At 70.9% G+C, this 56,219-nt stretch carries 51 protein-coding genes, 3 tRNA genes and 1 riboswitch (1 of these 55 running past the window's edge); of the genes, 37 read left to right on the top strand and 17 right to left on the bottom strand.

All coding sequences use genetic code 11. The annotated features are described in order from the left end of the window. The 10 genes from J2S22_RS04760 to J2S22_RS04715 all read left to right on the top strand — a co-directional run. Window positions 1-20: the 3' end of an outer membrane protein gene (locus J2S22_RS04760; RefSeq protein ID WP_272780722.1), read on the top strand. The gene continues 826 nt to the left of window position 1, outside the view; only the last 20 of its 846 coding nucleotides appear in the window; the start codon falls outside the window, past its left edge; it ends in the stop codon at window positions 18-20. A 196-nt stretch (window positions 21-216) separates the two neighbouring features. Continuing rightward, window positions 217-1,386, top strand: a complete 1,170-nt coding sequence (locus tag J2S22_RS04755) for a phosphoserine transaminase (RefSeq protein WP_272780723.1) — start codon at window positions 217-219, stop codon at window positions 1,384-1,386. 198 nt (window positions 1,387-1,584) lie between these two features. Next, window positions 1,585-3,171, top strand: coding sequence for a phosphoglycerate dehydrogenase (gene serA, locus J2S22_RS04750; protein WP_272780724.1), 1,587 nt, complete (start codon window positions 1,585-1,587; stop codon window positions 3,169-3,171). Between the two features lie 511 nt (window positions 3,172-3,682). After that, on the top strand, window positions 3,683-4,090 hold the full coding sequence (locus tag J2S22_RS04745; RefSeq protein ID WP_272840520.1) for a DUF485 domain-containing protein: 408 nt from the start codon (window positions 3,683-3,685) through the stop codon (window positions 4,088-4,090). Beyond that, complete coding sequence (locus J2S22_RS04740; RefSeq protein WP_272780726.1) at window positions 4,087-5,772, top strand: cation acetate symporter; 1,686 nt, start codon at window positions 4,087-4,089, stop codon at window positions 5,770-5,772. The genes J2S22_RS04745 and J2S22_RS04740 overlap by 4 nt, the downstream gene beginning before the upstream one ends. Before the next feature lie 272 nt (window positions 5,773-6,044). Further along, window positions 6,045-6,380 carry a hypothetical protein gene (locus J2S22_RS04735; protein ID WP_272780727.1) on the top strand — a complete coding sequence of 112 codons (336 nt, stop codon included), beginning with the start codon at window positions 6,045-6,047 and terminating at the stop codon, window positions 6,378-6,380. 40 nt (window positions 6,381-6,420) lie between these two features. Continuing rightward, window positions 6,421-7,632, top strand: coding sequence for a sodium ion-translocating decarboxylase subunit beta (locus J2S22_RS04730; RefSeq protein WP_272780728.1), 1,212 nt, complete (start codon window positions 6,421-6,423; stop codon window positions 7,630-7,632). A 123-nt stretch (window positions 7,633-7,755) separates the two neighbouring features. Continuing rightward, window positions 7,756-8,181, top strand: coding sequence for a secondary thiamine-phosphate synthase enzyme YjbQ (locus tag J2S22_RS04725; RefSeq protein ID WP_272780729.1), 426 nt, complete (start codon window positions 7,756-7,758; stop codon window positions 8,179-8,181). Then, a complete protein-coding gene (locus tag J2S22_RS04720) occupies window positions 8,182-9,480 on the top strand; it encodes a RuBisCO large subunit C-terminal-like domain-containing protein (RefSeq protein ID WP_272780730.1) in 1,299 nt (432 codons plus the stop codon). 294 nt (window positions 9,481-9,774) lie between these two features. Then, window positions 9,775-9,969: a hypothetical protein gene (locus J2S22_RS04715; RefSeq protein ID WP_272780731.1), complete on the top strand. Its 195-nt coding sequence runs from the start codon at window positions 9,775-9,777 to the stop codon at window positions 9,967-9,969. Window positions 9,970-10,675: 706 nt separating this feature from the next. Here the strand turns inward: J2S22_RS04715 and J2S22_RS04710 are convergent. Continuing rightward, a complete protein-coding gene (locus J2S22_RS04710) occupies window positions 10,676-11,599 on the bottom strand; it encodes a LysR family transcriptional regulator (RefSeq protein WP_272780441.1) in 924 nt (307 codons plus the stop codon). A 102-nt stretch (window positions 11,600-11,701) separates the two neighbouring features. Between J2S22_RS04710 and J2S22_RS04705 the strand changes: the two genes are divergently transcribed. From J2S22_RS04705 to J2S22_RS04695, 3 genes are all read left to right on the top strand, one after another. After that, window positions 11,702-12,703, top strand: a complete 1,002-nt coding sequence (locus J2S22_RS04705; protein WP_272780440.1) for an MBL fold metallo-hydrolase — start codon at window positions 11,702-11,704, stop codon at window positions 12,701-12,703. Between the two features lie 121 nt (window positions 12,704-12,824). Then, window positions 12,825-13,346 (top strand): hypothetical protein, encoded by a 522-nt coding sequence (locus tag J2S22_RS04700; RefSeq protein ID WP_272780439.1) that lies wholly within the window; start codon window positions 12,825-12,827, stop codon window positions 13,344-13,346. Next, window positions 13,343-13,582 carry a hypothetical protein gene (locus J2S22_RS04695; protein ID WP_272780438.1) on the top strand — a complete coding sequence of 80 codons (240 nt, stop codon included), beginning with the start codon at window positions 13,343-13,345 and terminating at the stop codon, window positions 13,580-13,582. The genes J2S22_RS04700 and J2S22_RS04695 overlap by 4 nt, the downstream gene beginning before the upstream one ends. Before the next feature lie 650 nt (window positions 13,583-14,232). On the opposite strand, the gene J2S22_RS04690 is transcribed toward J2S22_RS04695, so the two are convergent. Next, a complete protein-coding gene (locus J2S22_RS04690; RefSeq protein ID WP_272780437.1) occupies window positions 14,233-14,514 on the bottom strand; it encodes a helix-turn-helix domain-containing protein in 282 nt (93 codons plus the stop codon). A gap of 386 nt (window positions 14,515-14,900) precedes the next feature. On the opposite strand from J2S22_RS04690, the gene J2S22_RS04685 reads away from it, so the two are divergent. Further along, the gene (locus J2S22_RS04685; protein WP_272840519.1) at window positions 14,901-15,200 is read left to right on the top strand and encodes a hypothetical protein; all 300 of its coding nucleotides are present in this window, start codon (window positions 14,901-14,903) and stop codon (window positions 15,198-15,200) included. Between the two features lie 2 nt (window positions 15,201-15,202). Beyond that, entirely contained in the window at window positions 15,203-15,943 is a 741-nt protein-coding gene (locus J2S22_RS04680) for a hypothetical protein (RefSeq protein WP_272780435.1), read from the top strand. Between the two features lie 209 nt (window positions 15,944-16,152). On the opposite strand, the gene J2S22_RS04675 is transcribed toward J2S22_RS04680, so the two are convergent. Beyond that, window positions 16,153-17,913: an ATP-dependent nuclease gene (locus tag J2S22_RS04675; RefSeq protein WP_272780434.1), complete on the bottom strand. Its 1,761-nt coding sequence runs from the start codon at window positions 17,911-17,913 to the stop codon at window positions 16,153-16,155. Between the two features lie 355 nt (window positions 17,914-18,268). Here J2S22_RS04675 and J2S22_RS04670 point away from each other — a divergent pair, with 355 nt between their 5' ends. Both J2S22_RS04670 and J2S22_RS04665 read left to right on the top strand, forming a co-directional pair. Continuing rightward, entirely contained in the window at window positions 18,269-19,561 is a 1,293-nt protein-coding gene (locus J2S22_RS04670) for an adenylosuccinate synthase (RefSeq protein ID WP_272780433.1), read from the top strand. A gap of 84 nt (window positions 19,562-19,645) precedes the next feature. Then, window positions 19,646-21,742, top strand: coding sequence for a hypothetical protein (locus J2S22_RS04665; protein WP_272780432.1), 2,097 nt, complete (start codon window positions 19,646-19,648; stop codon window positions 21,740-21,742). 107 nt (window positions 21,743-21,849) lie between these two features. On the opposite strand, the gene rpoH is transcribed toward J2S22_RS04665, so the two are convergent. Together rpoH and J2S22_RS04655 are read right to left on the bottom strand one after the other, a co-directional pair. Beyond that, entirely contained in the window at window positions 21,850-22,767 is a 918-nt protein-coding gene (rpoH, locus tag J2S22_RS04660) for an RNA polymerase sigma factor RpoH (protein ID WP_272780431.1), read from the bottom strand. Window positions 22,768-23,158: 391 nt separating this feature from the next. After that, window positions 23,159-24,181 (bottom strand): RluA family pseudouridine synthase, encoded by a 1,023-nt coding sequence (locus tag J2S22_RS04655; protein ID WP_272780430.1) that lies wholly within the window; start codon window positions 24,179-24,181, stop codon window positions 23,159-23,161. Between J2S22_RS04655 and J2S22_RS04650 the strand changes: the two genes are divergently transcribed. The 8 genes from J2S22_RS04650 (at window position 24,180) to J2S22_RS04615 (ending at window position 31,267) form a co-directional block, all read left to right on the top strand. Beyond that, window positions 24,180-24,551 carry a hypothetical protein gene (locus J2S22_RS04650; protein ID WP_272780429.1) on the top strand — a complete coding sequence of 124 codons (372 nt, stop codon included), beginning with the start codon at window positions 24,180-24,182 and terminating at the stop codon, window positions 24,549-24,551. The genes J2S22_RS04655 and J2S22_RS04650 overlap by 2 nt on opposite strands. Window positions 24,552-24,668: 117 nt before the next feature. Beyond that, window positions 24,669-24,965 (top strand): hypothetical protein, encoded by a 297-nt coding sequence (locus tag J2S22_RS04645; protein WP_272780428.1) that lies wholly within the window; start codon window positions 24,669-24,671, stop codon window positions 24,963-24,965. A gap of 109 nt (window positions 24,966-25,074) precedes the next feature. After that, window positions 25,075-25,150, top strand: a tRNA-Glu gene (locus J2S22_RS04640). A 934-nt stretch (window positions 25,151-26,084) separates the two neighbouring features. After that, window positions 26,085-26,825 (top strand): outer membrane protein, encoded by a 741-nt coding sequence (locus J2S22_RS04635; RefSeq protein WP_272780427.1) that lies wholly within the window; start codon window positions 26,085-26,087, stop codon window positions 26,823-26,825. Window positions 26,826-27,008: 183 nt separating this feature from the next. Next, window positions 27,009-28,379, top strand: a complete 1,371-nt coding sequence (locus J2S22_RS04630; RefSeq protein WP_272780426.1) for a phenylacetate--CoA ligase family protein — start codon at window positions 27,009-27,011, stop codon at window positions 28,377-28,379. A 206-nt stretch (window positions 28,380-28,585) separates the two neighbouring features. Next, window positions 28,586-29,002 (top strand): GlcG/HbpS family heme-binding protein, encoded by a 417-nt coding sequence (locus tag J2S22_RS04625; RefSeq protein WP_272780425.1) that lies wholly within the window; start codon window positions 28,586-28,588, stop codon window positions 29,000-29,002. Window positions 29,003-29,064: 62 nt separating this feature from the next. After that, complete coding sequence (locus tag J2S22_RS04620) at window positions 29,065-30,045, top strand: 2-hydroxyacid dehydrogenase (protein WP_272780424.1); 981 nt, start codon at window positions 29,065-29,067, stop codon at window positions 30,043-30,045. 202 nt (window positions 30,046-30,247) lie between these two features. Further along, complete coding sequence (locus J2S22_RS04615; RefSeq protein ID WP_272780423.1) at window positions 30,248-31,267, top strand: NAD-dependent epimerase; 1,020 nt, start codon at window positions 30,248-30,250, stop codon at window positions 31,265-31,267. A gap of 77 nt (window positions 31,268-31,344) precedes the next feature. Here J2S22_RS04615 and J2S22_RS04610 read toward each other — a convergent pair whose 3' ends face one another. Continuing rightward, entirely contained in the window at window positions 31,345-31,812 is a 468-nt protein-coding gene (locus J2S22_RS04610; RefSeq protein ID WP_272780422.1) for a hypothetical protein, read from the bottom strand. A 94-nt stretch (window positions 31,813-31,906) separates the two neighbouring features. Further along, window positions 31,907-32,836: a histone deacetylase family protein gene (locus J2S22_RS04605; RefSeq protein ID WP_272780421.1), complete on the bottom strand. Its 930-nt coding sequence runs from the start codon at window positions 32,834-32,836 to the stop codon at window positions 31,907-31,909. Window positions 32,837-33,077: 241 nt separating this feature from the next. Here J2S22_RS04605 and J2S22_RS04600 point away from each other — a divergent pair. Together J2S22_RS04600 and J2S22_RS04595 are read left to right on the top strand one after the other, a co-directional pair. Then, window positions 33,078-33,152, top strand: a tRNA-Gln gene (locus J2S22_RS04600). Between the two features lie 261 nt (window positions 33,153-33,413). Further along, the gene (locus tag J2S22_RS04595; RefSeq protein WP_272780347.1) at window positions 33,414-34,076 is read left to right on the top strand and encodes a DUF2478 domain-containing protein; all 663 of its coding nucleotides are present in this window, start codon (window positions 33,414-33,416) and stop codon (window positions 34,074-34,076) included. Window positions 34,077-34,149: 73 nt separating this feature from the next. Here J2S22_RS04595 and J2S22_RS04590 read toward each other — a convergent pair whose 3' ends face one another. Next, a complete protein-coding gene (locus tag J2S22_RS04590) occupies window positions 34,150-35,016 on the bottom strand; it encodes a cupin domain-containing protein (protein ID WP_272780348.1) in 867 nt (288 codons plus the stop codon). 29 nt (window positions 35,017-35,045) lie between these two features. Next, on the bottom strand, window positions 35,046-35,852 hold the full coding sequence (locus tag J2S22_RS04585) for an HpcH/HpaI aldolase family protein (protein WP_272780349.1): 807 nt from the start codon (window positions 35,850-35,852) through the stop codon (window positions 35,046-35,048). A 291-nt stretch (window positions 35,853-36,143) separates the two neighbouring features. Between J2S22_RS04585 and J2S22_RS04580 the strand changes: the two genes are divergently transcribed. The 3 genes from J2S22_RS04580 to J2S22_RS04570 all read left to right on the top strand — a co-directional run bounded on the left by J2S22_RS04580 (window position 36,144) and on the right by J2S22_RS04570 (window position 39,778). Then, a complete protein-coding gene (locus J2S22_RS04580; protein WP_272780350.1) occupies window positions 36,144-37,190 on the top strand; it encodes a tRNA-dihydrouridine synthase in 1,047 nt (348 codons plus the stop codon). A gap of 164 nt (window positions 37,191-37,354) precedes the next feature. Beyond that, entirely contained in the window at window positions 37,355-38,644 is a 1,290-nt protein-coding gene (locus J2S22_RS04575; protein WP_272780351.1) for an MFS transporter, read from the top strand. 174 nt (window positions 38,645-38,818) lie between these two features. Beyond that, window positions 38,819-39,778, top strand: coding sequence for a DUF6282 family protein (locus J2S22_RS04570; RefSeq protein WP_272780352.1), 960 nt, complete (start codon window positions 38,819-38,821; stop codon window positions 39,776-39,778). A gap of 288 nt (window positions 39,779-40,066) precedes the next feature. Here the strand turns inward: J2S22_RS04570 and cbiB are convergent, their stop codons facing one another. After that, window positions 40,067-41,044 (bottom strand): adenosylcobinamide-phosphate synthase CbiB, encoded by a 978-nt coding sequence (gene cbiB / locus J2S22_RS04565; RefSeq protein ID WP_272780353.1) that lies wholly within the window; start codon window positions 41,042-41,044, stop codon window positions 40,067-40,069. 122 nt (window positions 41,045-41,166) lie between these two features. Beyond that, window positions 41,167-41,375: riboswitch (cobalamin riboswitch) on the top strand. A gap of 83 nt (window positions 41,376-41,458) precedes the next feature. On the opposite strand from cbiB, the gene J2S22_RS04560 reads away from it, so the two are divergent. From J2S22_RS04560 to J2S22_RS04550, 3 genes are all read left to right on the top strand, one after another. Then, complete coding sequence (locus J2S22_RS04560; protein ID WP_272780362.1) at window positions 41,459-42,472, top strand: FecCD family ABC transporter permease; 1,014 nt, start codon at window positions 41,459-41,461, stop codon at window positions 42,470-42,472. Beyond that, window positions 42,469-43,248 (top strand): ABC transporter ATP-binding protein, encoded by a 780-nt coding sequence (locus J2S22_RS04555; protein WP_272780354.1) that lies wholly within the window; start codon window positions 42,469-42,471, stop codon window positions 43,246-43,248. Before J2S22_RS04560 ends, J2S22_RS04555 begins: the two co-directional genes overlap by 4 nt. 269 nt (window positions 43,249-43,517) lie before the next feature. Next, entirely contained in the window at window positions 43,518-44,348 is an 831-nt protein-coding gene (locus J2S22_RS04550) for an ABC transporter substrate-binding protein (RefSeq protein WP_272780363.1), read from the top strand. Here J2S22_RS04550 and J2S22_RS04545 read toward each other — a convergent pair whose 3' ends face one another. From J2S22_RS04545 to J2S22_RS04520, 6 genes are all read right to left on the bottom strand, one after another. Further along, entirely contained in the window at window positions 44,349-44,723 is a 375-nt protein-coding gene (locus J2S22_RS04545; protein WP_272780355.1) for a Na+/H+ antiporter subunit G, read from the bottom strand. Between the two features lie 5 nt (window positions 44,724-44,728). Then, window positions 44,729-44,998, bottom strand: coding sequence for a K+/H+ antiporter subunit F (locus tag J2S22_RS04540; protein WP_272780364.1), 270 nt, complete (start codon window positions 44,996-44,998; stop codon window positions 44,729-44,731). 5 nt (window positions 44,999-45,003) lie between these two features. After that, entirely contained in the window at window positions 45,004-45,495 is a 492-nt protein-coding gene (locus J2S22_RS04535; protein ID WP_272780356.1) for a Na+/H+ antiporter subunit E, read from the bottom strand. Continuing rightward, a complete protein-coding gene (locus J2S22_RS04530; RefSeq protein ID WP_272780365.1) occupies window positions 45,492-47,000 on the bottom strand; it encodes a monovalent cation/H+ antiporter subunit D in 1,509 nt (502 codons plus the stop codon). Before J2S22_RS04530 ends, J2S22_RS04535 begins: the two co-directional genes overlap by 4 nt. A gap of 74 nt (window positions 47,001-47,074) precedes the next feature. Beyond that, window positions 47,075-47,440, bottom strand: a complete 366-nt coding sequence (locus J2S22_RS04525) for a Na+/H+ antiporter subunit C (RefSeq protein WP_272780357.1) — start codon at window positions 47,438-47,440, stop codon at window positions 47,075-47,077. A 2-nt stretch (window positions 47,441-47,442) separates the two neighbouring features. Next, window positions 47,443-50,349, bottom strand: coding sequence for a monovalent cation/H+ antiporter subunit A (locus J2S22_RS04520; RefSeq protein WP_272780358.1), 2,907 nt, complete (start codon window positions 50,347-50,349; stop codon window positions 47,443-47,445). A 275-nt stretch (window positions 50,350-50,624) separates the two neighbouring features. Between J2S22_RS04520 and J2S22_RS04515 the strand changes: the two genes are divergently transcribed. From J2S22_RS04515 to J2S22_RS04500, 4 genes are all read left to right on the top strand, one after another. Then, a complete protein-coding gene (locus J2S22_RS04515) occupies window positions 50,625-52,865 on the top strand; it encodes a hypothetical protein (protein ID WP_272780359.1) in 2,241 nt (746 codons plus the stop codon). Between the two features lie 281 nt (window positions 52,866-53,146). After that, window positions 53,147-53,833, top strand: coding sequence for an AAA family ATPase (locus J2S22_RS04510; protein ID WP_272780360.1), 687 nt, complete (start codon window positions 53,147-53,149; stop codon window positions 53,831-53,833). A 463-nt stretch (window positions 53,834-54,296) separates the two neighbouring features. Continuing rightward, window positions 54,297-54,373: transfer RNA gene (locus tag J2S22_RS04505), tRNA-His, on the top strand. Window positions 54,374-54,843: 470 nt separating this feature from the next. Next, the gene (locus tag J2S22_RS04500) at window positions 54,844-55,836 is read left to right on the top strand and encodes an AAA family ATPase (RefSeq protein ID WP_272780361.1); all 993 of its coding nucleotides are present in this window, start codon (window positions 54,844-54,846) and stop codon (window positions 55,834-55,836) included. 288 nt (window positions 55,837-56,124) lie between these two features. Here the strand turns inward: J2S22_RS04500 and J2S22_RS30880 are convergent. Further along, window positions 56,125-56,219: transposase domain-containing protein (locus J2S22_RS30880; RefSeq protein ID WP_370878180.1), on the bottom strand; the 95-nt coding region annotated here is incomplete at its 5' end.

Below are 56,219 nucleotides of genomic sequence, written 5' to 3'. Positions count from 1 at the left end.
GCCTCGGCTTCAAGTTCTGAGACTGCGGCCGGTCGTGATCACGTCGCCGCGAGGGTGGGGCCGGACGGCCTTGCCCGGGCGACGCGGCGGCACCATCACACCAATAATTCGCGAAAAGAGGGCGACCGAGGGTTGACTCCCGCGGTCGTCTCTCATATTGCCGGCGGCGGGACACCCCTCCCCACCGAGGGGCGCCTATCTGAAAGGGTAGACACCATGACAGACGCTCCCGCCGCGCGTCCGCGCGTGCCCAATTTCTCGTCCGGCCCCTGCGCCAAGCGCCCCGGCTGGTCCCTCCAAAATCTGGCAGACGCACCGCTCGGCCGCTCGCACCGTGCCAAGATCGGCAAGGCGAAGCTCGAGCGCGCCATCGAGCTGACCCGCACCGTGCTGAAGGTGCCGGCCGACTATCGCATCGGCATCGTGCCGGCCTCCGACACCGGCGCCGTCGAGATGGCGCTGTGGTCACTGCTCGGCGCCCGTCCCGTCACCATGCTGGCCTGGGAATCGTTCGGCGAGGGCTGGGTCACCGACGTGGTGAAGCAGCTCAAGCTGCAGAACGTCACCACGATGACGGCCGGCTACGGCGAGATTCCGGACCTCTCCAAGGTCGACTGGTCGACCGACGTCGTCTTCACCTGGAACGGCACCACCTCGGGCGTGCGCGTCCCGAACGGCGACTGGATCGCCGCCGACCGCGAGGGCCTCGCGATCTGCGACGCCACCTCGGCCGCGTTTGCGCAGCCGCTCGACTGGCCGAAGCTCGATGTCGTCACCTTCTCGTGGCAGAAGGTGCTGGGCGGCGAGGCGGCGCACGGCATGCTGATCCTGTCGCCGCGCGCGGTCGAGCGCCTGGTGACCCACAAGCCGGCCTGGCCGCTGCCGAAGATCTTCCGCATGACCTCGGGCGGCAAGCTCAACGAGGGCATCTTCAAGGGCGAGACCATCAACACGCCGTCGATGCTGTGCGTCGAGGACTATCTCGACGCCCTCGACTGGGCCGTGTCGATCGGCGGCCTCGACGCCCTGATGGCGCGGGCGAACGCCAATGCCGGCGCCATCGCCGACTGGGTGGCGAAGACCCCGTGGGTCGACTTCCTCGCCACCGATCCGGCGATCCGCTCCAACACCTCGGTGTGCCTGAAGGTGGTGGACCCGGAGATCACGGCGCTTCCGGCCGATGCGCAGGCGGCCTTCGCGAAGTCGCTCGCCTCGGCGGTCGAGAAGGAGGGCGTCGGCTACGACCTCGGCGCCTATCGCGACGCCCCTCCGGGCCTGCGAATCTGGTGCGGCGCCACCGTGGAGCGCGACGACGTCGTCGCCCTGACCGCCTGGCTCGACTGGGCCTTCGCGAAGACCAAGGCGGCGCTCGCCAAGGCGGCGTGAGCCTTTTTCACAGCGTCGAGCCGCCACCCTGAGGTGGCCGCCGGAGGCGGCCCTCGACGGGCGACGGGCCCGGCCTCGGACTCCGAGGCGCTTCGTCAAACCGACATTGCAGTCCGTCGCCGACGGACAGAGGCCGTCCATCCTTCGAGGCTCGCTTCGCTCGCACCTCAGGACGACGGATCACACAGGAACACCACCATGGCTCCCCGCGTTCTCATTTCCGACGCGCTGTCTCCCGCCGCCGTGCAGATCTTCAAGGATCGCGGCATCGAGGTCGACTTCCAGCCGGCTCTCGGCAAGGACAAGGAGAAGCTCGCCGCCATCATCGGCGACTACGACGGCCTCGCCATCCGCTCGGCCACCAAGGTGACGCCGAAGATCATCGAGCAGGCGAAGAACCTGAAGGTGATCGGCCGCGCCGGCATCGGCGTCGACAATGTCGACATCCCGGCCGCGACCGCCAAGGGCATCATCGTGATGAACACGCCCTTCGGCAACTCGATCACCACGGCCGAGCACGCCATCACCATGATGCTGGCGCTGGCGCGCGAGATTCCCCAGGCCGACGCCTCGACCCAGGCCGGCAAGTGGGAGAAGAACCGCTTCATGGGCGTCGAGATCACCGGCAAGACGCTCGGCGTGATCGGCTGCGGCAACATCGGCTCGATCGTCGCCGACCGGGCCCACGGCCTCAAGATGAAGGTGATCGCCTTCGATCCGTTCCTGTCGCCGGAGCGGGCGGTCGCGCTCGGCGTCGAGAAGGTCGAGCTGCCCGAGCTGTTCCGCCGCGCCGACTTCATCACGCTGCACACGCCGCTCACCGAGAAGACGAAGAACATCATCTCGGCCGAGGCGATCGCGTCGATGAAGAAGGGCGTCCGGATCGTCAACTGCGCGCGCGGCGGGCTGGTCGACGAGGCGGCGCTGCGGGCGGCGCTCGATTCGGGCCAGGTGGCGGGCGCCGCCTTCGACGTGTTCACGGAGGAGCCGGCGACCGCGAACGTGCTGTTCGGCCATCCGCACGTGATCTGCACGCCGCATCTCGGCGCCTCCACCACCGAGGCGCAGGAGAACGTCGCCCTGCAGGTCGCCGAGCAGATGTCGGACTACCTCCTTCAGGGCGCCATCTCCAATGCGGTGAACTTTCCCTCCATCACGGCCGAGGAGGCGCCGCGCCTCAAGCCGATGGTCGAGCTCGCCGAGAAGCTCGGGTCCTTCGCCGGCCAGCTCACCGAGACGGGTCTCACCAAGGTGCAGCTCGTCTACGAGGGCGAGGTCGCCAAGATGAACACCAAGGCGCTGACCTCGGCGGCGATCGCCGGGCTCCTGCGCCCGATGCTGCAGGACGTGAACTTCGTCTCGGCGCCCGTGATGGCCAAGGAGCGCGGCATCGTGGTCGAGGAGGTGACCCGCGAGCACGAAGGCGACTTCGAGAGCCTGATCACCGTGACGGTCGAGACCGAGCGGCGCACCCGCTCGGTCAGCGGCACCGTGTTCGCCGACGGCCGGCCACGCATCGTCAACATCAAGGGCATCCGGGTCGACGCCGAGTTCGGCAAGTCGATGCTCTATGTCACCAATGACGACGCGCCGGGCTTCATCGGCCGCTTCGCCTCGCTGCTCGGCGAGGCCGGCATCAACATCGCGACCTTCGCGCTCGGCCGCGACGCGCCGGGCGGCAACGCCATCGCGCTGGTCGAGGTCGACGGCGAGGTGCCGGACGCGTTGCTGGAGAAGGTCGGCAAGATCCAGAACGTCCAGCAGGCCCGCGCCCTGCGGTTCTGATCAGTCCCGGGAGCTTCACGGACGACGGCGGGCCCGCTCTGCGGGCCCGCTTTTTTTGTGTCGCCACGGATCGCGCGGCCGGTGGTCGGGACGGCCCGCGGGCCCGCTTGTCTCGATGATCGGAACACGTGGCGTCGGCCCCCTGCGAAAGTCGTGCGGCGCCGCTGCCTCTCCATGACAAAACGCAAAGCCGAGCCCGCCGGGATCTGGTCGGATCGCAACCATTGCTTGTCGACGTGCTCACTGCCGAACTGCCGGCGGAACAGCCGGTCGCAGGGCCGCCGCGCGGTCCTGTCCACTGCCGAAACGACATCTTCGGGGCGGACCCCCGGCGACGTGATCAGGTCGCGCCGCTGCGCCACTCCGAGAGCCAGACGACTGCCGGCCGCGACTCCGTCGCGGTCGCAGGCGGCGTTCGAGCACGATCGACGGCGCCAGAGGGGAAACGTCATGAGTGAGACCTCCATGAGTGAGACCGCCGTGAGTAACACCTCCATGAGTGAGAACCGCCATGAGTGAGGCCGTTTACGCGCGCATCCGCGCCAATCCCAAGTTCGTGCAGCTCGTGCACCGGCGTGGCCGCCTCGCCTGGACTCTGGCGGCGATCGTCTTCGTCCTGTTCTACGCCCTGGTGCTGACCATCGCGTTCGCGCCGGGCGTGATCGGCAGCCGGGTCGCGGAAGGATCGACCCTGTCGGTCGGCATCGCCGCCGGCCTCTTCCAGTTCGTGCTGTTCTGGCTGCTCACCGCGCTCTATGTGCGCAAGGCCAACACCGACTACGATGCTCTCACCAACGAGGTGGTGGAGGATGCCGTCGCCGCCGAGGCGGCGGCGACCAGGGAGGCCGTGGCCGCCGAGGCGGCCGTCGCGGCCCTGCGCGAACGCGCCCGCGAAGCCTCGGGAGGAGCACGCCGATGACCCGCACGATCCGCTCTCTCGCCGCGGCTGCCGTCGCGGCGCCGGCGGCCGTCCTCGCCGGTCCGGCGCTCGCCGCCGGTCCCGCGCTCGGCGACGCCGCCCGGCAGGCGACCAACTGGCACGCCATCGCGATGTTCATCGCCTTCGTGGCGCTGACGCTCGGCATCACCTACTGGGCCGCCAAGCGCACCCGCTCGGCAGCGCATTTCTACACGGCGGGCGGCGGCATCACGGGCCTGCAGAACGGGCTCGCCATCGCCGGCGACTACATGTCGGCCGCGACCCTGCTGGGCCTGACCGCCATGGTCTACACGACCGGCTACGACGGCTACATCTACATGATCGCCTTCTTCGTCGGCTGGCCCATCATCCTGTTCCTGATGGCCGAGCGTCTGCGCAATCTCGGTCGCTACACCTTCGCCGACATCACCTCTTACCGGCTCGACCAGGGCCGGGTGCGCACCATGGCGGCGGTGTCGTCGCTCACCGTCGTGTGCTTCTACCTGGTCGCCCAGATGGTCGGCGCCGGGCAGCTGATCAAGCTCCTGTTCGGGCTCGACTACGTCGTCGCGCTGTTCATCGTCGGCGGCCTGATGATGATCTACGTCACCTTCGGCGGCATGATCGCCACCACCTGGGTGCAGATCATCAAGGCCTGCATGCTGCTCGCCGGCGGCACCTTCGCGATGCTGCTGGCGCTGAGCCAGTTCGGCTTCAGCTACTCGACCCTGGTGACCGAGGCGACCGCCGTCCACAAGCTCGGCTTCAAGCTGTTCCAGCCCGGGGCGCTGCTCGCCGATCCGGTCAACGCCGTGTCGCTCGGCATCGGCCTGATGTTCGGCACCGCCGGCCTGCCGCACATCCTGATGCGGTTCTTCACCGTGTCGGACGCCAAGGCGGCGCGGAAGTCGGTGCTCTACGCCTCCGCCTTCGTCGGCTACTTCTTCAACGTCATCTTCCTGATGGGGCTCGCCGCCATCGTCATCGTCGGCACCAACCCCGCCTTCTTCGAGGGCGGCCAGATCGGCGGCAAGATCATCGGCGGCGGCAACATGGTGGTGATGCATCTCGCCAGTGCGGTCGGCGGCGATCTGCTGCTCGGCTTCCTCGCCGCCGTCGCATTCGCCACCATCCTGGCGGTGGTGTCGGGGCTGGCGCTCGCCGGGGCGTCGGCGATCAGCCACGACCTCTACTCGCGCGTGATCATGAAGGGCAAGGCCACCGAGACGGCGGAGCTGCGCATCTCGAAATTCGCCACCATCGGCCTCGGCATCGTCGCCATCACGCTCGGCATCCTGTTCGAGCGCATGAACGTCGCCTTCATGGTCGGCCTCGCCTTCGGCATCGCCGCCTCGGCCAATTTCCCGGTGCTGATCCTGTCGATGTACTGGCGCGGGCTCACCACGCGCGGCGCGGTCGCCGGCGGTTATGCCGGCCTCGTCTGCGCCGTCGTCCTGGTGGTGCTGTCAAAGCTGGTCTGGGTGCAGGTGCTCGGCTTCGCCACGCCGATCGTGCCCTACGACCAGCCGGCACTGTTCTCGATGCCGCTCGCCTTCCTGGTCACCGTGGTGGTCTCCCTGCTCGACCGCAGCCGGATAGCGACGGCCGAGAAGAAGGCCTTCGAGGACCAGTACGTCCGGGCCCAGACCGGGTTCGGCGCGGCCGGCGCCGCCGCGCACTGACGTCGGTCGTCCGGGCGCCGAAGCGCGCGCACGGAGAGTCCCGATCGCCGCGGCGGCTGCCGGCCGCCGCGGCGACGGTGTTTTCAGGCGTCGATTCGGCGCATGGCGGCCTCCCCGGAAAACGGTTGCCCGGCGCCGTTGCGCATCGCACACTCGGCCCATCGCACAGTCGGATCGAGTCGCGACGGCGGACGGGCCGGGGCCCGACGTTCCGCGATCCGGCGCATCTGCGCATGCGCATCCGTGCGCGCGGCCAGCAATGGAGCATGGTCATGTCGCAAGCCGTCCTGTCGGCGGTCAGCAAGGGCGTGTTCTCGTTCGCCCTGATGGTGGTTCTGGCGGGCCTCTGCGCGCTGATCATCCGCGGCATCGTGCATCTGCTCGCCCGCACGCAGCCGAAGGCGCCGCTCGTCGCGCCGGAGCTGACCGTGCCGGTGAAGCCGGTGCGCGACGATTCCGCCGTCATCGCCGCCGTCATCGCCGCGGCCGCGCAGGCGACCACGACGCCGCATCGCATCGTCTATCTGGCGGAGCAGAAGCGCAGCGCCAACTGGATCACCGAGGTCCGGTCGCGGCATCACGGCGGGCACAGCCCGTACGGCCGCTGATCGCGGCCGCGATCATCTCCCACCAGAAGAGCGCATCGGCATGCCCGACTTCCAGTTTCTCGACCTGTTCCAGGGCGTCGCCACGCTCGTGCAGTCGGAGCCGACCATCCTGATCGGGCGGATCGCCCTGATGGGCCTCGGGGTGCTGCTGATCTATCTCGGCCAGCGCGGCGTGCTCGAGGCGCTGCTGATGATCCCGATGGGCCTCGGCATGGCGACCGCCAATGCCGGCGTGCTGTTCCTGCCCAGCGGCAAGACCGGCACGCTGTTCCTCGATCCGCTCGCCTCCGGGACCGAGGAGGTGATGACCCAGCTGCAGATCGACTGGCTGCAGCCGATCTACACCTTCGCCTTCTCCAACGGCCTCATCGCCTGCCTGGTCTTTCTCGGCATCGGCACGCTGCTCGACGTCGGCTACGTGATGCAGCGGCCGTTCCGGTCGATGTTCCTGGCCGTGTGCGGCGAGCTCGGCACGCTGGTCGCCTTTCCGCTCGGCGTGCTGATGGGGCTGATCGACAAGCAGGCGGCCGCCACCGCGACCATCGGCGGCGCCGACGGCCCGATGGTGCTGTTCACGTCGCTGATCCTGGCGCCCGAGCTGTTCGTGCCGATCACGGTGGTCGGCTATCTCTATCTCGGCCTCACCTACGGCGGCTATCCCTATCTCATCAAGCTGATGGTGCCGAAGCGGCTGCGCGCCATCCCGATGCCGCCCGACACCACCCGGTCGATCTCGGCGAGCGAGAAGATGGTGTTCGCCGTGGTCGCCTGCCTGCTGCTGTCGCTGCTGTTCCCCGTGGCGGCGCCGCTGTTCCTCTCGCTGTTCCTCGGCGTCATCGTGCGGGAGAGCGGGCTCAGCTACTTCTACGACCTGTTCTCCAACCAGATCCTCTACGGCGCCACCTTCTTCCTCGGCCTGGTGCTCGGGGTGCTGTGCGAGGCGAGCACCATCCTGAATCCCAAGGTGCTGATCCTGCTGGTGCTCGGCATCGTCGCCCTCACCGTGTCGGCGATCGGCGGCATCCTGGGCGGCTACGTGCTCTACTGGCTGTCGGGCGGCAAGTACAATCCGGTGATCGGCATCGCCGCCGTCTCCTGCGTGCCGACCACCGCCAAGGTGGCCCAGAAGGTGGTCACCGAGGCGAACCGCAACGCCATCATCCTGCCGCACGCGCTCGGCGCCAGCATCTCGGGCGTCATCACCAGCGCGATCTTCGCCGCCGTGCTGGTGAGCGTGCTGAAGGCCGGCTGAGCGGCGGCGGCCGGTTTGCCTCGCCGGCCCGCGCGCGATACAGAGAGGCCGGGCGGCGGATCGCGCCCGGTTTCGGGCTCGCGGCCGGCCGTCCGGCCCGCGCGGGCCGCATGGAATTGCCGCATGAAACTTCTCCAGCACAGCATCGCGCTCGCCACCGCCGCGCCGATCGAGATCGTCGACGTCACCGAACGGGTCCGCGACTGGCTCGCGACCGCCGGCGTGACCGACGGCCTGCTCACGCTCGTCACGCTGCACACCACGGCGCGCCTGAACGTCAACGAGCGCGAGGAGCGGCTGCAGCGCGACATGGTGACGTTCCTGAAGCGGCTGGTGCCGCGCGACGGCGACTATCTGCACAATCTCGACACGGTCGACGGCCGCGACAACGCCCATTCGCATCTGCTCGGCCTTTTCATGAACTCCTCCGAGACCATCCCGGTCGCCGACGGCGCGCTGGTGCTCGGCGAATGGCAGTCGATCTTCTTCGTCGAGCTCGACGGCCCGCGCGAGCGCCGCACCATCGAGCTGCAGTTTTTGGGGGCATGAGTGAACGCTGACGACATCGCCGGCTTCTTCGCGCGGCGGCAGGATCTCGATCCCGAATCCTACATCGAGCTCGACTTCGCCTTCGAATGCGCCGGCGATCCGCGCGAGGCGGCGGCGCATCTGTGCAGCGAGCAGTCGACGGCGCAGTGGCGCCGGGTCGGCGTCGACGAGGATTTTCGCCCCCGCTTCGCCGCCAGGGTCTTGGAGATCGACGCGGCGCCGCGGAAGGAGTTCAGCATCCCGGTGGACGGCGCCGCGGCCGGGACCGTGCACGCGGTGCGGGTCACGCTCGCCCATCCGCACGGAAACTTCGGCCCGCGCCTCCCGAATCTGCTCTCCGCCGTGTGCGGCGAGGGCGTGTTCTTCGTGCCGGGGATCCCGCTGATCCGGCTCCTCGACATCCGCTTCCCGGCGTCGTTCCTGGCCGCCTTCCAGGGCCCGCGCTTCGGTATCGCGGGGCTGCGCGAGCGGCTGAACGCGTTCGGCCGGCCGATCTTCTTCGGCGTCATCAAGCCCAATATCGGCCTGCCGCCGGAGCCCTTCGCGGAGATCGGCTACCAGGCGATGGCCGGCGGCCTCGACATCGCCAAGGACGACGAGATGTTGGCCGACGCGCCGTGGTGCCCGCTCGCGGCGCGCGCCGCGCTGCTCGGCGCGGCGGCGCGGCGGGCCGCCGAAGAAACCGGCGAGCCCAAGATCTATCTCGCCAACATCACCGACGAGGTCGACCGGCTGATCCCGCTGCACGATCTCGCGGTGGCCAACGGCGCCGGCGCGTTGCTGGTCAACGCCATGCCGGTCGGCCTCTCGGCGGTGCGGATGCTGCGCGGGCACGCGACCGTGCCGCTGATCGCGCATTTCCCCTTCGTCGCGTCCTTCGCCCGGCTGCCGTGGTACGGGGTCCATTCGCGCGTGCTGACGCGGCTGCAGCGCCTCGCCGGCTTCGACGCCGTGATCATGCCGGGCTTCGGCCCGCGCATGATGACGCCCGAGGCCGAGGTTCTCGACTGCATCCGCGCCTGCCTGGAGCCGATGGGGAGCATTCTCCCGAGCCTGCCGGTGCCGGGCGGCAGCGATTCGGCCGCGACCCTCGAGCGGGTGTACGGCAAGGTCGGCGGAGTCGATTTCGGCTTCGTGCCGGGCCGCGGCGTGTTCGGCCACCCCGGGGGGCCGGCGGCGGGGGCGAAGAGCCTGCGCCAGGCCTGGGACGCCATCGCGGCCGGCGTGCCGGTGGCGCGTCGTGCCGCCGCCCATCCGGAGCTCGCCGCCGCGCTCGCGGCCTTCGGCGGCCGGGGATGAGGCGCCGCCTCGCGGTCGCGGTCGCGGCGCCCGCCGCCGCGCCGCGCCGGCCCGGCTCCGGACGACTGCGACGCTCCGGCCACAGGCTGTGGTGCGTAGAGCACGGTCGCGCAATTTCAGGAACGGTGAAGCGGGTGTTCAGGTAATTTGATTGTCGCATGGCGACAGTTTTGTGTCATGATCTGTCCATCCCGGGCGCAATCAACGATCCGGGAACCGGGGGCGTCGGTGCCGCGTGGCGTCTGGCCACGCCGAACGAACGAGACCTGGGGAAGAACGGGAAGGAGGGGACCCATGCGACACGACGAGATCCGCGTCCAGCGCACCGCCGATACCACCTGCCGCACCTGCGGCCGCCCGGTCTGGGCGCCGCGCTTCTTCGACACCCGCGGCCATCACTACTGCGCCCCCGAATGCTGGGAGAATGTCGGCACCGCGGCGGCGGCGGCGGCGGCGGCGCCCGCCTTCGCCGCGATGGAGATGCGCTGAGCGGCGGCCGACCGGCGGCGCCGCGCGCCGGGGCGGATCGCGGTCCGCGGTCCGCCGGCCCGTTACCCCATCTACGGGGCGATGCAGGCTCCGCACCATGGCGCACGCCCCGTCTCTCCCGCGGCGCGTTGTTCGCGCCCGGGTGTTGCCCATGACCTGTCCCCCGGCGAACCGAGGGGCGCGGAGCGCCGAGAGGCGCGTCCGTGGTCGTTGCGCCTTCGGTGGAAGGCGCGGCGCGCATCGAAGCCTCGATGCGCACGCCTCCCGGCGCTCCGCGTGTGGCGTCTTGTCGGTCTCGGGCTCGTAATCACGAGCGGCCGCAACCACGACGGCGGCGGTCCGGCGTCGCGCTCTGCGGTCGCCCCGGGTCCGTGGGGTCTGTGACGACCCTGATGCCCGGCGGCGCACTCCCGAGCCGCCCGGGAGCCCGGCTGACGAGGCCGAGGCCCGCGGGGCGCCACGTGCGCCGGCGGATTGTTGCTCCGTGGCTCCGGCGCCCGGCTTTTCCGGCGGGTCCGATCCCGCCCTTGGTGCGGCGCTCTGCGGCTCCGGTGCCCCGAACCCGCCGCGACCGCACGTCGCCGGCCTGCCCCGTCGCCCGACGTCACCGGTCGACGCCCCTCGACGGGCAGGACAGGAGAGGGTGTAGCGCGGGATAGGAATATAGTCAAGAGAGGTCCGGGCTCGCGCCGTGTCGGCGGGGGCCTCAGGTCGTCGTCGACGGCCGCAGGTCGGGGGCGAGGCGGATGTGCGGCGTGCGGGCCAGCTCGTCGACGACGCGATCCACGAACAGGCCGACCCGGCGGCTCGCGGCGAGGCCGGGGGCGCGGATCAGGTAGAGCAGCTTCGGGGCGAGCCGGCGCTCGGGCAGGATGATCTCGACCTCACCCCGCGCCAGGAGGTCGGCCACCAGAAAGCGCGGCGCCTTGGCGAATCCGAGGTGGTTCTGCACGGCGTGCAGCAGCAGGTGGGGCATCTGGGCCGCGAAGGCGAGGGTGACCGGGGCCGTGTCTCCGTCGGCGAACACGATCGTGGTCTCGTCCGGATCGTCCCTGTACTGGACGTAATCGAGGCGACGCAGGTCGTCGAGCGTTCCGGGCCGGCCGACCCGGTCGAGATAGAGGCGCGACGCGACGAGGCACAGCTCGACCTCGGCCAGCTTGCGCACCGTGCCGCTGCCGGCCCCGCCGGTGGCGGCCTGGATCGCCAGATCGAGCCCGGCCTCGGCCAGATCGACCGGCTCGTCGCCGGCGTGCAGATCGATCTTCAGCTTCGGATGGCTGCGGCGCAGATCGGCCAGCACCGGAACCAGCACGCTCTGCGCCATCAGCAGCGCGCAGGAGAGGCCCAGGCGGCCTTCGGGCACGGCCTGCAGGGCGGCCAGCGCATCCTGCATCTGCGACAGGCGGGCCAGCACCTCGGCGCCGTGGCTCGCGGCGAGGCGGCCCGCCTCGGTCGGGCGAATGCCGTCGCGGCCCCGCACGAGCAGGACCAGCCCCAGCGACTGCTCCCATGCGGCGATCTGCTGGCTGACCGCGGGCTGGCTGATGCCGAGACGGCGGGCGGCGCCGGACAGGGAGCCGGTGTCGCAGGCGGCGACCAGCGACCGGATGGCGGCGATGGTGTCCATAAGCCCTGCCTGTGCCGGCCATAAGCCGTCCGTGGATACCGGATTTCGGTCATTAGCTCTACTTATCGATCCGGACAACGGGTGCGACGGAAGGATCGGCCGATGACGGTTTCCAGACGGATTTTCACGCGCGGCGCGATCCTGGCGCCGGCCGCCCTGGCGGGTCCCGCGCTGCTGCGCGTCGGCGACGCGGGGGAGGCGGCGGCCGCCGGCCCGGTCGAGGCGCCGCAGGCGCAGACGCCGCAGGTGCAGCGCCGCAGGGTGGGCGAGATCGAGGTGATCGCGCTGATGGACGGGGCGTTGCAGCGCCCGACCGGGATGCTGCTCGGGTACGACGAGACCGCGGCCAGTGCCGCGGCGACCCTGGCGCACCGGCGCCACGACCCGGCGGCGCTGACGCTGGGGATCAACGGCTACGTGATCCGCACGGGCGATCGGGTGATCGCCGTGGACACCGGGTCGCCGGCCGGCCTGGCGCCGACGCTCGGCCGATGGCATGCGGCGCTGGCGGCGGCCGGACTCGCCGCCGATCGGGTCGACACGGTGGTCCTGACCCATCCGCACCCCGATCACGTCGGCGGCATGACCGACCCGCGGAGCGGCATGGCGCGGCTGGCCCGGGCGCAGGTGATCGCGTCCGCGGTCGACTGGGCCTTCACCTTCGATGCGGCGGTCTACGCGGCGTCGCCCCGGGAGGTGCAGGTCGGCTTCGACATCTCGCGGGCGATGATCGCCCCCTACGACGCGGCGAAGACGCTGATCGCGCCGGGCGCCGAGGTGGCGCCGGGCCTGACGACGGTGGCGATGCCGGGCCATACGCCCGGGCACATGGGGCTGCGGGTGGACAGCGGCCGGGAGAGCCTGCTGATCTGGGGGGATCTGCTGATCGCCCCCGCCTATCAGTTCGCCCACCCCGACTGGGCCTTCGCGCTCGATGCCGACAAGGCCGCCGCGGCGGCGACGCGGGCCAGGGTGCTGGACATGGCGGCGGCGGACCGGATCATGGTCGCGGGCATGCATCTGGACTTCCCGGGCTTCGGCCATGTCGAACGCGCCCGACAGGGCTACGGCTTCGTCGCGGCGCCGTGGGACTACCGGGCCTGACGAATTGGTACGGCTTCGAGGGCGACGACAACGAAGCCTGTATCGCGTTCACCCACCCGGCCTGGAGATCGGTCCAGCCGAAGGGAAAATACGACCTGAGGATCCGCTCCGACCGCGGGCTGTGGACGGCAGCTTCATCGGCTTCGAGATCGGCGATACCAAGGGGATCTGCGCGGCCGGGCTGAAGTCGCGATTCGTCGAGCAGTTCGCCCTGTCGAGCGGCATCATCGTCTGTCCGCTGATCCAGGCGCCGTCGCCGCTGCAGAGCGCGGCGATCGTGCGGTCACGCGAGTTGCAGGTGACCTTCACGGTGAAGGTCCTGGCCAGCTCCGCGATCGCCTCGGGCGGCAGCTCGCGGGTCTTCGGGCTGATGGAAGGCATCACGTTGTTGGACGCCGGGCGCGTGGCCGCCGGGATGGTGTCGCTCCGCACGCAACGCGAAGACCACCTCGAGGTCGCAGGGCGGATCGGGGCGCCCCGCGTGACCCGCCGGGAGCCGAACGGCGGATGGCGGCGCGTCGCGCCCGATCCGCCTGCATCCGGCGGTGTGCGAGGTACATCACATTCCTGCGGCCCGGAGTCCGGCACAGTCCTGCGGGTCGGCTGCATGGGGCGGCCGGAGACAAAGGGCTTCCGACGATGATCAGCTCTCGCCTCACCCTCGTGGCGGTCATTGCCGCCGTCGGTCTCGGGTCTCTCGCCGTGGCGCCGGCCACGGCGGCACCGGGCGACTTCGGCTTCCTCAAGGACGTCAATCCGGAGTTCAAGCGCTGCCTCGCCCGGGTCGGCGCCGGGATGTCGCCGGAGAAGCGAAAGCGCCTGGAACGCCAGATGCACCTGGCGTGCGACCAGTATTATCCGGCGTTCAAGAAGCGCTGACGGTGCGGCACACCTCGGCCGTCGGCCGTGCGGTGGACGGCCGGAGCCGCAGGAGCGATGCAGCGCCGCAGGGGCCACCGGCGACCGACCGCCGCGCACGGTCTGCGCGCGCGGCGCGGTCGCCTGGTTCGAGGTCCCTCCGGGTCCACGGGACCATCGCCGGCGGGGCGACGGCCGGCCGGGGTCAGACCGGATCGAAGCCGTAGAGCCTCTGCGGATTTTCGACCGAAGACGCCGCGCAGCCGACCGAGCCGCGCGGCCCGGGCCGCCGCAGCCCGGCCCGACTGCAGCGAGAGCCGGGTCACGGATGCGACCTTGCCATAGAATGGGTGGAGCCGACGGCTCCCCCATCCTGCGGCGTTGCCGGGAAGGGATGGATATCGCCTCTGGCTCCCCCATCCTGCGGCGTTGCCGGGAAGGGATGGATATCGCCTCTGGCTCCCCCATCCTGCGGGCTCTGCCACCGTGACTCCCACCATCCGACCACGTCCCACCTCATGCCGAGGTGCGAGCGCAGCGAGCCTCGAACCATGTGGCCCCGGCCGGGGCGGCAACGTGTCGTGCAGCGGAAAATCGACCTGGACCGTGCGCGCGGGCGTTCGGAGGGCGGGTCGGCGCGCAGCGCGTGACCCGCTCTACGGTCGCGGCCTTCACGCCGCGTCGTCGATCTCGATGCGCACCGAAAAGCCCGCCGGGCCGGCGAGATTGACCAGCGCGTCGAGGCTGAACTTGTCCACCCGTCCGCGCAACAGATCGTTCAGCCGCGGCTGCGTCACCCCCAGCCGCCGCGCCGCCTCGGCCTGGCTTTCACCCCAGGACTCGATGCGGGTGCGCAGCGCGATCATCAGCGCCGAGCGGGCCCGCATGTTGGCCGCCTCGGCCGCCGTGTCCTCCAGGGCATCCCACACGCTGTCGAACGCCTGCGCATCCATGTCCGGCCCTTCGGCCCTCGTCGCTACCGGGTTGTTGATCCTCGTTTCGAGACACGCCATGATTGTGGCGGAGGAGCGACATGGGAGGGCGACGGGCCGGGGATCACGGCGTTCCGGAGGCGTGGCGGCACATCGCCGAAACCGAGAAAACTCTTTTGACGTGGCCGACATGGCGCGATCCGCCGCCGCGGTCTGGGCCTCCGCGCGGCGGGAGCCGGCGAGAGGATCTTTATTCGGCTGCGGCCGATACGATCGACCTGATCGCTCCGCTCGCCGAGAAGAATGGTCTTGGCCTCGAAGGGGCCCGTCTCCGCATCGTGGCGTGGGCCCATAGGCGGGAGGCGGACGTCACGGCGACACTGGAGGTGGCCGGCGGTCGGTCCTTCGTGACCATCGCCCGAATCGACGCCTGGCCGGCCGATCCGCACGCCAATACACTGCGCAAGCGGCTGCCGCGCTGGCGCCACGTGCCCTCCATGATCGAGGGGCACCATGTCCATCGCTTCGCAGACAATGCCGCGCTCGGGGCCGTCGCCTTCGAGCCGGCCCGGAACCTGCCTGTTGCGATGCCGGTTCCTGGTGATCTACGAAGCTTTCGGGATTTTCTGCGCACCGTCGAGGCCGAGTTCCGCATCGCCGGTCTCGTCGACATCCCGCCGCCGGACAGCTGGGAGAGCCTGATCTGACCATGGGGATCGCCACGCTCCGGATCGCCGACATCGCCGCCGAGGTGGCGCGCGCGATCGTGCGCGTGTCGATCCGGGACGAAACGGCGCGCGTGTCGACGCCGCTGCTCTATCCGGGCGGCGGCATGGTCGGCGTCGAGATCTCGCGCCGGCGCGACGGGTTTCTGGTCACCGATGCCGGGGCCGCACGTCGCGAGGCAGGCCTCCTCGGCGGCGAGCGGACGTTCGCCCGCATCGCGCCCGAGATCGCGGAGCACCACGGCGTCCGCTTCGACCGCGACATGATGTTCGATCTCGACGTCGCCCAGCCCGACCTGCCGCTCGCCGTGATCGCGGTGGCCAACGCGGCCAAGGTCGCGGTCGAGCGCACGGCGCTGCAGCTCGCGAGCGTGCCGCACGCCGATCATCGGGCGATGTTCTTGGATCGGCTCGACACGCTGTTCGGGGCGGCCATGGTCGCGCGCAGCCGGGTGGTCCGCGGCGCCTCGGAGGACTGGACGTTCGACGCCGTGGTCGAGCGGGCCGGCCGCCTCGCCCTGTTCGAGCTGGTGCCGCCGCACGCGGTGGCGGTCGGCAGCGCGGTGACGAAATTCCTCGATATCCGCGACCTCGGCGACAACGCCCCCGGCCGCATCGCCGTCCTCGGCGACAAGGCCGCGACCCCGCACCTCGCGGTGCTGTCGCGCACCGCCACCATCGTCGCCGCCGACGATCCCGACACGGTCCTGGCCGCAGCGGCGTGAGGATGGCCGCAGCCCCGTAGCCCGGCTCGAGCGCAGCGAAACCCGGGATCTTCGGCGCAGGCCCGGACGTGACGAACCCCGGATTTCTCGTACGATGGGTGGAGCGAAGCGATACCCATCGAGCGGCGTTGCAGGGAAAGTGATGGGTATCGCCTTCGGCTCCACCCATCCTACGGGCTGCGCTCAATCCAGGCTACGAAGAGCCCGGGCTACGCTTGCTTCCCGAAAATCTTTTTCGCAAGGGTCTCAAGGGTCGAATCGGTAGGGTGGGTCGAGTCTTTCATGATCTCGAAGCGAACTTGATGAGCTTCGTGCATTACTTTTCTCAGCTTAGCAAGGCGGCGCTTTCCCTTCATCATCTCAAATGGGCTTCGTTCTGCCGCTTTCGCGCCTTCTACGCCCAGCTTGCCGTAATTTAGTTGCCCAACTGTGCCTGATTTTCTGGCTAAATCGACTCGTCCGTTTATGTAGCTTGATACAATCTCATCTTTTTCACCATCAACAATTGCTTTAGATACTAAATCCACGTCGATGCCATGAGGTTCGGCAATTAGTTTGATATAAGACTTGGTGCAGAAGTATCCCTCAACATCTATCTCGGCCGTGACAAATGGATCTGCCCCAATCTTAATAATTTCTTTCTCCCACTCCTTTGCTTCGGCATCCTCTAAAAAATCGCGATCTCTATGAACGATTATCGATGCGTTAGACACATCCTTAATTTGCTTAACGAGCGGCTTGAGAAGATGTGCAGACGTGACACCATTATAGGGGAGTATGGCAGTTTCATCAAGGCTAAATCCGGAATTTCGTGCTAGTATCCCAAGTAGGTTCGTGATGCGGTCCTCTGTCAAGATAATAGCTCTATATTTTCCCTTTGAGATGTTCTCTCGAACATCGAGCGCTCCTAATTCCAGCAAAATATCTACTTGGTCGTCGGGCGAGGCTGCTACGACAGCTCCGTCTCGAACCCAGAGGACACGGGCGTCATTATACATCGTGTCGATGACGTGCCTAGAGTGGGTTGTAACCACCACTTGCACGTCGCGATCAATCGACAGTGACGATAGAAGTGAGCAGAGTAGGCGTTGATTATTTGGGTGCAGGTGAGAGTCTGGTTCGTCCAAAATAATAAGCTTCGGCGCGAATAAGTGGAAATACGATAGAATTTGGACTGTTTGGAGGAGGCCGGTTCCTGCGAGATCTAACGGAACCCGTTTCACTCCTTCGATGACGTTTATTGTGACATATTGATCAATCGATTGATTGAACTGAACATCTAAGCGAATCGCTGGAAATATAAGGGATAAATCGGCTTCGAAAAGCTCCCACTCCGGTTTTTGCCTAAGACGATAAAGGATGTTCCTCAGGACGATATTGGCATCTCCCCTGGCTAAGGCGCGGAGCAATACTCCGTCCGACACATAGTTTTCTGTTTTGGAGACGCCTGCCAATCCTGGCGAAAAAATAGAATATGGTAAATCTAGTTTCGAGATGGATTTTGCGAATTCAATATTGTCTGGTGCTACTAAAAGATTTGTAATTCGACCTTTTCGTATTGTTAGATTGATCCGCTCTCCGTTGTCGAATGTAAATCCAACTATAATTGCTTTGTCGGCGTCCTCTAGCAGACGTCCGCCGTGTCCCAGAGAATATGCGTCCTCGGAGGGAATATAGATCAGTTCGGTTGGGCTAATCGTAAGTGATGTCTTTTCTTTGGCAGGCCACTTGTTTGAGATTGTTAATGACTGGAAGAGTGTAAACGCAAAATGGATCGCTTGGATAATTGTGCTTTTGCCGGAGTTGTTTCCCCCAACAAGAATATTGACTCCGGCAACGTCGAAATTGACTGATTCAAGTCTTTTGAATCGCTCGACTTTGATGTTCGTCAATTTCATTTTTTGCGCCCGTTCTGTCGCCAAGAAATGTAGCCAGCCCGTAGGATGGGTATTGCCTGCGGCTCCACCCATCCTACAAGTTGCTTCGAAGTGAGGAATTCTGCAACGAGTGGTTTCGTTTGCCGCCGCGCCGCCCCCCGCGCCGCCCCCTCGACCTCCCCGCCGCGGCGCGCTACACCGCGGCACGGCGGTTCGGACTCGCGCCGGCGGCTGGATTCTTCTAGAGAATTCGGCCGGAGGGGGCCCGGCCCTCCCGCGACAGCCGGCTCCGTCGGCTCCCCGCGCGTTTTCTTGCGAGCACGGCCGGCCTGCCGGTCGGGCTCGGCTGGACACGGCCCGGTCTCCGCCGGGCGAGGACACACGCCGCGGCCGCCGCGATCTTTGAAAAAATTCGCGCGGCCCGAGCACACCGAGACAGAAGGCTGACATGGCGAACGTCGTGGTCGTCGGTTCCCAGTGGGGCGACGAAGGCAAGGGCAAGATCGTCGACTGGCTCTCCGAGCAGGCGGACGTCGTGGTGCGGTTCCAGGGCGGCCACAATGCCGGCCACACGCTCGTCATCGACGGCACCACCTACAAGATGTCGCTGTTGCCGTCGGGCGTGGTGCGCGGAAAGCTGTCGGTGATCGGCAACGGCGTGGTGCTGGACCCGCGCGCGCTGGTCGAGGAGATCGACCGGCTGAACGGGCAGGGCGTCGGCCTCTCGCCCGAGACGCTGCGGATCGCCGAGAACACCTCGCTGATCCTGTCGCTGCACCAGGAGCTCGACGCCAACCGCGAGGCGGCGGCGAGCGCCCAGACGCGGCTCGGCACCACCAAGCGCGGCATCGGCCCGGCCTACGAGGACAAGGTGGGGCGCCGCGCGATTCGCCTGATGGATCTGGCCGACCTCGACTCGCTGCCGCCCAAGATCGAGCGGCTCCTGGTGCACCACAACGCGCTGCGGCGCGGCCTCGGCCTGCCGGAGTACGAGCCGAAGGCGATCTTCGACGAGCTCGCCGCCGTCGCGCCGAAGGTGCTGCCCTACATGGATTCGGTGTGGGTGCTGCTCGACCAGGTGCGGCGCGAGGGCAAGCGGATCCTGTTCGAGGGCGCCCAGGGCGCGCTGCTCGACATCGACCACGGCACCTATCCGTTCGTCACCTCGTCCAACACGGTGGCGGGCCAGGCGGCGACCGGCTCGGGGCTCGGCCCGTCGGCGGTCGGCTACGTGCTCGGCATCTGCAAGGCCTACACGACGCGGGTCGGCGCCGGCCCGTTCCCGACCGAGCAGGACAACGAGATCGGCCGGCTGATCGGCGACCGCGGCCACGAGTTCGGCACCGTCACGGGCCGCCGGCGGCGCTGCGGCTGGTTCGACGCCGTGCTGGTGCGGCAGACGGTGCGCACCTCCGGCATCCACGGGCTGGCACTGACGAAGCTCGACATTCTGGACGGGCTCGACGAGATCCAGGTGTGCACCGGATACCGCCTGGACGGGCGCAGCATCGATTATCTTCCGGCGAGCGAGCACGCGCAGGCGCGGGTCGAGCCGGTCTACGAGACGATTCCCGGCTGGAAGGACAAGACGGCGAACGCCCGCTCCTGGGCCGAGCTGCCGGCCCAGGCGATCAAGTATGTGCGCTGGATCGAGGAATTGGTGGGATGCCCGGTCGCTCTGCTCTCGACGAGCCCGGAGCGCGATGACACTATCCTGGTGCACAATCCCTTCGAAAGCTGACCCAGGCGCCGAATCGGGCGCTCGATTGGGCGCCGACGCGAGCCGAGCCTCGGGGGCGAGGAACCGGGAACACAGCTGGACCTGATGGCCGATTACTATCCACTGATCGCCAAGGCGGTCGCGGGCCTCGAGAAGAACACCGGGGAAGCGCGGCGCACCCTCTACGAGCGGGCGCGCAACGCGCTCGTCACGCAGTTGCGCGGGGTGTCGCCGCCGCTCGGCGAGTCGGAGATCACCCGCGAACGGCTGGCCCTCGAGGAGGCGATCCGCAAGGTCGAGGCCGATTCGGCCCGCAAGACGCGGGCCGAGGCGGCGGCGCGCGGCGGCAGCGGGGCCGGGGGCGAGCGGCCCGAGCGGGCCGAACGCCCGGACCGGGCCGAACGCCCGGACCGGCCGGAGCGTCCCGAACGGCCGGAGCGGCCGGGCCTCGGCGACCGGCCGGGCCTCGGCGCACGGAGCGAGCGCTTCGAGCGCCCCGACCGCCCGGAGCGGCCCGAGCGAAGCGACCGGTTCGAGCGTCACGAGCGGCCCTCCGCCGGCGCCGGGCTCGGAGGTCCGGACAGGCCGGCGGTGCCGGGCCAGCCCGCACCGGGGCCGGCGACGGCCACGGCCGCTGCGCCGGGTGCGGCCGCCGGGCCGGACCCGTCTCCTGGTCCGTCCTCTCCTGGCGCGTCGAGTCTCGGCCCGTCGAGTCTCGGCCCGTCGAGTCCTGGCCCGTCGAGTCCTGGCCCGTCGAGTCTTGGCCCGTCGAGTCCCGGCCCGTCCGGTCCGGGCGCGCCCCCTCCGGGGCCGCCGGGGGCGCCGGAGGGCGGCGAGACGCGGCGCGAGCCGCCGGCCGAGGCGGGGCCCGAGGCGCGGCCGCGCCGGCCGGGCGGCGCGCCGGCCGATCGCGCCCCGCTCTCCGACCGCGGCCTCAAGGGATTTCGCGACGTCGTCGCCGAGGCCGAGAGCCTGGGCGAGGCGACCGCCAGCGCCTCGAAGACGGCGCGCGAGGTGTTCGCCGCCACGGCGCCGACCCGCGACGGCACCCGCATCGAGCCGCATGTCGAGCCCGAGGGCCTGCGGCCGCCGCTGCGCCGGCCGCCGCCGGGCCGCGACGTGCCCCCGCTCACCCGCGAGAACCCGCCGTTCTCGCGCGACTTTTCGCGCCGGCCGCCGGCCGGCCGCGAGGCCGAGGGGCCGCGCGGCACCGATCCGGGCCGCCCGCCGCCGGGCCGCCCCGAGGCGGGCCGTCCCGAGCCGGGCCGGCCGGACCCGGGCGACGCCGACTTCGCCGGCCGCCACGGCGTCCGCCCCTATATCGACGACCACGACTACCGCGAGTCCGGCGGCCGCCCGTTCCCGCTGCAGCCCGAGACGCTGCCGCCGCGCGCCGAGGACGAGATCGGCGGTCCGATCAAGACCCCGATCGGCGGCCGGCTGCTGAAGTCGGCGCTCGCCCTGCTCGCCGTGCTGGTGATCGCCGGGCTGGGCTGGTGGATGTGGCCGAGCCTCTCCGGCCTGCTCGCGCCGTCGCAGCCGGTCGCCACCGCGCCGTCCCCGGCGCCGGCCGGCGAGCCGCGCAGCGGCAAGATCACCGACCGGGTCGGCGCCCAGCCGGGCACCGGCACGGCGGCGCGGCCCCAGGGAGACGCCCCGGCCGTGGCCCAGCGCGTCGTCCTCTACGAGGAGGACCCGGCCGATCCGGGCGGCAAGCGCTCGGTCGGCACCGCGGTGTGGCGCACCGAGACGATCGTCGCGGCGCCCGGCCAGGCGCCCGACACGGTGGTGCGGGCCGACATCGAGATTCCCGAGCGCAACACCTCGGTGCGCTTCTCGCTGCGGCGGAACGCCGACCGCTCGCTGCCGGCGAGCCACACCATCGAGATCATGTTCACGCTGCCGCCCGACATGCCCAACGGCGGCATCTCCAACATCCCCGGCATCCTGATGAAGCAGGCCGAGCAGACGCGCGGCGTCCCGCTCGCCGGCCTCGCCGTCAAGGTGACCAACAACTTCTTCCTGATCGGCCTGTCGTCGAGCGATTCCGACCAGCAGCGCAACGTCCAGCTGCTCAAGGAGCGGGCGTGGTTCGACGTGCCGATCGTCTACGGCAACAACCGCCGCGCCATCATGGCGATCGAGAAGGGCACCCCGGGCGAGCGCGCCTTCGCCGAGGCCTTCGCGGCCTGGGGCGAGTAGGGCGGGGCGCCCGCCGGGCGCGGCCGCCGGCCACGAGGCTGGCACGACAAAAAAGGCGCGGCCGGAGCCGCGCCTTTCGCATCACTGTCGAGACGTCCGCGCCGCGATCAGTGCGCCGCGGCGGCCATCGCCTCGCGGGCGGCGGCCGGGCTCTCCATGGCGGCGATGCGGTTGCGCACCGCCTTCTGCACCTTCTCGAAGGCCCGCACCTCGATCTGCCGCACGCGCTCGCGCGACACGCCGAACTCCTCGGCGAGCTCCTCGAGCGTCACCGGGTCGTCGGCGAGCCGGCGCGCCTGGAAGATGCGCCGCTCGCGGTCGTTGAGGACCTCCATGGCCTCGGCCAGCGCCTTGCGGCGGTTGTCGAGCTCCTCGGATTCGGCGAGCCGGGTCTCCTGGCTCTCGCTGTCGTCGACCAGCCAGTCCTGCCACTCGCCCGAATCGCCGTCGTCGCGGATCGGCGCGTTGAGCGAGGCGTCGCCGCCGAGCCGGCGGTTCATGTCGATGACGTCCTGCTCGCCGACGCCGAGGCGCTTGGCGATGATCGCCACCTGGTCGGGCCGCAGATCGCCCTCCTCGAGGGCGGAGATCTTGCTCTTGGCCTTGCGCAGGTTGAAGAACAGCTTCTTCTGGTTGGCCGTGGTGCCCATCTTCACGAGCGACCACGAGCGCAGGATGTACTCCTGGATCGCCGCCTTGATCCACCACATCGCATAGGTCGCGAGGCGGAAGCCCTTCTCGGGCTCGAACCGCTTCACGGCCTGCATGAGGCCGACATTGCCTTCCGAGATCACCTCGGAGATCGGCAGGCCGTAGCCGCGATACCCCATGGCGATCTTGGCGACGAGGCGGAGATGGCTGGTGACCAGCTGCTGGGCGGCGTCGCGATCACCGTGCTCGCGCCAGCGCTTGGCCAGCATGTATTCCTGCTGCGGCTCCAACATCGGGAACCGGCGGATCTCGTCGAGATAGCGGGCGAGGCCGGATTCGGCGTTGATCACCGGCATGGAAGCGGATTGGGCCATCGATAGCGCCCTCCATGTTGTTGCCCCCGTGTCGCGGCGGGCGGTCCGGCGCCGCCGCTCCAGGAGCCGACGACGCCCTGCTGCGCGCGTCGGCTTTCGCCGATCGCGCAACGCAGCATACACGGGTGGGTCGTTCGAAGAAACAAGCCGGGCCGTCACTGTGACGTGACGACCCTGTGACCAATCGACGTACCGCGTTGGTATCGCACCGTTTTGGTTACCGGGCCCTTGGCGGCCGCGCGATGGTGACGGACATGGTCACCGGCTCGTTGTCGCGCGACTTGCGTCGTGCGTTCGATGCCGTGGCCCGGGCCCGTCCCGGTTCGGTCGTCTGGCTCGGCTGGTCGGTACAGTCCCAACTCGCGGCGCGCACGATCCGGCGCACTCGGCATCAACGCCGTGCGAGGTCGATAGTTCCCCCACCCAGCACCTTATGTAGGTGAGCCAGGTCGGACGGCAAGGGGGCGCGGTACACCAGGTGCTTCTTGGTCTTGGGATGCTGCACCCCCAGCAGATAGGCATGCAGGGCCTGTCTGCCAAGCCCGTCGAGCAGGGTCTGCGCCTCGGCGGGCAGCAGCGCCGCCTTGGTGCGGAAGCCCGGCCCGTACACCGGATCGCCGATCAGCGGGTGGCCGATCGAGGCGAGATGCACGCGGATCTGGTGGGTGCGGCCGGTCTCCAGCCGGCAGGCGAGCAGCGCCGCCACCGGCTCGCCGGACTTTCCGCGGTACTTCTCCACCAGCTCCCAGTGGGTGACGGCCTCGCGGCCGTCGGCCCGGATGGCCATCTTGTCGCGCGACTGCGGGTGGCGGCCGATCGGCTTGTCGACCGTGCCGCGCGGCCGGTCCGGCACGCCCCAGACGAAGGCGAGATAGCCGCGCTCCAGCGGCCCGGTGCGGCCGTGGTCGGCGAACTGGCGCGACAGCGAGCGGTGCGCCCGGTCGGTCTTGGCGACCACCATCAGGCCCGTGGTGTCCTTGTCGAGCCGGTGGACGATGCCCGGCCGCGCCACCCCGCCGATGCCGGACAGGCTGTCGCCGCAATGGGCGACCAGCGCGTTGACCAGGGTGCCGCTCCAGTGGCCGGCGGCCGGATGCACGACGAGGCCGGCCGGCTTGTCGATGATCAGCAGCTCGTCGTCCTCGAACACCACGTCGAGCGCCATCGGCTCCGGCTGCGGCTCCGGCGGCTCCGGCGGCGGCACCGTGACGTGGACGCGCTCGTTCGCATTGACGCGCTGGCCGGGATCGCGGACTGTGCGCTCGCCGATCGCGACGTGTCCGCCCAGAATCAGGCTCTTGAGCCGGGAGCGCGAGTAGTCGGCGAGGCGGGCGGCGAGCACACGGTCGAGCCGTTCGCCGGCCTCGGCAGGCGCGACGACGACCGTCTCGATCCGGCGATCCCCTTCGGTCATGACCTCTCCGCACTCCCCCCGCGACACCGGCCCCGGCGCCGCTCCGGCGCCCGACGACAAGCCGCTCGATCCCGAACAGGCGCGCTTCATGGCGCGCGTCAAGTTTCTGATGGCCCTCTCCGGCGTCGCCACCTTCCTGGGCATCGCCGTGGTGCTCGGCGTCGTGGGCTACCGCGTTTCCCGGAGCGGGGGAAGCGCCGCGATCGAGGTGACGGCCCAGCTTCCCAAGGGGAGCCGGATCGTCGCGACCGGGGTCGCGGGGGAGCGAATCGTCGTCACGGTCGAATCGCCCGCCGGTCTCGAGATTCACGCCTTCGACGCCCAGACCCTCAGGCCCGCCGGCCGCCTGCGCTTCGCCACCGAGCCCTGAGCGGCCGTTCCGAGCGGCCGGTCCGGCGGTCCGGCGGCAGCGCCGGGAGCCGCGGAACCGGCCGGCCGCGGCGCGGGTTGGCCCGGGACGCCCGGCTGTGCGGGCACGGAGGCCGCGATGACCGACACGCCGACACCGCCGCGATCCGTCGCGGACGCCCGCGACGATCTGAAGCGCGACGCGTCCGAGCGGGACGGCGACGCCGCGGGCAGCCACGACCGCACCGCGGCCGGTGCGGGCAAGAAGCCTCACGAGAGCGCGGAGCCCGGCGCGGGCGCGGCGCCCCGGAAGGCCACCGATTTCGGCCCCGGCGGCTTCACCGACGAGCGCCCGGATCCGACCGGCGACGGCCGCCGCCGCGACGCCGACGCCCGCGTGCTGGGCGACCTCGGCCAGGCCCGCCAGACCGACTGAGGCCGCCGCCGCCCGCGGCGCGGGCCGGCGCAGGGGCGCCATGCGGCGAACGATCGCCGCAGCGGACCCGCTTGCGCTCGCCCGCGAACGCGGCTATGTCACGCCCCACGCTCCCTTCGTCTAGCGGCCCAGGACGTCGCCCTCTCACGGCGAAAACAGGGGTTCGAGTCCCCTAGGGAGCGCCATCGGCCTTTAAGGCCTTGATCCTTCGAAAAATCCGATCGTTCGACCGCTTCGTCGGCCCGCTGCCGCAGGCGCCTGCCACCGGCAGGGCCGGGCGAGCTTCATGCCAGCGGCGGCAATCTCCGAGCCCTCCGTCCGTCATGGCCGGGCTTGTCGTCCCGGCCATCCGCGTCCTTCGGCGCGGCGCTGCCGTATGTCGTCATGCCCGGCACAAGGCCGGGCATGACGAGTCGGCATCAGCGCCATTGGTGTCGAACGTATCTGATCTCAGCGGCCTCCAGCACTGACTCTCACCGTCGTCCCCGGTCTCCGGCGCCCCGCCGAGATCGTGCGCCGTGCGCGCCGCTGCGGCGGGCTGCCGCGCCGGCGGCCGGGTGATCCACAACCGGAAGTGCGCCGTAAACCCGGCTTCAACCTTGAAGGGGAGATGCCGATGTCCTTCTTCCGTGAAGCCAGCCTCCTGGATCGGACCGCCCTCGCGCTCATGGGCGCGATGACCATCCTGCCGCTCGCCGTCTACGCCAACTGACCGGCCGGGCCTCCGGGCGCCGGGACGGAAGGCCGGCGGACGTCCGCCGCCGCGTCCGTCCCGGCCGTCCGTCCGGCCATCCGCGCGGCCGGGTCCGCGTCCGGACGGCCGTCCCGGGTCCTCGCCCCGCCCGCAAGCCCCTGCGCGGGCGGCGGTTTCGGGCCTCCTGGTGTGACATCTCTGCCACCCGATCCAACTAAGTCGATCCGTCTCGCCGTTCTGGCTTATCCCCCATTCGGCCTGTTTATCGAATTAAGTGTATGTGATTCAACGTAAAATTCTCCACCGTCCAGGGTGCCGGCGGTCCGGTGCGCTCTCAGATTGTGCAGCTTGTGACGTTCCTGCAACCACCGCGGACCACGAACAAGGCATGGTGGCACCATCGAAGGAAAATGTTGGGGACACCAATGAAGGCGAAGCTTCTCTCCTCGGCTCTTGTCTCGTCCGCGGCGCTGCTGGCGCTGTCGGGTGCGGCTTCGGCCGCCGATCTGGCCTACAAGGCGCGCCCGATGGCGCCCCCCGTCCCGGCGTTCAGCTGGACCGGCTGCTACATCGGCGCGCATGTCGGCGGTGCGTCGATGAACAGCTCCTTCGCGGACTTCGAGGGCGGTGGCTACTTCGGCAACAACGACAACGGCGTCGGCGCGGTCGCCGGCGGCCAGCTCGGCTGCAACTACCAGATGGGCATGTTCGTCCTCGGCCTCGAGGGCGAGGGCTACTGGTCCGGCGTGAAGCAGACCTTCGACTACGGCTACATCGGCGGCCTCTACAGCACCGAGACGAAGAACAAGTACAATTTCGACGTCGCGGCCCGCATCGGCGTCGCCTTCGACCGCGTCCTCGCCTACGGCAAGATCGGCTGGGTGTGGGGCCAGTTCGACTTCACGTCCACCTATTCCAGCGGCGGCTTCACCAGCAGCTACAGCGGCGACACGATGCTGAACGGGCTCCTGCTCGGCCTCGGCGTCGAATACGCGCTGACCAACAACTGGACCGTCAAGGCCGAGTACAACTACCTGAACTTCGGCAGCGACTCGATGGATCTGACCTACTGCAGCCCCGGCGGCTGCCTGTCCGGCTACACCTTCTCGGGCAGCGCCGACATGCACGTCGGCAAGATCGGCATCAACTACAAGTTCGGCGGCTGATCCGGCACGCCGGACCGTTCCGAGCCGCCCCCCCGAGCCCCAGGCTCCCGAGCCCCAGGCGCGCACCGCCCGCCTGGGGCTTTTCTGTCCGGGCCGGGCGCCCGCGGTTGACCGCCCGCTCCCGGCCCGCCACCTTTCGCGCCCTCGGCGAACGCCGCCGGTCCATCCGACGAGAGCGCCCCGATGCGTTTCGACTTCTCCGGTTTCCCGCTCGGCAACCGCGGCTTCGCCACGGCCCCGATGGCGTTCTGCGAGCCCGCCGCCATCGGCGCCTTCGGCGGCCTCGTCGAGCTCGCCATGATCGAGACCGGCAACCGCCGCGCGCGCGAGCACTGGCAGAAGGTGCAGATGCAGAACCTCTTGGCCCACGCGGCCCAGCGCTCGCCGTTCTGGCGCGCCCGCCTCGGCGCCGGCAGGCCCGGCGACGCGAAGCTCGCCGCCCTGCCGGTGCTGTCGCGCCCCGACGTGCTGCATCAGGTCGCGACCGAGGGCGCGCTGCTCGGCCCGCGCGACGGGATCGCGGTGCAGCCGCACTCGACCTCGGGCTCGTCCGGCACCCCGGTGAAGTTCTTCATCTCGGACATGAACGTCCGCTACAACCGGATGCGCTCGCTCGCCCAGTACTTCATCGAGGGCCGCGACCCGACGCTCAACCGCACCCGCATCACCTCGCTGCCCGTCGCCGCCCCGCAGGGCTTCACGGTCGAGATGTCGGACACCTGGCTGGGCGACCTCTCGCCGATGATCCGCTCCGGCCGCAACAAGCACATCGCCTACTTCCACCCGGACCTGAAGCGGCTGCGCAAGGAGCTCGAGTCCGATCCGATCGGCTACATGGTGACGCCGCCGCGCGCCGTCGAGACGCTGCTCGGCGAGATGACGCCGGAGACGCTGAAGCGCGCCGGGACCGCCATGATCGTCACGCTCGCCGAGCCGGTCGACCCGGCGCTGCGGCGCGAGTTCGAGGCGGTCGGAATTCCGATCCGCGCGACCTATTCGAGCGAGGAGGTCGGGCCGATCGGCATGGAGTGCCCGCATCGTCCCGGCCACTATCACGTCGCCTCCAGCAACGTGATCGTCGAGATCGGCCGCGACGGGGCGGTGGAGGTCGACGGCGCGCGGCTCGGCCGCGTGCTGGTGACGCATCTGCATTCCTACGCGACGCCGTTCGTCCGCTACGACGTCGGCGACGTGGCGCAGCTCGCCGACCGCTGCCCGTGCGGCCACGACGGGCCGACGCTCTCGCACATCCACGGCCGCGGCAAGGGGCTGGTGAAGCGTCCGGACGGCCGGGTGCAGACCTTCTACATGAAGTCCTACGAGCTCACGCGCGTCGCCGCGTTCGACGAGTTCCGCATCCGCCAGACGGCGCCCGACCGCATGGTGGTGGAGATCGCCCGCGCCGCCCCGCTGACGCCCGCCGAGTCCGACGGTCTGCGCGCCGTGGTGGCCCGCCACGCCGGCGAGAGCATCGCGGTCGAGGTCCGCTCGGTCCCGACGATCGACTGGGGCGAGGACACCAAGCGGCTCGGCTATCGCAGCGAGGTGCTGTGACCCGGCGCCGCGGGACGGTCGCGGCCGGCCGGGCAGGGCCCTCCGGTTCGGGATAATCCCGATAGGCCAGCGGCATGGCGGCCCGCCGCCGGCGGTGGTTCCGGGCGCCGCCGTTCTGGTGCATGGTCGCGCCCCTGCACGCGGCCGCCTCCGCTCTCGATTCGTCCCGCCCGGCCGCCGCGTCCACCCACCGCCGAGGACCCGCCATGGACACGATCACGCTCGACACCGCCCAGGCGCTCGTCGCCGCCGCGCTGGCCGCGGCCAAGGCCGACTACGGCAAGCCGGTCTGCGTCGCCGTCTGCGACGGCGTCGGCAACCTGCTCGCCTTCGCGCGGGCCGACGGGGCGCCGCCGCGCAGCATCCAGATCGCCCAGGACAAGGCCTACACGGCGGCCCGCATGGGCGTGGACACCGACGCGTTCCACGCCCGGCTGAAGCGCGAGGAGGTGCAGGCGCGCGACTTCTGCGACGCGCGGCTCACCGCGCTGCTGGGCGGCGCCGTGCTCAAGAGCGGCGCCGGCGCCGTCGTCGGCGGCATCGGGGTCAGCGGCCTCGCCTCGGCCGAGGACCACGCCATCGTGCAGGGCCTCGCCCGCCGGGTGGCGGCCGACGACATCTGACCTCTCCCTGACCCCCGATCACCCGAGACCAGAACCCGAGAAAACACACGGAAGGTGACCCCATGGCCAGGCCGAACGTCCTCGTGACCCGCATGGTGCCGCAGGAGAATCTCGATCGCCTGCGCGAGCATTTCGAGGTCGAGGTCAACGCCGAGGACCGCCCGCTGACGCGCGCCGAGTTGCTCGCCAAGGTGAAGGGCCGCGACGCGATCCTGTCGATGCTCACCGACACGATCGACGGCGAGGTGCTCGACGCCGCCGGGCCGCAGTGCAAGGTCGTCGCCAACTTCGCGGTCGGCTACAACAATTTCGACGTCGCCGCGGCGACCCGGCGCGGCGTCGTCCTCACCAACACGCCGGGCGTGCTCGACGACGCCACCGCGACGCTCGCCTTCACGCTGCTGCTCGCCACCGCGCGCCGCATCGTCGAGGCCGACAAGTACGTGCGCGACGGCAAGTGGACCGGCTGGGCGCCGCTGTTCTTCATCGGCCTCGACGTCGACGGCAGGACGCTCGGCGTCGCCGGTCTCGGCCGCATCGGCAAGAACGTCGCCCGCAAGGGCGCCGCCTTCGGCATGAAGGTGATCTACAACGACGTGCGGCGCGACCCCGAGCTCGAAGCTGCGATCGGCGCCCGCTTCGTCGACAAGGAGACGCTGCTCGCGGAGTCCGACTTCCTCACGCTGCACGTGCCGCTGCTGCCGGAGACTCGCCATTACATCGGCGAGAAGGAGCTCGCGGCGATGAAGCCGACCGCGGTGCTGATCAACGCGGCGCGCGGACCCGTGGTCGACGAGAAGGCGCTGGCACGCGCCCTCAAGGACAAGGTGATCTGGGGCGCCGGCCTCGACGTGTTCGAGAACGAGCCGATGGTCGAGCCGGAGCTGCTCGGCCTCGACAACGTGATCGTCGTCCCGCACGTCGCCTCCGGCACCACCGAGACGCGGCTCAACATGGGCCGCATCGCGGTGGAGAACATCACCCGCGTGCTGACCGGCGAGGCGCCCACCACCTGCGTCAATCCCGAGGTGCTGAAGCGCTGAGCCGGCGCGGCCTTCGGACGCGACGCGCCGGGGTCGCTCGGGGCGATGCAGAGCGGATGCAGAGCGCCGTCCCGCTCCGCCTGCGGCGGCCGTGCTGGACAAGACCGGCTGCCATTGGCATGACCTGCCGGGCCGTGCCGCCATGACGGCGCGCGGCGGCCGCGCCGCCGCGAGGGCGGGCGCGGCGTGCGTGCGGGGAGCCATGTCCGATCACGACCCGATCCTCGTCACCGGCGCGGCCGGGTTCATCGGCTTCCACGTGGCGGGCCGCCTGCTGCAGCAGGGCCGCCGGGTGGTGGGGCTCGACAACTTCAACAGCTATTACGACCCGGCCCTCAAGCAGGCCCGGGCCGAGGCGCTGGAGCGGTTCGACGGCTTCCGGCTGGAGCGCCTCGACCTCGCCGACCGCGCCGGCGTCGCCGCCCTGTTCGCGCGTGAAAAATTCCCGGTGGTGATCCATCTCGCCGCGCAGGCCGGCGTGCGCCATTCGCTGGTCGAGCCCTTCGCCTATCTCGATGCGAATCTCGCCGGCTTCCTGGCCGTGCTCGAGGGGTGCCGGCACAACGGCTGCCGGCATCTCCTCTACGCCTCGTCCTCCTCGGTCTACGGCGCCAACACGACGGTGCCGTTCGCCACCGGCCAGAACGTCGACCACCCGCTCAGCCTGTACGGCGCCACCAAGAAGGCGAACGAGCTGATGGCGCACGCCTACAGCCATCTGTTCGGCCTGCCGGCGACCGGCCTGCGCTTCTTCACCGTCTACGGGCCGTGGGGACGGCCCGACATGGCGATGTGGCTGTTCACCGAGGCGATCGTCCGCGGCCGGCCGGTGCGGCTGTTCAACCACGGCGACATGCGGCGCGACTTCACCTATGTGGACGACGTCACCGAGGCGGTGGTGCGGCTGGTCGACCACGTGCCGCAGGGCGATCCGGCGTGGTCGGGCGCGGCGCCCGATCCGGCGTCGAGCCGGGCGCCCTGGCGGGTCTACAACATCGGCAACAACAGCCCGGTGGCGGTGCCCGAGGTGGTGGCGCTGATCGAGCAGGCGCTCGGCCGCGCGGCGGTGCGCGAGATGCTGCCGATGCAGCCCGGCGACGTGCCGGAGACCTGCGCCGACGTCGACGCCCTGACGGCGGCGGTCGGCTTCCGCCCGGCGACCCCGATCGCCGAGGGCGTGGTGCGCTTCGTCGCCTGGTGGCGCCAGCGCCACGACACGTGACCACGTGGCGCCAGCGTCACGACGCGTGACCACGTGGCACCAGCGTCACGACGCCCGAGCGTCGGCGGTGCACCGGCTCAGTGCTGCCCGGCGAGGTCGAAGGGCGAAAACTCCTGGTGCACGCAGCGGTCGGTGCCGATCGCGGTACGGGTGTCGACCACGGCCTCCTTCTGGATGAAGAAGGCGTAGTAGACGGCGTGGAGCGCCTTGGGGTCCGACTTCAGGCAGACGATCCAGGCCGGCCCGCCGATCCGCTCGATCCAGCGCGGCTCCGAGATCGCGAGGCCGACCGGGTCGATCGGCGTCTTCAGGCTCTTCATGGCGCCGGCGATCAGCTTGCGATAGGCCGGCACCGGCTCGGGCGAGAGCAACTGGCTCTTGTCGTAGGAATCGTCGAAGAACGGGCCGCTCAGGCTGCACCCGGAGAGGACCAGGCCGAGGCCGAGGCCGCACGCCAGCGCGGTCGCGTGGCGGGCGGAGCGGCCGGGCGATGCCTGCGCGGTCCCGGCCGCGCGCCTGTCGCACCCTGTCGTTGCTGCCGTCACGCCACTCGCCCCGTCGAACTCCAGTCCCTCGTCTCGCCTGCCGGAGAGTTGCGTCGAATTTGCGGTAGCGTCGCCCGGGCCGGCGCGGGGCGGCTCAACCGCGCATCAGAGCCGTGACGTGGACGGCGACCGAGCGGCCCAGCCCCTGCAGGTCGTAGCCGCCCTCCAGCAGCGACACCACGCGGCCGCCGCAGCAGGTGTCGGCGACGTCCATCATCCGCTTGGTGACCCAGGTGTAGTCGGGCTCCAGCAGGTTGATGTTGGCGAGCGGGTCGCGCATGTGGGCGTCGAAGCCGGCGGACAGCACCAGCAGGTCCGGCCGGAAGGCGAGCAGGCGCGGGATGATCACGCTCTCGAACGCCTCCTGGAACTCGTCGCCGCCGTCGCCGGCGCGCAGCGGCGCGTTGACGATGGTGCCGTGCTCGCCGCGCTCCGAGATCGCCCCGGTGCCGGGATAGAGCGGCATCTCGTGGGTCGAGCAGTACATCACGTTGCGGTCGGCCCACAGGATGTCCTGGGTGCCGTTGCCGTGGTGGACGTCGAAGTCGATGACGGCGACCCGCTCGGCGCCGTGCCGGTCGCGCGCGTGGCGCGCCGCGATCGCCGCGTTGTTGAAGAAGCAGAACCCCATCGGCTGGGTGATCTCGGCGTGGTGGCCGGGCGGCCGCATGGCGCAGAACGCGTTGGCGACCCGGCCGGTCATCACCTCGTCGACCGCCAGCACGGCGCCGCCGACGGCGCGCAGCGCCGCCTCGTAGGTGCCGGGCGACATCGAGGTGTCGGAGTCGAGCTGCACCATCCCCTCGGTCGGCGCCGCCTCGCGGATGGCGTCGATGTAGTCCTGGGTGTGGCACAGCGCGATGCGGTCGATCGCGCAGACCGGTGCCTGGTCGCGGGCGAGCGACTGGAACGCCTCCTGCTCGAGCACCCGGTCCACCACACGGATCCGGTCGGGCCGCTCGGGGTGGCCGAGGGGCGGAATGTGCTCGAGGGCGGCCGGATGCGTGATGTACAGGGTCGTCATCGGATGTATCGGCTGTGGGAATTCAACCATATCGCGTCCGCGACGGCCCGGTGTCAAAAGAATCTTGGGCGAAGGGCGGCGGCGGGCGGCCCGGCCGGGCCGCCCGCCGCGGTGACCGGGCGGGCGCCGGCCGCGGGAGGCCGCGGGCGCGGCGGCCGACTTCTCCACGGGGCGCCGTCCCGGCTCTGTTGATCCCGGCCGGCCGTGCACGTATGGTCCGCCCGCGAAAACCCGCCGCCATTGGGGCGTAGCCAAGTGGTAAGGCAGCGGATTTTGATTCCGCCATTCCCTGGTTCGAATCCAGGCGCCCCAGCCAGCGTTCGGCCGGCTTCGAAATCCCTCCGTCCTGTCGTGTCCGGGTCCGGGCGCCCGCTCCGGCGGCGCCGAGCTGATCACGTGTCGCCGCCGCTCGCCCCGTCGCGCCGGATGGCGAACCGGGCAGGCGCAGCGGCCGCGATCGTCCGGCTTGCTTGCGGTGGCGCAAACTTGGGCAGGCTCGCGGGTTGTGCAGCGGGGCGCCGATGGTATCCTGTGTCCATTCCGACACAGGATCGCGCCCGGCGCGAGGATGGTGCCCATGTCCATGCCCATGTCCATGGTGATGCAGGCCGACGTCGCCGCGCGCGACCGGATCGTCGATCCCGCCGACGCGGCGCCGCCGATCGGGGCGATCCGGGGCGGGCCGGGCACCGGCGCCTCCGACGTGCTGACCGCCTTCGCCCGGGCCCGCATGGCCGAGGGCGTCGTGGTCGCCGGGCTCGTCGTCGCCCCGGCGCCGGACGGCACGCGGCGCGGCGGCCCGCACGGCCACGGCCATGGTCACGGCCATGGCGGTCACGGCCACGAGGCGTGCGGCTGCGGCGGGGCGCTGCGCGACCTCGCCACCGGCGAGGTGATCGAGATCCACCAGGATCTCGGCCCCGGCTCGGAGGCCTGCAGTCTCGACACCTCGGGCCTGGCGCGCGCCTGCGCCGGGATCGAGCGGCAGATCGCCGCCGGCGTCGATCTCGTCATCCTCAGCCGCTTCGGCGGCCAGGAGGCGGAGCGCGGCGGCCTCACCGCGGCGTTCCAGGCCGCCGTCGCGGCCAACGTGCCGGTCGTCTGCGTGGTGACCCCCAAGGCCGAGGCGGCGTGGGCGGAGTTCGCCGGCGACCTCGCGCTGCTGCTGCCGCCCGACCTCGACGCCGTGGAGGCGTGGTGGCGGGACCAGCGCGCCGCCCGCGGCCGCACCGCCGGCTGAGGGCGGGCCGCCGGAACGGCAGTCACGCCGCCCCGGTCACGCGGTCCTCAGGCCGACTTGGTCACGCGGCGCTTCACGCCGCCTTGGCGGGCAGCGGATAGTCGCCGGCGTTGACGACGAAGCCCGGCTTCGAGGCGAAGTCGAGCCGCGGCGGGCCGAACACGTCGATCAGCCAGGCCGGCTCCGGCCCGACATTGTGGGTGGTGTGGATCACCCGTGCCGGGATCACCAGCACGTTCGGGCTCGCCGCGTAGTGGACGTGCTCGTCCTCCCGCCAGACCGTCTTGTCGGCGGTCCAGGGGTAGCGCAGGTGATGCTCGAAGGCACCCGCGAGCCCGAGCGACACCTGCTCGAAGTCGTCGTGCGAGTGCGGGCTCAGCCGGCGGATGTCGCGCGGCGCCGGCCAGCGCTCGAACACGTTGACCATCAGGTTGCACGACTGGAACACCCGCATCTTCAGCGGCCCCGGATCCGGGCTCGGCAGCTCCGCCAGCCGGTAGTGCCGCAGCCGGAAGCCGCCGGGCGGCGTCGGCCAGGCGGCGAGCGGCGCCACCTCGGGTGCGCCGTCGGCGTAGGTCGCCGCGTTGCTCGCGAGCGCCAGCAGGTCGGTCGCGGTGCTCGAGAGGATCCGTGCGATCCGGCCCGGCGCCGTCACCGTGACGCGGCTGTCGCCCGGCGGCAGGATGGTCAGGCTGTCGCCCGCCGCGGCGATCGTCTCGCCGCCGGCCTCGACGGTCGCGGCCGTGCCGGGCGGCAGCAGCAGCATGTGCTCGTCGGCCTGGCCGGTGCGGCTCAGCACGGCGCCGGCCGGTGCGTCGCTCACCACGACGCAGAAATTGGCGGCGCGCGTGATCCAGTGCCGCGTCCCGTCGGCGTCGGTCGCGTCGGGCGCGGTCTCGTAGAGCCGTGCATGGGTCGCCGGCCGTTGGGCTGCGTTCATCTCGTCCTCCTCGCGTGCTCCGGAGCACGTCATCCGATGTTAGCAAAATCGTCGAGCACGCGGGCCGCCGCCTGCCGCAGCAGGCCCTGATCCGACGACACCACGAAGGCGGTCGCGCCGATCGCCCGCATCGCGGCGGCGTCCGCGGCGCCGCCGGTGAACACCATCACGGGCTTGCCGGCCGCCCTGGCGGCGGCGGTGATCCGCTCCGCCGCGGCGCGCACCTCCGGGGCCTCGGAGCCCGTTGCACCCATCGCAACGGAGAGGTCGCCGCGGCCGACGAACAGGGCGTCGATCCCCTCCACCCTGGCGATCGCCTCGACCTCGTCCAGCGCCTCCGGGTCCTCGATCTGGGCCACCACGGTGGTGATCGCGTCGCAGCGATCGACATGCGCCCACATCGCGAGGCCGCCGTAGTCGCCGGCGCGCGGCGAGTTGGAGAAGCCGCGCCGACCGCCGCGGTAGCGGCACGCCGCCGCGACGGCGCGGGCCTGCGCGGCGCTCGCCACGTGCGGCACCAGCACGCCGACGGCGCCGCAGTCCAGCACCGACATCAGGTTCGACGGCGTCGCCGTCGCGACCCGTACCAGCGCGGCGATGCCGGCCGCCCGGGCGGACGTCACGGCCTGGTCGACGGCGGCGCGGTCGAACGGCGCGTGCTCCTCGTCGACGACGGCGAAGTCGAAGCCGAGACCGCCGAGAATCTCGATGGCGTGGCCGGTCGGCGTCTTGATGAAGGTGCCGAGAAGCCGCTCGCCGGCCGCGAGCCGGGTCCGGAAGGCGGCGGGATGCGGACGGGCCGGAGCGCGGGCCGGCAGCGGGGCAGCAGGGGTCACGACGAGGTCTCTTTCGAGTGTGTTCGCGATCGCGGAACAAGTTGGACGGACTGATTTGAGACTGCGACCGCGCTTGTGTCAATGTCTTCCATACAAATATGGGTATATCGGTATCCATGCGTATTTTTGCGGGCCCCGTGCCGGCGCTAAGATGATTCAAGAGTTTCGTAATCGCGAACACGGGCGGTACGGTCTGCGCGCCGTGGCGCGGGGTGATCGACCCGAGGCCGGCGCTGTCGTCTTGCGCGTCGCGCCGATGTGGTCGAAGTGAGAGGACCGGGTGGAGGCAGCATGTCGGACGCTCTGAGAACGTCGGTCGGGCGAGTGACGCTCAAGAACCCGCTGATCGCCGGATCGGCCGAGCACCTGATCGAGGCGGAGGGCGTGCGACGCGCCCTGCGGGCCGGCGTCGGCGCCGTGGTGGTGAAGTCCACCAACGAGTCGCAGGCGGCGCGTCATCAGCTCCAGTGCGCCGAGTACATGGTGCTGGACGACCGCTGGACCCCGATCCCCTGGAACAAGGACGCCCCGGCGCACGCCTTCGTGGCCTGCCGGTCGGGCCTGTCGCCGCAGTCCTTCGACGAGTGGCTCGCGCAGACCGCGATGCTCGACCGCGAGGCGAAGGATCACGACTCCTACGCGGTCGCGAGCCTGATCCTGGCCGAGCTCGACCACGCCGTCGCCATGGCCCGGCAGGTGGAAGAGGCCGGCATCCGGGTGCTCGAGCTGAACATCGGCACGCCTTATGCCAGCCAGGCCGCCAAGGGGGCTGTCTCGACCGAGCTCGATCCGGCCCGCATCGGCACGATCGTCACCGCCGTGCGGGCCGCCGTGACGATCCCGCTGTGGATCAAGATCACGGGCCAGAGCGAGCGCGTGCCCGAGCTCGCCGCGGCCGCCTTCGCGGCCGGCGGCGAGGCCGTGGTGATGGCGGGTCGCTCGCTCGGCCTGATCCCCGACGTCGAGACCTTCGCGCCGATGCTCGGCACCACGCTGGGCGTCGGCGGCCCCTGGAACCTGCCGCTCACCTGCCAGTGGCTGGCGCTGTCGCGCGGCCGCCTCGGCGTCGACAAGCCGCTGATCGGCACCAACGGCGCCCAGAGCGGGCTCGACGTCGCCCGCATGATGCTGGCCGGCGCCTCGGCCGTGGAGATGTCGTCTCCCGTGATGCTACGCGGCTTCGAGCTGCTGTCGGACTCGCTCGCCGAGCTCGAGGCCTATCTCGCCCGCAAGGGCGTGACGGCGGCGGAGCTGATCGGCCGCGCCGCCGACAGCCGCAAGAGCTTCGCGCAGATGCCGCTCCGTCAGGACAACTGGCGCAACTACGTCCCGCGCTGACGCGGCGGCCTCCGCCCGCCCGCCTTCCAGACCCCCCCTGCGACACCGCGCGCGGACACCGCCCGCGCCCTTCCGCCCACGAGCGCCGCGACGCCTCGCGTCCGCGGCCGTCCGACGGCGCGCGACCCGAGCCGCGTCGTCGCAAGAACAAGGAGACAACCGTGATGAGCATGCTGTCGCCGAGCGACCAGCAGGAGGTGATGCGGCGCGTCATGTGGCGCGTGATGCCGCTGGTGATGCTGGCCTACCTGACCGCGGTGATCGACCGCGCCAATGTCGGCTTCGCCAAGCTGCAGATGATCCGCGACCTCGGCATCTCCGAGCAGGCCTTCGGCCTCGCCGCGTCGCTGTTCTTCATCGGCTATCTGGTGTTCGAGATTCCGAGCACGCTCGCCGTCCACCGCTTCGGCGCCCGCAAGTGGATCTCGCGCATCCTGCTGAGCTGGGGCGTGGTGACGGTGTGGATGGCGTGGACGACGTCCGAGACGATGTTCACGGTGCTGCGCTTCATGCTCGGCGTCGCCGAGGCGGGCGCCTATCCGGGCATCATCTTCTTCACCACGCTGTGGTTCCCGCAGGCGTACCGGGTCCGCGTGATGGGCATCGTCACGCTCGGCAGCGCCTTCGGCAACATGTTCGGCTCGCTGCTCTCCGGCCCGCTGCTCGATCTCGACGGCTCGCTCGGGCTCGCCGGCTGGCAGTGGGTGTTCATCGTCACCGGCATGCCGGCCGTGATCATGGGCCTCGTGATCTTCTTCACGCTGCCGGATTCGCCGGCCGAGGCGACGTTCCTGTCGCCGTCCGAGAAGAGCTGGCTCGCCGATTCGATCCAGCGCGACGGCGCGGCCAAGCACGACCACGGCGGCATCTGGCAGGTGCTGTGGGACCCGCGGGTGCTGTTCCTCTCGGGCGTCTACACCCTGATCCTCACCTCGCTGTACGGCGTCATCTACTGGCTGCCGACCGTGGTGAAGGCGTTCGGCGCCACCGGCACGCAGAACGGCCTGCTCAGCGCCGTGCCGTGGGCCGTGACGGTCGGCATGCTGGTCGTCCTGCCGGGCCGGCTGAAGCAGCACCGCACCGTGCTGGTCGGCATGGCGACCTTGTCGCTGGTCGGCGTCGCCGCCTTCTTCGCCAGCACCGTCGTGCCGGCGAACTGGATGCGGTTCGTCGCGCTCACCATCGGCACGCCGTGCATCTCGCTGCTGCTGCCCTGCTTCTGGTCGCTGCCGTCGCGCTTCCTCTCGGGCGCCCGCGCCGCCGCCGGCATCGGGGCGATCTCGACCCTCGGCAACTTCGGCGGCTTCGCGGCCCAGAACCTGATGCCGTGGGCCGCCAAGCTCGGCGGGTCAGCGGTCGCCGCCATGCTGGTGCCGACCGTCTGCCTCGCCGCCCTCGGCATCGGTGCGGCGATCGCCCAGGCGGTCGCCAAGCGCAACGCGGTGCCGGCCTGACCGCCGGCACCGCGACCGGAACGGACCCTCTTGGTTCGTAGTCCGGAACATGGGGCCGGCGCCGGTGGTCGCCGGGAACGCCGGCTCCATCGTGAATGTTGATTCCACGGCACGCAGGTGCCATCCATGTCAGCGTCGGACCCGATGCGTATGACGAAACAGGAACGTCAATCAATGACGACGAACGATACCGAAGACGCCCGCGCCCGACGCGTCGAGGACCTGCTGATCGGCGCGATCGATCCGCACGTCCATTCCGGCCCGTCGATCGCGCCGCGCGGGCTCGATCACGTCGCGCTCGCCCGCGAGGCGTCGGCGGCCGGCTTCGCCGCGGTGATCACCAAGGACCACGACTATTCGGGTGTGACGACCGCCGCCCTGATCGCCGCGAACTTTCCCGAGCTGACCACGAAGGTCTACTCGGCGATCGTGCTCAACAACGTGGTCGGCGGTCTCAACCCGTGGGCCGTCGAGCACACCGCCGCGATGGGCGGCCGGATCGTGTTCATGCCGACGCTGGCGGCGGCGCATCATCTCGAATGGGAGAAGTCGTCGAGCTGGGCGCATCCGGCCTCGACCCAGAAGATGCGGGCCGCCGCCGCCGTGCCGGTCACCGAGAACGGCGTCGTGCGCGACGACGCCAAGGAGATCCTCGACGTGGTCGCCAGGACCGGCCTGGCGCTCGCCAGCGGCCATCTGCACGTCCGCGAGACCTGGGTGCTGTTCGAGGAGGCGAAGCGACGCGGCGTGAAGACGCTCGTGTTCACGCATCCGGAGGACATCGTCCAGGCGTCGCTCGACGACGTGCGCGGCATCGCCGCCATGGGCGCCTATGTCGAGCACTCGCTGTGCATGTTCCTCGATGGCTCGAAGTTCAAAACCCGCACGGCCGAGGACCTGAAGGCGCAGATCGACGCCGCCGGCGTCGAGCGCACCATCCTGTGCTCCGATCTCGGCCAGGTCGGCGTGTTCAGCCCGGTGGAAGGGGTCCGCCGCGGCATCCGCCTGTGCCTCGATCTCGGCTACGACGACGCGCAGATCCGCCGGATGGTCTCGACCAACGCCGCCCGCGCCTTCGGCCTGGAGGCCGACGTCGCGGCGGCGCACGAGCGGGCAAGCGCGAGGGCCGCGTGACGGCAAGGCGGCGCCCTCGGTTCACCTCTCCCCAGCGGGGAGAGGTCGGGGCTCGCGCTTGAGCGCGAGCTCCGGGTGAGGGGGTGCTCACCTCACAATGGATTCATCGGCGCCGGCTCCCCCTCACCCCAGCCCTCTCCCCGCCCGGGAGAGGGAGCCTCGCCGTGCATGCGGCAAGGTCGGAGACCGACCGCACCGCGGCCCGTGCACGCCCGGGATGCCCGCGTGAAAAGATGTGTGCCCAAGCTGGTCGTCGAGAGAGAGGGTAACGGGCGCTTCGCGACCTGATCACATCGCCATCACGGCGGTCGCGCCCACCAGCGCCGCGGTTCCGCCGAACGCCACCCGGTACAGCAGGATGGCGCGATGCACGTCGGCGGCCGTGGCGTCGGCGCGGCCGTCGCCCATCCAGGCGGCTTCGACCCGGGTGCCGGCATAGATGCGCGGGCCGGCGAGCCGCAGGCCCAGCGCGCCCGCCATCGCGGCCTCGGGCCAGCCGGCATTGGGCGACGTGTGCTTCCCGGCGTCGCGCCGCATCGCCGTCCAGGCGCCGCGGGCCGAGGCGCCCGGCACCACGGCGGCGGCGGCGACCAGCATCAGGCCGGTGAGCCGCGAGGCCGGCAGGTTGACGAGGTCGTCGAGCCGCGCCGCGGCCCAGCCGAAGGCGCCGTGCCGCGCCGTCCGGTGGCCGATCATCGAGTCGGCCGTGTTGACCGCCTTGTAGGCCAGCATGCCGGGCAGGCCGAGAGCCAGGAACCAGAAGGCCGGCGCCGTCACGCCGTCCGAGGCGTTCTCCGCCAGGCTCTCGATCGCGGCGCGGCACACCGCCGCCTCGTCGAGCGTCGCCGGATCGCGGCCGACGATCTTGGCCACCTCCCGACGGGCGCTGTCCAGCCCCTCGGCATCGAGAGCGCGGGCGACGGCGCCGACGTGGCGGTCGAGGCTGCCGGCCGCGATCAGCACCGCCACGGCGGCGATCGACACGACCAGCCCGAGCGGCCGCGCCGCCTGGGCGGCGCCGTCGAGCGCGAGCCCGGCCGCGACGCTCACGCCGAGCAGCACCGCGACCGTCGCCACCCCGGCGGTCCGGCGCGCGGCCTCGGGCCAGGCCGGCCGGTTCAGCCCGCGGTCGAGCGCCGCGATCAGGGCGCCGAGCCACGACACCGGATGGCCGATCCTTTGGAACAGCGCGTCCGGATAGCCGGCCCACGCCTCCAGGGCGGCGGCGAGCACGAGGACGATCAGGCGGTCGGACAGGTCCAGCATCGGGCTCCCCGGCGCCGCCACCTCGCGGCGCTCCCGCCGGCGACATACACCGGCACCTCTCCGCGGTCACGGGTGCCGGCATGCCCGGTTCCCCCGTCCTTGTGCGGCGAAAACCGCTGTGGTTTAACCGACCTGTCGCCGGTGCCTCCCTCTCGGAGGTGAAACGGGAACGCGGTAAGGGCCTCTCCCGGGTCGACGGGAACCCGAAAACCGCGGCTGCCCCCGCAACTGTGAGCGGAGCTCCTCGTCCACATGCCACTGGCCCCGGGCCGGGAAGGCGGACGGGATCTGATCCGCGAGCCAGGAGACCGGCCGGCGACAGCAGCGCTCGTTCGACGGCGGGTCGACGGAGGGACACCCTTGAAGCTTTCCGATGCGGCACGCACCGCCGGCGCCACCCGGGCAGCTGGTGCCGTGGCGGCGCGCCCGGCCGGCACCACCGTGCTGGTCCTGCTCGGCAGCCTGGTCGCGCTGCTGATCCTGCTCTCGCTCGGCCTCGGCTCGGTGCGGCTGTCGCCCGACGCGGTGGCGGCCGCGCTGTTCGGCGGCGGCACCGAGGAGACCCGCATCATCGTCCAGGAGATCCGGCTGCCGCGGGCGATCCTCGGCGCCGCGGTCGGGGCCGTGCTGGGGCTCGCAGGCGCCGCCCTGCAGGGGCTGCTGCGCAACCCGCTCGCCGCGCCGGAGCTGTTCGGCGCGCCGCAGGCGGCGGCCTTCGGGGCCGTGCTGGTGATCGCCACCGGCCTCGCCGACGTGCTCTCCTTCGCGCTGCCGCTCGCCGCCATCGTCGCGGCCTTCCTGTCGGTGTTCGCGCTCCTGGTGGTGGCCGGCCGCAACGCCGGCCTCCTGATCCTGATCCTCGCCGGCATGGCGCTGTCGGCGCTCGCCGGGGCCGGCACGGCGCTGACCATGAATCTCGCCTCGAACCCGTTCGCGGCGCTGGAGATCTCGTTCTGGCTGCTGGGCTCGCTGGAGGACCGCAGCATGCGCCACGTGGCGCTGGCGCTGCCCTTCGTCCTCCTCGGCGGCGCCATCCTGCTGTCGCAACGCCACGCCTTCCGGGTGCTGAGCCTGGGCGAGGAGACCGCCTCGAGCCTCGGCGTCGACGTGGCGCGGCTGCGTCTCCTGGTGATCCTCGGCGTCGCCCTCGGGGTCGGCGGCTCGGTCGCCGTGTCGGGCACCATCGGCTTCATCGGCCTCGTCGGCCCGCATCTGGTGCGGCCGCTGGTCGGATACGACCCGGGCCGGCTGCTGGTGCCGAGCGCGCTCGCCGGTGCCGCGCTGCTGCTCGCCGCCGACATCGCGGTGCGGCTGCTGCCCTCCACCAACAGCGTGCGGGTCGGCGTGCTGACCGCGCTGATCGGCGTGCCGTTCTTCCTGTACCTGATCGTGCGCGAGCGCCGCTCCCTCGGCGGAGGGGTGTCATGAGCGCGCCCTATCTGGTCGCCGACGGGCTCTCGGTCGCGGTGGACCGCCGCGAGGTCGTCGCCGACGTGTCCTTCTCGGCCTCGCGCGGCAGCCTGATCGCCCTGGTCGGCCCGAACGGCGCCGGCAAGACCACGCTGCTGCGCGCCCTCGCCGGGCTGCTGCCGTCGCGCGGCGGGCTGACCGTCGGCGGCGCGTCCGTGGCGGCGCTCGGGGCGCGTGAGAAGGCCCGGACATTCGCCTATCTGCCGCAGGGGCACCTCGTGCACTGGCCGCTGCCGGTGCGCGACGTGGTCGCGCTCGGCCGCTATCCGCACGGCGCCGTCGATCCGGCGCGCCTGTCGCGCGCCGACGCCGAGGCGGTGGAGCGCGCCATGCGGGTCGCCGACCTGGAGCCGCTCGCCGAGCGGCCGGTGACGGCGCTGTCGGGCGGCGAGAAGAGCCGCGTCGCGCTCGCCCGCATGCTGGCCGTCGAGGCACCCGTGGTGCTCGCCGACGAGCCGGTCGCCTCGCTCGACCCCTATTATCAGATCGAGGTGCTGGGCCTGCTGCAGCGGGCCGCCCGGGCCGGCGCCGTGGTGATCGTGGTGACCCACGATCTCGGCCTCGCGGCGCGCTTCGCCGACCGCGTGCTGGTGCTCGCCGCCGGCCGCCTGGTGATGGACGGGCCCCCCGAGGAGGCGCTCGGGCCCGGGCCGCTCGCCGACGTGTTCCGCATCACGGCCTTTCGCGGCGGAACGGCCGACCAGCCCGTGATCGTGCCATGGTCGGCGGTGTGAGGGGCGGCGTGTGGGGCGGGGTCATGCGTCGCGGGCGATCGAGTTCGTGGCTTGCCCCCCACCCCCGACCCCTCCCCGCCACTCGCTTCGCGAGCGGGGGGAGGGGAGGAGAGGGGGGCTCTGACCCCGATCGGTCCGGGCACGGCGCTTCGGCTCCCTCCGTCTTCGCGTCCGGCGTTTCCGCTCCCCTCCTCCCATTCGCGCCAGCGAATGGCGGGGAGGGGTCGGGGGTGGGGGGCCTGCGGTTTTTCCGCGGTTGCAGGCCCTTGTTGCTCGCTGCCGTCACGGCGGCTGCCGCAGTCGTCGCGTCGCTCGCTCCCGCCGCCGCCGAGGCGCCGAAGCGGATCGCCTCGCTCAACCTGTGCACGGACCAGCTCCTGCTCGCGCTCGCCGATCCGGAGCAGATCGTCGGCCTCAGCCCGTTCGCGCGTGATCCGGTGCTGTCGTGGACGGCGGCGCAGGCGGAACGCTTCCCGGTGCTGTCGGGCGGGGCCGAGGACGCCATGATGCTGAAGCCGGACCTCGTCGTCGCCGGCCGCTTCGAGCGGCGGGCGACGCGCGAGCTGCTGGCGCGGCGCGGCCTGCCGCTCGCCGACTTCGACATCGTCCGCTCGATCGACGAGGCGAAGCAGCAGATCGCCCGCATGGGCGCGCTGGTCGGACATCCCGAACGGGCCGTGGCGCACATCGCCGCCATCGACGCGGCGCTGGCGCGGCTGCGCGCCGCCGCGTCGCGCAGCGGCCTGCGCGTGCTCGCGGTGTCGCGGCGCGGCTGGGTGCCGGGCGCCGACAGCCTGACCAGCTCGCTGCTCGCCGCCGCCGGGCTCGTCAACGCCGCCTCCGAGCTCGGCATCGCGACCGGCGGCTTCGCCTCGCTGGAGGAGATCGTCGCGACGAAGCCCGATCTCGTGCTGGTCGCCTCGGCGCAGGAGACCGCCGAGGACCAGGGTCAGGCCTTCCTGCTGCATCCGGCGCTGCAGCGCCTCTATCCGCCCGAGCGGCGGATCGTCGTGCCGGAGATGCTGACGGTCTGCGGCGGGCCGATGCTGGCCGAGGCGCTCGACCGGCTCGCCGCGGCGCTGACCCGCGCCGCGCCCTGATCAGCGCTCGCGCGGATCGGCCGGGTGCGGCTCGAGCGTCGCCCAGCCGGAGGTCTGTGCCGGCGGCAGCGTCGCCCGGGTCGGCGCGTCGCGGAGGATGTGCGCCTTGGCGATCACGTGGGCCGACACCGGCGCCGTCATGAACAGGAACAGGGCGATCAGCACCTCGTGGAACGACAGCGCGTCGTGCACGAGGTCGAACCACAGCATCGAGGCGATCAGCAGGGCGCCGATGCCGAGCGTCGTCGCCTTGGTGGGCGCGTGCAGGCGCCGCATCAGGTCGGGCAGCTTGGCGAGCCCGAGCGAGCCGACGAACAGGAAGAAGGTGCCGACCAGGATCAGCACCGTGACCAGGATTTCGGACGCGAGCGCCATGGCGTTCACTCGATCACGTTGCCGCGCAGCAGGTACTTGCAGAACGCCACGGTGGTGAGAAAGCCGACCATGGCGAACAGCAGCGCCGCCTCGAAATAGATCGCGGTGCCGTACCACACCCCGATCACCACGATCAGCGCGATGGCGTTCACCACCAGGGTGTCGAGCGCCAGGATGCGGTCGAGCACGTCGGGGCCGACCGCGAGCCGGTAGAGGTTGAGGAGCGCCGCGACGCTGATCGCCACCACGGCGACCATGCAGGCCGCCTCGATCATTCCGGTCATTCGAAGATCTCCTTCAGCCGCCGCTCGTAGCGGGTCTTGATCTGCCGCACCACCGCGTCCGGGTCGCCGGCGTCGAGGCAGTGCACCAGGACGCTGCGGCCGTCGGCCGAGAGGTCGGCCGACACGGTGCCGGGCGTCATCGTGATGGTGCCGGTCAGCACCGTCACGGCCTCTGGCGTCGTCAGCTCGAGCGGCACGGTGACGAACAGCGAGCGCAGCGTCGACCCGCGCCGGAACAGGATCAACCGCGCCACCTCGATGTTGGACACCACGATGTCCCAGGCGACCACGGCGGCGTATTCGAGCATCACCAGCGGCCGCTTCACGATCGGCCGCTCCGGCCAGTAGCAGGCCGTGAACAGCGGCACGCCGATGCCGAGCACGATGCCGAACACCAGGCTGGCGGCCGACAGGTCGTTGGCGAGCGCCACCCACACGACGGCGACGACGACGCTGAGGATCGGATGCGGGAGGACGCGCGATCTCATGGCGTCGCCTCCGCTGCCGCCGCGCCGGGCGCCGCCGCGGCGGCCTGGGGCGGCAGCACGGCGCGCCGATAGGCGGCGGTGTCGAACACCTGGCGTGCCGTGGCGTCGAGCTCCGCCGTCACCGGGCCGGCGAACAGGGCGAGCGCCGCGGTCGCGGCGAGCAGCGCCGCGCACACCGCCACGGGTCCGCCGCGCGGCCGCGCCGCGGCGGCGGGGCCGGCGGCCGCCGCCGGTGCAGGCCGCGTCTTCCAGAACACCGTGCTGCCGGCGCGGGCGAAGCCGAGGATGACGACCAGGCTGGTGCCCAGCAGCACGGTCCAGACGATCGCCGCGCCGGGGGCCGCGCCGGTGGCGTCGAGCACCAGGAGCTTGCCGAGGAAGCCGGACAGCGGCGGCAGGCCGGCGACCGCGATCGCCGCGACGAAGAACAGCCCGGAGAAGAGCGCGGCCGACGGCAGCGGCGGCGTCGGCACGATGCGGTCGGCGGCGCGGCCGCGCAGCGGCGACAGGACGTCGACCAGCAGGAACAGGGCGGCCCCGGCGACGGTCGAGTGGACCAGATAGTAGAGTCCGGCGGCGACGCCGGCGTGGTCGAACAGGCCGAAGGCGACCAGCAGCGACCCCATCGACCACACCACGGCGAAGCAGGCGAGCGCCGCCAGCGTCCGGCTGGCCAGCACCCCGGCGGCGCCGACCACCAGCGTCGCCAGCGCGGCCGGCAGCACGTAGGGCGCCGCGAGCCCGGCGACCGCGCCGGCATCGGCGCCGAACACCAGCACGTAGACGCGCAGGATCGAATAGGCGCCGACCTTGGTCATGATCATGAACAGCGCCGCCACCGGGCCGGCCGCCGCCCCGTAGGCGCCGGGCAGCCACCAGTGCAGCGGCACCAGCGCCGCCTTGAGGCCGAACACCACGAGCAGCAGCAGCGCCCCGGTGCGCAGCAGCGCCTCGTCGCCGGGCGCGACGGTCGCCACCCGGGCGGCCAGATCCGCCATGTTGAGGGTGCCGGTGACGGCGTAGATCAGCCCGACCGCGAACAGGAACAGGGTCGAGCCGGTGAGATTGATGGCGACGTAGGAGAGGCCGGCGGTCAGGCGGCGGGGGCCGCCGCCGTGCAGCATCAGGCCGTAGGAGGCGATCAGCATCCCCTCGAAGAAGACGAACAGGTTGAACACGTCGCCGGTCAGGAAGGCGCCGTTCAGCCCCATCAGCTGGAACTGGAGGAGCGGATGGAAGTGGCGCCCGCGCGCGTCCCAGCCGCCGAGCGAATGGATCGCCACCGCGAGGCCGAGCGCCGCGGTCAGCACCAGCATGGTGGCGGACAGCCGGTCGAGCACCAGCACGATGCCGAACGGCGCCGGCCAGTGGCCGAGATAATAGGGGGCGACGTCGCCGTCGCGGGCGACGGCGTACAGGCCGATCGCGACCGCGAGCAGGGCCGCGGCGGCGCCGACCGAGAGGATGCGCTGCACGGCGCGCCGGTGCCGGAACGCGAGCACCATCACGGCGGCGGTGAGCGCCGGCAGGACGATCGGCAGCACGATCGCGGCGGTGGCGGGCGAGGGCAGGGGCGGGGTCACAGCCGTTCTCCCGCGCGGTCGGCGACGGTGGGCGGCTCGTCGCGGCCGCCGTCGACCCGGTCGGTGCCGGTCTCGAGGAAGGCGCGCAGCGCCAGCACGACGATCAGCGCCGTCATGCCGAACGAGATCACGATGGCGGTGAGCACCAGCGCCTGCGGCAGCGGGTCCGTGTAGGCCGTGACGGCCGGGTCGACGATCGGCGGCTGATCGATCGCCAGCCGGCCCATGGCGAAAAGGAACAGGTTCACGGCGTAGGACAGGAAGATCGTGCCGACGATCACCGGGAAGCTGTGCAGGCGCAGCAGCAGCCAGACGCCGACCGCGGTGAGGATGCCGATGGACGCGGCGACCAGGAGCTCCATGGTCAGGCCTCCCTGCCGACGGGCGCGGCGGCCGCCGCCGGCCGCGACGCGGTGGCGCGGTCCGGACCCGGCACGGCCGCGCTGCGCGACGGCGGTCCCCGCTCGGCGCGGCGCTCGACCAGCGAGATGCGGGCGAGCGACAGCACCACGGTGCCGACCACGGCCAGGAACACGCCGGTGTCGAACAGCATCGCGGTGGCGAGCTCGATCTCGCCGATCAGCGGGACGTGAAAGTAGCCGTAGGAGCTGGTCAGGAACGGCCGGCCGAAGGCGAGCGCCCCGAGCCCGGTGAGGCCGGCGACCAGCACGCCGGCGCCGATCAGCGCATGCGCGTCGAACCGCCGGCGCGCCGCCGTCCAGTCGAAGCCGGCCGCCATGTACTGCATCATCAGCGCGATCGCGACCACCAGGCCGGCGATGAAGCCGCCGCCCGGGAGGTTGTGGCCGCGGAAGAAGATGTAGATGCCGACCGTCAGCGCCAGCGGCAGCAGGGCGCGGGCGACGACGACCAGCACGGTCGGGTGCGGGTCGGCGGCCTCGACGGCGCGCTTCAGCGTGTCGAGCCGGCGCGCCGCGGCGCCCCTCAGGGCGTTGTCGAGCAGCGCCACGATGGCGAGCGCCGCGATCGACAGCACGATGATCTCGCCGAAGGTGTCGAAGCCGCGGAAGTCGACCAGGATGACGTTGACGACATTGGTGCCGCCGCCGCCCGGCTTCGACTGGGCGAGGTGATAGTCCGAGATCGGGGTGAAGTCCCGCGTCATCACGGCATAGGCGAGCGCCGCGACACCGAGCCCGGCGGCGCCGGCGATGGCGCCGTCGCGCAGCATGCGGACGGTGGGCGCCGCGCCCGCCGTCCGCGCGGTACCCGTCTCGGAGGGCGTGCGCTTCGGCAGCAGGTTGAGGGCGAGCAGCAGCAGGATGGTGGCCACCACCTCGACCGTGATCTGGGTGAGGGCGAGATCGGGCGCCGAGAACTGCAGGAAGGCGAGCGAGACGACCAGGCCCACCACGCTGACCAGCACCAGCGTGAGGAGCCGCATCCCGTGCACGGCCGGCACGGCGAGGCTGGTGGTCGCCAGCAGCACGAAGGCGACGACGGCGGGCAGCGACACCGGCAGCGTCGCGCGCCCGCCCGCCGCATGGGTGCCGCCGAAGAAGCCGGCGGCGCCGACCAGCACCACGACGCCCGTGATGATCGCGAGATAGCGCGGCAGCGATTCGGTGTGCAGGCGCCGCGTCGTCGTCCGGCACGCCCGCACGACGGCGGCCACCACGGCGTCGAACGCCGCCTTGGCGTCCGGCCGGTCGAGGCGCGCGTGCAGCCGCGTCAGCGGGCCGAGCCCGGCATAGAGGAGGGCGGCGCCCGCGAAGGCGGCGACGCTCATGATCAGGGCCGGCGTCACCCCGTGCCACAGCGCGAGATGATAGCCGGGCAGCGCCGCCGTCCCGATGGTCGCCTGGCCGGCGAGCGCGACGACGTCGCCGGCGAACAGCGCCGGCGCGACCCCGATCAGCAGCACCGGCACCAGCAGCACGGCGACCGGCAGCCACATCCCGGCCGGCGGATCGTGCGGGTGATGCGCGAGCGCGGCGCGCGGGCGGCCGAGGAACACGCCGATCGCGTAGCGCGCCGAGTAGGCGACCGACAGCAGCGCGGCGAGGGTGGCGAGCAGCGGCACCGGCCAGGCGAGATCCGCGTAGCGCGTGTGCCACGCCGCCTCCAGCATCATCTCCTTGGAGAGGAAGCCGTTGAACAGCGGCACGCCGGCCATGGCGGCGGCGGCGATCAGGGTCAGGGTCGCGGTGATCGGCATCAGCCCGGCGAGGCCGCCGAGCCGGCGGATGTCGCGCGTCCCGGTCTCGTGGTCGACGATGCCGGCGCCCATGAACAGCGCCGCCTTGAAGGTCGCGTGGTTGAGGACGTGGAACACGCAGGCGACCGCGGCGATCGGCGTGCCGAAGCCGAGCAGCATGGTCATCAGGCCGAGATGGCTGACCGTCGAGTAGGCGAGGATCGCCTTGAGGTCGGTCTTGAACAGCGCGATCCAGGCGCCGACCAGCATGGTGACGAGCCCGGTCGCGGTGACGATCAGGAACCACGCCTCGGTGCCGGCGAGCACCGGCCACAGCCGCGCCAGCAGGAACACGCCGGCCTTCACCATGGTGGCCGAGTGCAGGTAGGTGGAGACCGGCGTCGGCGCCGCCATCGCGTGCGGCAGCCAGAAATGGAACGGGACCTGGGCCGACTTGGTGAAGGCGCCGCCGAGCACGAGCAGCAGGATCGGCAGGTAGAGCGGCGAGGCGCGCACCACGTCGCCGCGCAGCAGGATCTCGGAGAGTTCGTAGGAGCCCGCGGCGTGGCCGAGCAGCAGCATGCCGGCCATCAGCAGCAGCCCGCCGCCGCCGGTCACCACCAGCGCCATGCGGGCGCCCTGGCGGCCCTCGGGCGCCTGATGCCACCAGCCGATCAGCAGGAAGGAGGAGAGGCTGGTCAGCTCCCAGAACACGACCAGCAGCAGCACGTTGTCGCTGATCACGATGCCCAGCATCGCGCCCTGGAACAGCAGCAGATAGGCGAAGAAGCGGCCGACCGGCTCGTCGCGGCCCAGATAGGAGCGCGCGTAGACGATCACCAGCAGGCCGATGACGAGGATCAGCGCGGCGAAGAACAGGCCGAGCCCGTCGAGAAAGAAGCTGAACGAGAGGCCGAGCTGCGGCACCCAGGCGGTGCCGTCCTGCACGATCTCGCCGCGCAACACGGCAGGCGCGCTGGTGGCGAGCAGCGCCAGCGCGGTCAGCGTCACCAGGGCGGCGACCGCCGTGACGGCGTCGCGGCCGGCGCGCGACGCCAGCGGCGGCAGCATCGCGCCGAGCAGCGGAAGCAGCGCGATCAGCGCGAGCCGCATCACGCCTCCGCCCGGGTTGCGGGCGGAGCCGGAATCGCGTCGGCAACCGGGATCGTGGCGGCCCACGAGCGGATCGAATGTCTCATGGCCGACACCTCAATTCCGTCCGAAACGTCCCATCGGGATATAAAAACCATCGTGAGGTGAATCGCTGCGACATGATGTCCGGCGAGTGTAGCAGCAATCGGACGCGGCCGAGCGCCCGGCGATCGTCTCCGGCCCGCGGGCCGGAGACCGGCGGGCCGCGTGCGGCGGGCGAGGGGAATGCGGCGGCCATGACGACAGCATCCGCCCGGCCGTCCGGGCCGCGTCCCGAGCTCGCCGCGCCGGCGCCGGCGGGTGGTCCCGCGATCGTCTTCGCCGTCGCCGCGGTCTGGTCGCTCGCGGTCGCCCGCACCATCGCGGTCGGCACCGTGGTGCCGTGGGACTCCAAGAACCAAGTCTACGCCTTCTTCCGGTTCCTCGCCGGCGCGCTGGCGGCGGGCGGAACGCCGTTCTGGAATCCCTACACCTATGGCGGGCTGCCGAGCGTCGCGGATCCGCAGTCGCTGGTGTGGTCGCCCGTGTTCGTCGCCGTCGCGCTGGTCGATCCGGCGCCGTCGCTGCGCGCCTTCGATCTCCTCGTCTCGGCGCATCTGCTCGCCGGCGGGCTGGCGCTCGCGGCGCTCGGCCGGCGGCGCGGCTGGCCGGCCGCGGCCTGCGTGCTCGCCGCGGCCGTGTTCATACTCGGCGGTGCCGCGGCGGGACGGCTGCAGCACACCGGCATGATCCTCAGCTACGCGCAGGCGCCGGTCGCGCTGCTGCTGATCTCCCTCGCGCTCGACCGCCGCTCGTATCTCGCCGCGCTCGCGGCCGGGGTCGCCGCGGCCCTGCTGGTGCTCGGCCGCAACCAGGCGGCGCTGCTGCTCTGCGCCGTGGTCGCCGCCGCGGCCGTGGCGATGCTGGCGCCGGCGCCGCGGCCGCTCGCCCGTCTGCGCACGCGCCTCGGCGTGCTCGCGACGATGGCCGTCACCGCGGTCGCGGTCGCCGCCGTGCCGATGCTGCTGACCCTGCAGCTCGCCGCGCTGTCCAACCGGCCCGTGGTGACGCTCGCCGATGCGCTCGCCGGCTCGCTGCACCCGGCCAATCTGGCGACGCTCTTCGCGGCCGACGTGCTCGGCTCGCACGGCGCGTATTACGGTCCGGGCGGGACGGCCTCGCCCGATCTCTTCAACACCGACGACTCCTTCAACTACCTGTTCGTCGGTGGCGTTCCGATGCTGCTTCTCGCCTGGCTCGGCCTCGGCGGCGGCGGAGTGCTGGCGCGCGGCGCCCGGCTGTGGAGCGCCGCCGCGGCGCTGGCGCTCCTCTACATGCTCGGCCGCTTCACGCCGGTCTTCGCTCTCGCCTTCGCCCACGTGCCGGGGGTCGACCTGTTCCGCCGGCCGGTCGACGGCAGCTTCGTGCTCACCCTGGCCCTGGCGATGCTGAGCGGCGCGCTGCTCGCCGCCTATGTGCGGGACGGGCTGCCGCGCCGGCCCTGGATCGCCGGTGCGGTCGCGGTCGCGGCGCTCGCCGGCCTCGCGGCCGTGGCGGTGAGGTTCGCGCAGGCCTCCGGCCATGCCGGGCATGCGCTCGCCGCGCTCGGGCCGGCCTTCGCCGTCGTGCTCGCCGCCGCGACCGTGCTGGCGCTCGGCGCCCGCGCCGGCAGACGCGATCTCGCCGCCGCGGTGGTGACGGCGATCGCGGCCGCCGAGCTGCTCGGCTGGAACGCCGCGTTCCGCCTGAACGCCGAGCCGCGCGAGGCCTACGCGGCGCTGGAGGCGCCGGCCGGCGCCGACGCGGCCGTGATCGCCGTGGTCGACCGTGCGTTGGCCGCCGCGCATGCGGCCGGCGATCGCCCGCGCGTCGAGGTCGTCGGGCTCGGCGGCGCCTGGCAGAACCTCGCGATGGTGCGCGGCTGGGAGGCGGTCAACGGCTACAACCCGGTGCGGCTCGGCGCCTACGACCGGCTGGTCGCGCCGGCCGAGGAGAACTGGCGGTTCGGCTTCCGCCGCTTCCCCGAGAGCTTCGCCGGCTTCGATTCGCCGCTGGCGCGGGAGATCGGGCTCGGCCTGCTGGTGCTCGGGGCGCCCCTCGCCACCCTGCCGGGGCAGCCGCACCTGCCGGCCGCCGAGCCGCTGTTGGAAGGCCCGCGGGCCTGGGTCTACCGGCTGCCGGGCGCCCGGCCGCGCGCCGAGGTCCGGCCCGCCGGCGCCGCCCGGATCACCGCCTGGCGGCCCGACCGGGTCGCGGTCGCGGTGGAGGCCGACGGCCCGGCCACGCTGGTGCTGCACGATCTCCTCTATCCGGGCTGGGTGGCGGAGCTGGACGGGGCGCCGGCGCCGATCGGGCCGGTCGCGCCGCTGTTCCGCGGCGTCGCCGTGCCGGCCGGCCGCCACGCGGTCGTCTTCCGCTTCGCCCCGCTGTCCACGGACAACCTGCTGGTCGCCCTGAAGGGCCTCGCCGGCCCGGCGCCGGCCGCCCCGGCCCGCTGAGCCGAATCACGCCGCGCCGCCGCGGCCACGGCTCGCCGCCGGGATCGCCGCCCGAATCGACCGCGCCGCGCCGGCCGCGCCGATCGTTAACGGCGCCTTTCGCAATTGCGGCAAGAATTTGGAAATCGTGACGAATCTGTGGCGAATCCGGCGAAGCCGCTGACGCCGCCGACCGAATCCCGGCCCCGTGAACGGCCGGAAAAATCGACGCTCCTCAGTCATTTACCGGCTGTTAACCATGTTCGCCCCAGGCTCGGTGCAGGGCAGCCGAGGAGACACCCATGAACGTCATTACCTTTGCGTCTCGCAAGGGCGGCGCGGGGAAGAGCACGCTCACCGCGCACCTCGCGGCGACGGCCCATCTCGCGGGTCACCGCTGTCTTCTCATCGATGCCGATCCGCAGGGCTCGCTGACGCTCTGGCAGTCGCTGCGGCCGGACGGCAAGCCGATCGTCAAGAGCGCCGCCCGCGGCGTCGACGGCCTGCTCGCGGTGGCCATGCTGGAGGGCTACGACTGGGTGTTCATCGACACCCCGCCGACCATGTGGGTGGTGGTCTCCGAGGCGATCCGCGCCTCCACCCTGGTGGTGATCCCGGCCCGGCCCGGCCTGTTCGACCTGCACGCGGTGCGCGAGACCGTGAAGACCGCCCAGGAGCGCAACAAGCCCTATGCGGTGGTGATGAACGCCGCCCCGGCGCGCCGCGACGACAAGGAGTCGCCGGTCGTCGCCTATGCCCGCAATCATCTCGACAAGCAGGGGATTCCGGTGTGGTCCGGGCAGATCACCCAGCGCGCCGGCTTCGCCCTGTCGCTCGCCGCCGGGGCCAGCGCCCCGGAGGTCGACCCGGCCTCGGCGGCCGCCGCCGAGATCGTCGGCCTGTGGCAGGCGATCTCCCGCTCGGTCGACGCCGTCAACGCCGCCCGGGCCCGCGCCGCCGCCACCCCGGCCGCCAGCCGCGCCGCCTGATGCTGCTTCCGGGTGATCCGTTCGCCGTCATTCCGGGGCGCGGCGAAGCCGCGAACCCGGAATCCAGCGACAATCTCGGAGTTCTCGGCTGGATTCCGGGTTCGGCGCTGTGCGCCGCCCCGGAATGACCACCGAACTGATCAGCCGAATACGGTAATACCAATGGCCGCTGATGCCGACTCCTCGTGCCCGGCCTCGTGCCGGGCATCCACGTCTCGAGAGCCGTTCGACGACAAAGACGTGGATGGCCGGGTCGAGCCCGGCCATGACGGACGGCGGAGGTCGGAGATTGCCGCCGCTGGCATGCGCCGCGGCGCCCGAGGCGCGGTCCCCGAAGACGCCCGGCCGAAGCCGCGGTCCGCGCCGGCCCGGCGCAGACCCGGCCGGCCCGTCTGCCGGCTTGCAAAAAAAATCGTCTCCGCCTAGGTTCCGCGCGCCCGCCGGAGCCGCGTCTCCGGCCTGTGCAGCTGTAGCTCAGTTGGTTAGAGCGCCTGACTGTGGATCAGGAGGTCGGTGGTTCGAGTCCACCCAGCTGTACCACGCGCTTACCAGCACCTTCCTGCCGGTCGCACCCGTTCGCAGGGCCGCGGTATACGTTGGCGGCAAGAAGCATCTCGCGGCTGAACTCCTCCACCGGATCCGGATGATCCCGTCTGGGATGCTCCCGCCGGCCGGATGCCTCTCTCATGGGCACCCAAGGGCAATGTGACGTCTCTTTCTTAAACGCCTTGGTTGTGCTTTGGTCGTGCGTGTTCCGACCCTATTTCAATGGCGGATGGCCCGCCGAACGGCGCGCGAGTTAGAGGCGACGGTGCTCCTGGAGGCTCACGGGGCGATGATTGGCACGAGCGTCGCCGCGGGGGCCGGTTGCTCTTCCCATCGCTTGGCGGGAGTATCGCCGGTATACAGCCGAATCTATAAGTGTATCAGCGAAAAATGCCTGCTGAGCGATTTAAACTACCCTTGGCCGGTGTGCGTTGTAAATTCAACCGGAGCGCAGCCGTAAGCCCATGCCCAGCGCCGATCAGGTCAAAGCATTGATTGCGTCGCTTTCCGAGGGGGATGAGGCGCAGTTCTATTCAATCGCGATGCAGATCGCGGCGCATGAAGCACGTCTCGGCCACGGCAAGCTCGCTGAAGAACTTCGTGCCCTCATCGACAAGGCGAAATCCCGCGCCCATTCCGGCCCCTCTAGGGGACCCATTCCTTTGGCGCGCCCTCGCGGGGAGGTGGCGGAACTTCTGACCGTCACCTACCCGCCGACCAAGCTTTCGGACATGGTCCTAAGCGAGGGCACCCGACGCAAACTCGAACGTGTCATTCGCGAACACAAGGCAGTGCGGATCATACGCAGTCGAGGACTTTCACCGCGGCGGAAGCTCCTGTTGATCGGCACGCCGGGAACCGGCAAGACGCTGACAGCCGCAGCTCTCGCCGGAGATCTCGGCCTCCCGCTGTTCGTCGTCCGGCTTGATGCGTTGATCACTAAGTTCATGGGCGAGACTGCCGCCAAGCTGCGACTGATCTTCGAGGCATTGAGTCAGACGCGCGGCGTTTATCTGTTCGACGAATTCGACAGCATCGGGTCGGCTCGCGGGCTTGGCAACGACGTCGGCGAGGTCCGCCGCATCGTGAACAGCTTCCTGCAGATGGTCGAGCAGGACGATTCCGATAGTCTCGTCGTTGCCGCGACCAACCACGCCGAAATCCTGGACCGGGCGCTGTTTCGTCGGTTTGACGATGTCATCGAATACGATCTCCCCGACAAGGCCAGGATCGCGCTGGCATTGCGCGCGAAGCTCTCCGGTTTTCGGACCGAAAAAATACAGTGGGCGAAGGCAGCGGCTGCCGCACAAGGGCTGAGCTTCGCCGATATTGCCCGCGCCTGCGAGGAAGCGATCAAGGACGCCATCGTACATGATCGTCAACTGGTGACACATCCGGAACTCATGAGCGCCATCCGTGACCGCAAATCTGCGGTGCCTCATAAGGGGACAAACTGATTAATGCTTGGAGGACGGTGTGCCATCGCATCCGCATCTCATCGTTCCGCGGCAGTCTGAAAGCAGACGATTCACTAGTCCCAGAACCGGGCCGCGCGAACGCATGGCCCTGCCGCCCCGCGAGCGCGCCGCCCACGCAGGCTACCTGATTCAGGAGCTTGCGGAGATCGAGCCGCAGGCCCGGCAGCGCACCGAAGAGCAAAGAGCGCAAGGCATTGATGCCGGTCTTGGCATCTATCTTGTCTTCGAAAGCGAGCCGAATTTCGAGCTGAAGTGTAAGCGTCGTTTTCAGGCCACGGCTTTGAGGGCTTGCGGCGGGGCGTAGGCCCAGGGCAGCAGGTCGTCGATGCGGCTGTTGGGGTGGCCGTCGACGATCCGGGTGA

It is taken from the genome of Rhodoplanes tepidamans (assembly GCF_030813915.1).
Classification (GTDB): Bacteria; Pseudomonadota; Alphaproteobacteria; order Rhizobiales; family Xanthobacteraceae; genus Rhodoplanes; species Rhodoplanes tepidamans.
The sequence above is the reverse complement of the archived record's forward strand: the minus strand, read 5'-3'. Positions and strand labels throughout refer to the sequence as shown.

What these genes read in the sequence shown, in the direction of transcription:
- J2S22_RS04755 (WP_272780723.1), top strand. Translation starts at nt 217, where the DNA reads ATGACAGACGCTCCCGCCGCGCGTCCGCGCGTGCCCAATTTCTCGTCC.
- J2S22_RS04675 (WP_272780434.1), bottom strand. Translation starts at nt 17,913, where the DNA reads ATGGGTGGAGCCGCAGGCAATACCCATCCTACGGGCTGGCTACATTTC.
- J2S22_RS04545 (WP_272780355.1), bottom strand. Translation starts at nt 44,723, where the DNA reads ATGGCGCTCGCGTCCGAAATCCTGGTCACGGTGCTGATCCTGGTCGGC.
- J2S22_RS04500 (WP_272780361.1), top strand. Translation starts at nt 54,844, where the DNA reads ATGCCCAGCGCCGATCAGGTCAAAGCATTGATTGCGTCGCTTTCCGAG.
- J2S22_RS04655 (WP_272780430.1), bottom strand. Translation starts at nt 24,181, where the DNA reads ATGACCGAAGGGGATCGCCGGATCGAGACGGTCGTCGTCGCGCCTGCC.
- J2S22_RS04625 (WP_272780425.1), top strand. Translation starts at nt 28,586, where the DNA reads ATGGACACGATCACGCTCGACACCGCCCAGGCGCTCGTCGCCGCCGCG.
- J2S22_RS04605 (WP_272780421.1), bottom strand. Translation starts at nt 32,836, where the DNA reads ATGACGACCCTGTACATCACGCATCCGGCCGCCCTCGAGCACATTCCG.
- J2S22_RS04710 (WP_272780441.1), bottom strand. Translation starts at nt 11,599, where the DNA reads ATGGACACCATCGCCGCCATCCGGTCGCTGGTCGCCGCCTGCGACACC.
- rpoH (WP_272780431.1), bottom strand. Translation starts at nt 22,767, where the DNA reads ATGGCCCAATCCGCTTCCATGCCGGTGATCAACGCCGAATCCGGCCTC.
- J2S22_RS04570 (WP_272780352.1), top strand. Translation starts at nt 38,819, where the DNA reads ATGACGACGAACGATACCGAAGACGCCCGCGCCCGACGCGTCGAGGAC.
- J2S22_RS04530 (WP_272780365.1), bottom strand. Translation starts at nt 47,000, where the DNA reads ATGGTGCTCGCGTTCCGGCACCGGCGCGCCGTGCAGCGCATCCTCTCG.
- J2S22_RS04680 (WP_272780435.1), top strand. Translation starts at nt 15,203, where the DNA reads ATGGGGATCGCCACGCTCCGGATCGCCGACATCGCCGCCGAGGTGGCG.
- J2S22_RS04645 (WP_272780428.1), top strand. Translation starts at nt 24,669, where the DNA reads ATGACCGACACGCCGACACCGCCGCGATCCGTCGCGGACGCCCGCGAC.
- J2S22_RS04725 (WP_272780729.1), top strand. Translation starts at nt 7,756, where the DNA reads ATGAAACTTCTCCAGCACAGCATCGCGCTCGCCACCGCCGCGCCGATC.
- J2S22_RS04595 (WP_272780347.1), top strand. Translation starts at nt 33,414, where the DNA reads ATGTCCATGCCCATGTCCATGGTGATGCAGGCCGACGTCGCCGCGCGC.
- J2S22_RS04745 (WP_272840520.1), top strand. Translation starts at nt 3,683, where the DNA reads ATGAGTGAGGCCGTTTACGCGCGCATCCGCGCCAATCCCAAGTTCGTG.
- J2S22_RS04515 (WP_272780359.1), top strand. Translation starts at nt 50,625, where the DNA reads ATGACGACAGCATCCGCCCGGCCGTCCGGGCCGCGTCCCGAGCTCGCC.
- J2S22_RS04635 (WP_272780427.1), top strand. Translation starts at nt 26,085, where the DNA reads ATGAAGGCGAAGCTTCTCTCCTCGGCTCTTGTCTCGTCCGCGGCGCTG.
- cbiB (WP_272780353.1), bottom strand. Translation starts at nt 41,044, where the DNA reads ATGCTGGACCTGTCCGACCGCCTGATCGTCCTCGTGCTCGCCGCCGCC.
- J2S22_RS04730 (WP_272780728.1), top strand. Translation starts at nt 6,421, where the DNA reads ATGCCCGACTTCCAGTTTCTCGACCTGTTCCAGGGCGTCGCCACGCTC.
- J2S22_RS04705 (WP_272780440.1), top strand. Translation starts at nt 11,702, where the DNA reads ATGACGGTTTCCAGACGGATTTTCACGCGCGGCGCGATCCTGGCGCCG.
- J2S22_RS04540 (WP_272780364.1), bottom strand. Translation starts at nt 44,998, where the DNA reads ATGATCGAGGCGGCCTGCATGGTCGCCGTGGTGGCGATCAGCGTCGCG.
- serA (WP_272780724.1), top strand. Translation starts at nt 1,585, where the DNA reads ATGGCTCCCCGCGTTCTCATTTCCGACGCGCTGTCTCCCGCCGCCGTG.
- J2S22_RS04670 (WP_272780433.1), top strand. Translation starts at nt 18,269, where the DNA reads ATGGCGAACGTCGTGGTCGTCGGTTCCCAGTGGGGCGACGAAGGCAAG.
- J2S22_RS04690 (WP_272780437.1), bottom strand. Translation starts at nt 14,514, where the DNA reads ATGGATGCGCAGGCGTTCGACAGCGTGTGGGATGCCCTGGAGGACACG.
- J2S22_RS04665 (WP_272780432.1), top strand. Translation starts at nt 19,646, where the DNA reads ATGGCCGATTACTATCCACTGATCGCCAAGGCGGTCGCGGGCCTCGAG.
- J2S22_RS04620 (WP_272780424.1), top strand. Translation starts at nt 29,065, where the DNA reads ATGGCCAGGCCGAACGTCCTCGTGACCCGCATGGTGCCGCAGGAGAAT.
- J2S22_RS04520 (WP_272780358.1), bottom strand. Translation starts at nt 50,349, where the DNA reads ATGCGGCTCGCGCTGATCGCGCTGCTTCCGCTGCTCGGCGCGATGCTG.
- J2S22_RS04615 (WP_272780423.1), top strand. Translation starts at nt 30,248, where the DNA reads ATGTCCGATCACGACCCGATCCTCGTCACCGGCGCGGCCGGGTTCATC.
- J2S22_RS04535 (WP_272780356.1), bottom strand. Translation starts at nt 45,495, where the DNA reads ATGAGATCGCGCGTCCTCCCGCATCCGATCCTCAGCGTCGTCGTCGCC.
- J2S22_RS04575 (WP_272780351.1), top strand. Translation starts at nt 37,355, where the DNA reads ATGAGCATGCTGTCGCCGAGCGACCAGCAGGAGGTGATGCGGCGCGTC.
- J2S22_RS04590 (WP_272780348.1), bottom strand. Translation starts at nt 35,016, where the DNA reads ATGAACGCAGCCCAACGGCCGGCGACCCATGCACGGCTCTACGAGACC.
- J2S22_RS04630 (WP_272780426.1), top strand. Translation starts at nt 27,009, where the DNA reads ATGCGTTTCGACTTCTCCGGTTTCCCGCTCGGCAACCGCGGCTTCGCC.
- J2S22_RS04510 (WP_272780360.1), top strand. Translation starts at nt 53,147, where the DNA reads ATGAACGTCATTACCTTTGCGTCTCGCAAGGGCGGCGCGGGGAAGAGC.
- J2S22_RS04580 (WP_272780350.1), top strand. Translation starts at nt 36,144, where the DNA reads ATGTCGGACGCTCTGAGAACGTCGGTCGGGCGAGTGACGCTCAAGAAC.
- J2S22_RS04735 (WP_272780727.1), top strand. Translation starts at nt 6,045, where the DNA reads ATGTCGCAAGCCGTCCTGTCGGCGGTCAGCAAGGGCGTGTTCTCGTTC.
- J2S22_RS04650 (WP_272780429.1), top strand. Translation starts at nt 24,180, where the DNA reads ATGACCTCTCCGCACTCCCCCCGCGACACCGGCCCCGGCGCCGCTCCG.
- J2S22_RS04555 (WP_272780354.1), top strand. Translation starts at nt 42,469, where the DNA reads ATGAGCGCGCCCTATCTGGTCGCCGACGGGCTCTCGGTCGCGGTGGAC.
- J2S22_RS04525 (WP_272780357.1), bottom strand. Translation starts at nt 47,440, where the DNA reads ATGGAGCTCCTGGTCGCCGCGTCCATCGGCATCCTCACCGCGGTCGGC.
- J2S22_RS04695 (WP_272780438.1), top strand. Translation starts at nt 13,343, where the DNA reads ATGATCAGCTCTCGCCTCACCCTCGTGGCGGTCATTGCCGCCGTCGGT.
- J2S22_RS04740 (WP_272780726.1), top strand. Translation starts at nt 4,087, where the DNA reads ATGACCCGCACGATCCGCTCTCTCGCCGCGGCTGCCGTCGCGGCGCCG.
- J2S22_RS04715 (WP_272780731.1), top strand. Translation starts at nt 9,775, where the DNA reads ATGCGACACGACGAGATCCGCGTCCAGCGCACCGCCGATACCACCTGC.